Here is a 56,541-nt window from a genome sequence, read left to right as displayed (position 1 = left end):
CCTTTCCATGGTCGACAACCGTTCCCCTGTCGATCACATAAAGGTAGTCAGCACATGTTAACGCGTTTTCCAGACTGTGCTCGACTAAAACAATGGAAATGTCTTTTTTTCTGGAAATTTCTACGATAACTTGTCTGATTAGTTCGATAATTGATGGCTGAATTCCTTCCATTGGTTCATCAAGTAAAATAATTTTTGGATTTCCCATCAGCGCTCTGGAAATTGCAAGCTGGCTCAAGCATCTCCTTCAAAACGGGAAACCACTAAAAAAATTTCTCCCTTGACCTGCCCCGCCCGCTTCTTCCAGTTAAGGAGGAAAAAATGTATCTTCCCTGCGGAACATACGCAATACCCGCTCCTGCCCGTTTTTCCGCCTTTTCGTTTTGAACAAACGTTTGATGAAACAGATAGCCTCCTGTTGGCGGAAGCAGCCGTATCATTGATTGTAACTAGACGTTACACTCCTGTCCGCAATCAGAACAGCTTACAGATGTCCATCCTTCAAAAACAGCAGCTGCTTTATCCTGCTGAAGAAGTTTTTTCATTTTTTCGCATATGTAGGCCAGCCTGAGGCGCCGTCTTCCATGATGGGTTCAAGCTTTTTATCGAGAACTCTGCCCTTTTGATTTCACCAACTGACGTTACAAAAGTTAACAACTCATGTCATTATTATATAGAAGAGGTTCATCAATTCAAATAATATTTGAAAAATTTAGATATTTTGACCAAACCAGCTGCTTTTTTTGTTATATTTATTCACATCAGAAAAAGTGAACAAAAAAAGACAAGAAACATATCGTTTCCTGCCTCTTCCGTATGATTAATCTTTATCTGAGAATTTATCCTTGGCTTCCCCGATATCCTTTTGGATTTCGCCTTTCGCCTTATCTTTTTTGCCTTCAGCCTTCATGTCCGTTCTGTCAGTCATATCTCCGGCTTTATCCTTCACTTCTCCTTTGGCTTTATTAAAGCCGCCTTTCATTTTGTCTTTTACACTATCGTTACCCATGTTGATCCTCTCCCCTCATTTATGTGTGTACTTGTTACCTTCCCGATCTGAGAGGCACTAAACATTCCAATGTTATTTATCGATTTCGTAGCGCTCTCCGTAACGGAGCACTTTATATATCGCCAGCCCGTCTGATGACTTCTTCTCTGAATACCGAACCGGCAGAAGGGCAAAAAACACGTAATACGTAGAAAAATAGACAAACTGATAGAAAAACACATTCGGCTTTAATACACTGTGTATAATCAGCAGATTGACTGCAAAAATCGTAATCAGATTAAACAGGCAGCCTCCGGCATACACGAGTGCATTTGAGAATCGATTGTCAATCTTCAAATCCCCGTATCGGCAAAAAGAATCGATAAAATAAATCGTTCTGAACCGTATTGGCCCAATCTTAAGCAGTGTTTTTCCCATTCCAATATCCAATGAGCCTTTTCCGCCAAAAATAAAGGCCATAAAGCTGTGCCCCGAAACATGTATGATCTGTACAAGCGGCAGAACAATGAGGAAAGACCATAGAAACTTCACCATATCATTGAAACCAAACATCGAATTCCCCCTCAATCAATCATGTATATCTGCATCCCAAAACGGCTTTTGTACAAAAAACAGTGCTGTAGCGATTTTTCCTGTTCTCCCCGGAAATAAACGTTCCGATGCTCCCCTTTTTTTGCATATAAAAAAACCATCTGCCCGCAGATGGTTTTGTTTCATACTTTATATAAACAATCGTTCCTTTGAATCATCTCTCTCATGCTGACCGCTTTTTCATAAAAATACACCGCTTCTTTATATTGCTCACGATGACTGAAATGGGAGGCAGCATCTAAAGCAAATTCTTCAATATATACGTACAAGCCTTTTTCTTCCATATAATCAAATACTTCTTGAATCATATCCAAATTGACAGATTCCACATATAAGGCCTGCAGAAATTTATATTTTGCCAGACTGAAGAAGTCGTTACGCTTTTTGGCGATGGCAATTCCCTTTTCATAGTAGTGCATGGCAGCCTCGGCATCTTGTTTTTTGAAAAGAACGCGGGTCAGGCTGAAGAGCGTTTTTGGAAGCTGTTCCAGCTGATAATCCTCGAAGACAGGAAGCGCTTTTTCAAAGTATTCGGCGGCTTGATCCAGCTCCCCCTTGTCATCATAGCAATTCCCGATATTATAAAGGGCTGATCCGATCAAACGGGGCTGTCCCTCCAATAAAGCAAGACGGTATGCGTCATCCAAATGCTCAAGCGCTTTTTCATAATTTCTGTAGTCTATGTAGTTTCCTGATATGACGAAATGACATTGAATTCTTCTGACTCTGTAAAAATCATTAGCCTTATACGTCTCCAGCGCCTGTACGGCGTGGTTCATGGAAAAGTGCGTCTGCTTCATAATATAAAAGACTTCTGCCACCTTAAAATGAAATTCCGCTCTTTCAATTTCATCTTCTACAAACGCAAGCATCTTCTCAGCTTTCCGGTAAAAGGATATAGCGGAGATGTAATTGTTCTGTTCAAATTCGTACATTCCTCTAAACAAGTGAAAATAATACTCAGATAATCCGGAGATGCTGTCCTGATTGCTTTCCAGCCTTTTGATCAATTCACGATATTGAAGCTGAGATTCCTCGTGCAGGTCGGGCTTTACATAATCCAGCATAATTTGGTGCCTGTAGCTGATCAGCTGATAATACAAGAGAAGCAGCTGATCCTCTTCCATCTGTTCTATGTCTTGATCAATTTCTTTCTTCAGCTTTACGGCATCAGCCACTTGAAATGCTAAAATGTGCTTATACCACTTATTGATTTTCACTCCTACTTGAGATGACGGGATCTCGTACGCGGCCATGCCCCTCCAACCCTTTCTATTTTCTAATTGGTTATATTTTATCATAATGTATGGCTTTGGAATTAATTTTTCTTACAATGAATCCTTCTTTATGCCTATCCTTATATATTTCGGTTTTTATACGAATTTTTTGCACTCAGATTTTGATAAAAAAAGCTTACCGGACAGCGCCGATAAGCTTTTGACTTCATATTAACCGCCAATATAAGACATTTCCACTTTCTTTTTGCCTGATGCTTTTGATAGCGTACGATCGACTGAATACTGATCGATCCGGTTTTTCCAGACTGTGCCGATCATTTCTGACAGTTCGTCATCACTTAGTTCCTGACGAACCGGAGCTCTGAGGTCAAATCCGTTTGAAGCAAATAAACAGGTGAACAGCTCACCCCTCGCAGAAAGACGGGCCCTGTTGCAAGATCCACAGAACGCATCAGATACAGATGAGATGACGCCGATTTCTCCGGAGCCGTCCAAGTAGCGGAATCTGGAAGCCACTTCGCCTGTATAATTAGGCGCTATCGGCTCAACCGGCATGTGTTCATTGATCAAATCTATGATTTCCGCCTTCGTCATAACGTCTTTCTTTTCCCATTGGTTGGTATTGCCTACGTCCATAAATTCAATGAATCTCAGGATATGGCCTTTTTCTTTAAAATAACGGGCCATTGGCAGTATATCTTTTTCATTGACGCCCTTTTGGACAACCATATTGATTTTAACACCGAGCCCCGCTTGCTTCGCCGCTTCAATGCCTTCCAGCACCTTGCTGACAGAAACGCCGCGCCCGTTTATCTTTTTAAAACGCTCATCCTCTAAAGAATCAAGGCTGATCGTAACCCGTTTCAGCCCGGCTTCCTTGAGCCTCTCCGCATAAACAGGCAGCAGTGAACCGTTTGTCGTCATCGCAATATCACGGACACCCGGAATGCGGGCCAGTTTTTTGATTAGTTCCGGCATATCCTTTCTCATGAGGGGCTCTCCGCCGGTCAAGCGGATTTTTTCAACGCCGAATCTTGTGACAAAAAGTGTCGCAAGCCGTTCCAGCTCCTCAAATGAAAGCAGCTCCTCTTTCTTTAAAAAAGGATAGTCCGGACCGAATAATTCGGCGGGCATACAGTACGTGCATCGGAAGTTGCAGCGGTCTGTAACAGAAATGCGAAGGTCTCTCAGCGGTCTGTTTCTCTTATCCAACATCTGACGCGACTCTGTAATCATAGCTACAGCCCCTTCCTATCCCCCGATTCTCTCAGGGTGTGTATATACATTAAATGATTCGTTTCTGACAAATCCGATCGCTGTGATATTCAATTCTTCCGCCATTTGAATCGCAAGCTCCGTCGGGGCCGATTTGGAAATGACAATCGACACGCCGATTTTTGCCGCCTTTAACAGAACTTCTGATGAGATTCTGCCGCTGAACACAATCAGTTTGTCACGGACGGACATTCCATTTAGAAGGCAATGTCCGTATAATTTATCAAGTGCGTTGTGCCGGCCGATATCTGTGCGCATCAACAGCAGTTTCTCTGTGTCGCATAGCGCCGCATTATGGACGCCTCCCGTCTCCTGAAACGTCCCGCTCCTTTGCTGCATGTCTTTCATAAGCGCCAGACATGCATCAGGCGATATCTTGATTTGGCTGACAGCCGTCTTGGCTGTTTTGACATCCTGCTGAAAATAAAAATGACGGCCCTTTCCGCAGCATGAGCCGATCACCCGTTTCGTATAATCCTTTTGATCCAATGTCTCAGGATGAACGAGGTCGACATAAACAAAACCGAGACTTTCATCTATTGTAAACCTTTTAATCTCTTTTTGAAATCGTATTACACCCTCTGATGCGAGAAATCCGATGACAAGCTCTTTGATATGCTCAGGCGTGCAAACGAGCGTCACAAATTCACTGCCATTCAGTATCACTGTCAAAGGGTATTCCGTCACCATCCGGTCTTTTATTTTGCTTATTTCCCCTTGTTCATAGCGCCATACATCCCTGACCGCAGTTGCTTTATCGTTCAATGTCTCTTCCCCTCCGCAATGTTCCTGCCTTTATATTTTTTCACACTCCTCGGATTTTGTCGAATTCTGAGACATAAAAAAGAGCCCTCTGTACAAAGGACTCTATGTTTGATTATGCTGATTCTTTCTCAGGACCGTAAACAGCACGATAGCTGCGATCAAGGTGAGAATGCTGACAAAAAAGAAGGCTGCCAGTTTTAGAAGAACACCAATCAATATGAATGCCACGGTGGCTATAAGAAAAATCATTCCTAATAATTTCATATGTTCAACCCCTTTTAAGGGTATCATTCCCGCCCAAGCTGTTTTTAAACCAATAAAAAAAGGCGCCTGGGGGAGCGCCTGATCATTAGGTTCCTTACTCAGTAAATTTTTGTGCTTCTTTTTCCCAAGCCTGTTCAAACTCATCCGCACTGTTCGCTGAAATGTATTCTCCGCCTCCAGCTACAGCCGCTTGTTTCATCTCTTCATTGCCTTTAACATCAAAGTTGAAGCCAATAATATTTACGATCGTGTCCACATTCGATGCACGAAGCTTTTCGATTTCCGCCGCAGGGTCTCCGCCGCACGTTTCTTCACCGTCAGTGATTAAGTACACCACATTTTTCCCGTCCGCGCCAAAAGCTTCAAATTCTTTTCTTGTGTCTGAAAGTGCTTTGGCAATCGGTGTCCAGCCAGTCGGCTTGATCTCACTCAATGAATTGTCAAACAGCGATCCTTCATATGGATGAAGGCCGTAAATGGTTTCCGTCGTGCTGCATGAAAGAGCTTTGCCGGACAATTTATTGTTTCCAGCATGTCCGAAAACGCGAAGCATGAGATTTGTATCCTTCGGAAGCAGCTCGGCAAAAGACTTTACTGATTTTTTGGCAATGTCTATTTTGCGCTCTCCCCCTGTTTTTTGAATCATGCTTCCGCTTCCATCAAACAAAACAGCTACATTTGTGTCAGTCTGTTTCTCAGCTGCAAAAGACGGGGAGGCAAAGGAGACAGTCAGCAATCCAATGATGCCGGCAGCCAGCAGTTTTTTTTTCATGTTTTTCTTCCTTTCTTTATCATATTTTCCAACTATAGTTGGATTCTTCTTTATGCTAGAATATGAAAATGCAAAAAGATATAGGGCAAGCTGCCTTTTGTGCTGCTTTCACTTCCTGTTCAAAATCACTTGAAATTCCGTTGATATGTAGCCTTTTTCGCCCAAAAAGCATATGCATATTGTGACATGATTCATTCTTTTTTCGCCTTGATCATCACAGAAAAACGGAAATCTGCTACTATGCTACAGGCTGATACCTGATTACTTTTGAACATTATGTTACATACCAAAAAGAGGCTGACCGCTATCAGCCTCTTTTTTTCTTATTTAGATAACATCAATGATTGCTGAGTGAAGATTTTCTCAACATCTTTTTGAGTATAAGCAGGGAAGTATTCACCGCCGCCTACTTTCGCAATCGCGTTCAGCTGTCCTTTGTATCCCTCTTTATAATCAAAACCGATCACATTCACAGTGATATTGTCTTTTTGCAGTTCCTTTGCTGTTTTAATCGGATTTCCTCCGCACGTTTCCTCACCGTCTGTCAACAGATACACCACTTTTTCCCCTTTTGCGTCAAGCTGGTCAAAAGAAGATTTCGCCTCATTCAGCGCTTTGGCAATTGGCGTCCAGCCAGTCGGTCCAATTGTATTGAGAGAATTGAGGAAGCTTTGCTCATTAAAGCTTTGGAAGCCGTATACGTTGCGAATGGCTTCACATGATTGAACTTTTCCGGAATTTTTATTGTTTCCTTCAGAGCCAAACACACTCATTTTCACCTGAGTTCCTTCTGGCAGTGAGCTTGCAAACTTTGAAATTTCTTTTTTGGCTGAATTAAATTTAGAGACACCGTCTATTCTTTTCGCCATACTTCCGCTGGCATCAAGCAAGACTGCCACGTTCGCAGGAGCTTTAGCCTCCGTTTCTTTCTTTTCAGCTGCAAAAGCAGGTGAAGTTAATCCAAATAACAATCCCGTCATCATGATCAGTGAAAATCTTTTCTTCATGTTCGTACCCCTTTACCAATTTGTTTCTGCGTGCAGATGTTCAACGCTGAACATAACCTATCGTAATCGACAAAAACCGAGAAATAAATAGGGCGGGCTTCCCCATTGCTGTTGTTTACTTTTGCATAGAAACCTATGTTTTTATTAGTGATTTCCACCTAACGCTCCTATGAAAAAAGAAGATTGTCCGCCTTTCGGCTTTCGTTATATGAGTCTGTCGAAGTCTGTCGACAAATGTGGATGACTTTACCACAATCTTAAAACCTGCAATCAGGAAAAAAGGACTGGTCCTCAAAGACTGCCAGAAGCTCCTCTAAACCGTTTCAACCGCCCTTAGATAAAAGACATTCAGGAATAGAAAAAGACGCTCAATGAGCGTCTTTTTTACTTTTTCGCCATATATTTATTCAAAAACGAATCGGCCTCAGAAATTTGTGTGCCCTGATAATAGTACTTCACGATGTCATCAACCGTTTTTCCTTCTTTCGCCATAAAATTCGCTCCGTATTGGCTCATCCCTACACCGTGGCCAAATCCTCTCGTCGTGACTGTAATTGTGTCTCCATTTCGCTTCCATTCAAAATCGGCGGAGTTGAGACCCAGCTTTTCACGTATGTCTCTTCCTTTCAGCGTCTTGCCGTTAATGACGGCTGTTGCGACCTGGTGGCCCGGTGTCTCTCCGGTAATCCTTCCTACTGCGCTAGACCCATCCAGCTTGACGCCGAGCTTTTGCTCAAACTCTGCTGCTGTAAAGGTTTTTGTTGACTTATATTTCGGAGACTTTTTATCCCATGGGCTTTTGACGCTTTTTAAATATGGGATAGCACTTGTCCAATAAGCTTCTGCATTCTCTGTGTAGCCATTGCTTGTGGAGAAAAAGGAGGCTTCAATCGGCTGGTTGTTGTACGTTAGGATTTTGCCTTGCGTACTGGCAACCGCATCTGTGATTTTCTTCAGTTTTGCTTCATAGCTTGTGCCCCACTGCTTTTTTAGCTCCGCTTTGTTTTTATACACCTGGAACATTTGTGTATCATCCACCAGTGAGCCTTTAGGGGCCTCAACCGCTGAATTTGACACCATCAGTCTGACAATAAATGTTCTGGCGGCGAGGGCCTGGGCTTTCAGCGCTTCAGGTTTAAAGGTTGCCGGCATTTCGGAGGCGACGACTCCAATCACATACTCTTCAAGCGGAATGTTTTCTACGGATTGATTTGCGGTTCGATAGACGGGAATAGAAACAGGTGATGCTTTCAATGTTTCTGCTCCTTTCGATGCTGGTCTCGTGCTGACTGCTGTCTTTTCTGATTCTACACTGGCCCCCGCTTCCTTATTATGCTGGAACGGTATAACCAAAAGGGTGGGAACCAAGAGAATCAATGCACATAGTACGGATAGTGTGATTGCGAATTGTTTCATATTCAGCTGCCTCCTGCTCGGGATTCGACTCTAGTCTAGTCTATGGGCAGGGACAAGCTAATATGACTCTCGTTTTGGACAGAAACTTTATTTGTCATTTACGTATTCTTTTTTGCTATTTTGCGCATAATGATGATAATACACAAAAAATAAAAAACCAGTATGCCAGAGTGACATACTGATTTTCAAGTAAGTTTATGCATTTAAGTCAGAAACGACTTCTTTATTCTCTTGCTCAGAAGCAGACTCATCATTTACACGTTCGATGTCTGCGCCCAGAGCGGCAAGCTTCTTATGGAAACCAACGTAACCGCGGTCTAAGTGCTTCAGTTCAGTAACACGTGTGTGACCTTCAGCCACTAACCCCGCAAGAATCAGCGCTGCACCTGCACGCAAATCAGTCGCTGCAACTTCAGCTCCCTGAAGCTGTACAGGACCGTTAATGATGACAGAACGTCCTTCAATCTTGATATCACCATTCATACGGCGGAATTCTTCCGCATGCATAAAGCGGTTTTCAAAAACAGTTTCTGTAATCATGCTTGTGCCGCTTGCACGAAGCAGAAGCGCCATCATTTGTGACTGCATATCAGTCGGGAAGCCCGGGTGAGGCATTGTTTTGATATCAATCGGTTTCAGTTCTTTCGGGCCGATGACACGCAGGCCTTCACCTTCATCCTTAATTGTTACACCCATCTCTTCCATTTTTGCGATTAAAGAGGTGAGGTGCTCAGGAACCGCTCCTTTTACTAATACGTTTCCTTCAGTGATTGCAGCAGCAACCATAAATGTGCCCGCTTCAATACGGTCAGGAATAATATGGTGTTTTACGCCGTGAAGCTTTTCGACTCCTTCAATTTTGATGGTGCCGGTGCCAGCTCCGCGGATTTTTCCGCCCATGCCGTTGATATAGTTTGCTAAATCAACGATTTCGGGTTCTTTTGCCACGTTTTCCAGCGTTGTTGTTCCTTCAGCTAAAGCAGCTGCCATAATCAGGTTCTCTGTAGCTCCTACACTTGGGAAGTCCAGATAAATTTTTGCGCCTTGCAGTCGGCCTTTTACTTCAGCTTCAATGAAGCCATTACCGACTTTGATTTCTGCGCCCATTGCTTCAAAACCTTTTAAATGCTGATCAATCGGTCTGGAACCAATTGCGCATCCACCCGGAAGCGCAACTCTTGCATGACCTGTACGCGCAAGAAGCGGCCCCATGACAAGCACAGACGCACGCATTTTACGAACATATTCAAAAGGTGCTTCAGTTTGCAAAGCGTATGAAGCATTCACAGTCACTTCATTATTCTCAAAATGCACATCTGCTCCTAAATGACGCAACACTTCGTTAATTGTATATACATCGGAGAGCGTAGGTACATCACAAATTACGCTTTTTTCTTCACTTGCTAATAAAGATGCAGCGATAACAGGTAAAACGGCATTTTTAGCGCCTTCAACTTTGACTGTGCCGTTTAACTTCTGACCGCCGCGGACGATGATTTTTTCCAAGGTATTCCCCTCCGCGTCCCTAAATTCTCTATATTAATATTCAGTCGTAACGATTGGTGTGCCAACCGTAACGGTATGTTTTCCGCCCATTCCTGCACTTCTAAGTGCAATTTGCAAATTCATCTTATGTTTCGAGGTCATAATGTACTCTTCCCACTCATCTGTAAACGCAGAAATAGAAACGAAATTTGGCTCAACTACATGTTCTACTGATCTTGCTTGAAATTCATTTAATAACTGATTTGCTTTTTTTTGCAAAACAATATTCATATTATCATCTAAATGACCATTTAGACAAGTAAAAATAACTACTTTTTCTTGGAATATCCCAAGTGTCTCCCGTTCAAACTGTTCATATGTATCATTCCAGCTATCCGGTGTCTCAAGACTCATTTGCTCATATAATAAATACGAAGTTGGGTTGTGTTTTTTGAGGGTTGTGACAAGCTGCAGTCTAAAAGAAGTGCGATTTTTTTTGTCAGTATATGTGCCAATTGCCTTTACGACTTTATCTTCCTGCGCAATCGTCCAATCATATTGACGATACTCTGATTTTAAACGTTGCACTTTTTGATCAAATTCTTTTTCGGTCAGTGACATGTTTTGTTTTGCATGCAATGTCCACTTATCTATTGACACATCTTGGCGTTCCATCCCCTCTGCTATTTGTGCCAACGGCGTTAATTCACTCGCATGAATGGTATGGAAAACAGCAATGACGAAGCTTAACATGACGGAAATCATAATGGCGTGGCTTACTTGTTTTTTCTTCATGTTCATCTCTCCCCCTTATCCCCAGTTTTACCGGAGGCAAGAGGCGCCATACGTAAAAATCTTCGTCAAAACTCGAGCTATTGCTTCAACCCGCTTCCTCCAACCATTCCCATGATGACGATAGTCAAAACCTATTAAAATAGATAGGGAAGCTGCTGTGAATAATTGAGGTAATCTAAAAAGAAATTCGCAACCGCCGTTCCAATAGCGATTGTCAGCAAAATCATCAGGAGTCTTGCCTGCACGACTTTGCCTTTTTTGATTAGCGGATCTATATTGACGGCTTGCAGCGCCCACCAAGTCACTGCTATAAAAATCAGGTGAACGACAATGCCGATTGCAGCCTGCTGTCCCAATACACTCATCTATTACACTCCTTTCTCTGCGCTCATACCCTTTCTTATTATATAAGAAGCGCAGATAAAGATGATACATTTTATACAGAACGGAATAATCAGCCAAATCTAGGGCTAACCCCCACTTAAAGTGTGATTCTTTTACATGATATACTTTATTGGAAAGGAGCTGGCAAATGTGAATCATTCTTTTTTTCAGCCTGAAAAGCAATATGGTGAGGACCTGCCAATTTTTGAACAGGAATGGGAAGCAATTGCATTCTATTATGATTATAGACAGTCACAGATTGAAGAACTGAATGAATTGTGTCAGTTTTTTAACATTTCTCTTACCTATACGAGAGAAAGCCTTGAAGAGCTGGAAAACCTCTATTTTCAAAGTATACAAGAGCTTTTGCTTGCTGATTGGAATCTTCCTATTGAAGAATTCGAGAAAATGATCAGTGTTTATCTTATAGATTGCGTGATTGCCCGCCATGAAGATGCTGAATGGGTTGTAAAACCTTATCCGTATAAAGACGGCGCTTATACACTGGGCTTTAGAAGACATCGCAAATCGTGGAATACCATGAATACCTGTGATGGTTTATACTTGCGCCAAAAAGAGGATCGCCCGCTGCTGTCGCTGTTTGATTCTCTAGTGCGTTCATAAAAAAAATCCTTCTCATAAAGAGAAGGATTTTTTTCTTATTTCCCTGCTACATCCAATCTGTTCAAAGCCCGCTGTAACGCAAGCTCAGCCCGACGAATGTCAGTATCATCTGATTGAGAATTCAAACGCTCCTGCGCCCGCTGGCGTGCAGCTTCAGCGCGCTCTTTATCGATGCCTTCCGCTGTCTCGGCAGCCTGGGCTAGGATGGTGACCTGATCAGGACGGACTTCTACAAATCCGCCGCTGACGGCAACCATTTCAGTCTGTCCGTCTTTTTTCAGACGGACAGCGCCGATTTTAAGAGGAGCCACGGTTGGAATATGACCTGGCAAAATACCGAGATCGCCGCTTTCGGCTCTCACACTCACCATTTCGATATCCGCATCGTATACTGGGCCGTCGGGAGTAACGATATTGACTTTAACGGTCTTCATGCTTTTACCCTCCTAGGACCAGATTAAACTTCTACACCCATTTCTTTTGCTTTCTCAACAACTTCTTCGATACGGCCTACAAGACGGAACGCATCTTCTGGAAGATGGTCGTATTTACCGGCTAAGATTTCTTTGAAGCCTTGTACCGTCTCTTTTACAGGCACGTAAGAACCTTTTTGTCCAGTGAACTGTTCAGCCACGTGGAAGTTTTGAGAAAGGAAGAACTGGATACGGCGTGCGCGTTGAACGACAAGCTTGTCTTCATCACTTAATTCATCCATACCGAGAATCGCAATGATATCTTGAAGCTCTTTGTAACGCTGAAGCGTTGACTGTACTTCACGTGCAACAGCATAATGCTCTTCTCCAACAATTTCAGGAGCAAGGGCGCGTGATGTAGATGCCAACGGATCAACCGCAGGGTAAATACCCATTTCAGTTAATTTACGCTCAAGGTTTGTTGTCGCATCCAAGTGAGCGAACGTTGTCGCCGGCGCCGGGTCGGTATAGTCATCGGCAGGCACGTAGATCGCCTGGATAGATGTAACTGATCCAACGTTCGTAGACGTGATACGCTCTTGGAGCTGACCCATTTCAGTTGCAAGCGTCGGCTGATAACCAACCGCAGAAGGCATACGGCCAAGAAGGGCTGAAACCTCAGAACCCGCTTGTGTGAAACGGAAAATGTTATCGATGAAGAACAGTACGTCCTGTCCTTGTACATCACGGAAGTGCTCAGCCATTGTTAGGCCTGTCAAAGCAACACGCATACGTGCGCCCGGCGGCTCGTTCATTTGTCCGAATACCATGGCTGTTTTGTTGATTACGCCAGAGTCACTCATTTCATAGAAAAGGTCGTTCCCTTCACGAGTACGCTCTCCTACGCCGGCGAATACAGAGATACCGCCATGCTCTTGCGCGATGTTGTTGATTAATTCCTGGATTAATACGGTTTTACCTACACCGGCACCGCCGAACAATCCGATTTTACCGCCCTTGATGTAAGGAGCAAGCAAGTCAACAACTTTAATACCTGTTTCAAGAATTTCAACTTCTGTTGAAAGCTGATCGAATGAAGGAGCCTGTCTGTGAATCGGATCCTTTTTCGCATCCGCAGGAACCGGCTCATTCAAATCAATATTTTCTCCGAGAACGTTAAATACACGTCCGAGTGTTACATCACCAACCGGTACTGAGATTGGCGCTCCTGTATCTACAGCTTCCATACCGCGCTGAACACCATCCGTAGATGCCATTGCGATTGTACGTACTGTATCATCGCCTAAATGAAGAGCGACCTCAAGCGTTAAATCAATACCTACTTCGTTTTCACTTGCAGCTGGCTGTGAAATTTTAATCGCATTATAAATTTCAGGCAAGTGACCGTCTTCAAAACGCACGTCGACGACCGGTCCTAATACCTGGCTAACGCGTCCTTTCTTCATCGCTATCCCTCCTGACAAAATCTTTCTATTCTAAAGCGGCTGCTCCGCCGACAATTTCCGTAATTTCTTGTGTGATGGCTGCTTGGCGAGCGCGGTTGTATGAAAGCGAAAGTGAATCGATAAGTTCCTTCGCGTTATCTGTCGCATTTTTCATCGCCGTCATTCTTGCAGCGTGCTCACTTGCTTTACTGTCAAGAAGCGCACCGAAGATTAAGCTTTCTGCATATTGAGGAAGCAAAACCTCCAGAACCTCCTCTTCAGATGGTTCAAATTCATAAGACGCCGTTCTTTTTCCGCCGCTGCTGCCCAAATCAGATAACGGCAGAAGTTTTTTCTCCGTTACTTCTTGAGAAATGGCGCTGACAAAATGGTTATAAACAAGGTGCAGTTCATCAAACGCACCGTCTATAAACATTTGGATCGTTTGACGGGCAAGATCCTTAATTTCTGTAAACGTTACTTCATCTCCAAGCCCTGTTAACTCGGAAATGATCGGAATCTCACGTTTCCTAAAGAAATCACGGCCCACTCTTCCGATGGCAATCACCGCATACTCATCCTTAGACTGATGACGTTCCTGCATGGCCTGATAAGCACTTCGTAAAACCGAACTGTTAAAAGCGCCGGCAAGACCGCGGTCAGACGTAATGACAAGGTATGCCGTTTTTTTCACTTCTCTGCTGAGAAGCATCGGATGCTTCACGTTGCCGGAAACTCTCCCGACGTTTGACACAACCTCTTGGATTTTATCCATATATGGCACAAATGATTTTGCATTGTTTTCAGCACGATTCAGCTTAGCCGCAGATACCATCTGCATGGCTTTTGTAATCTGGCTCGTTTTTTTCGTTGACGTGATCCTTGACTTAATATCGCGTAATGAGGCCAAAGATTTCACCACCTTTTCTCTTCATCTGCGTAAAAAGAGAGAAAAAGAGAACCTTTTTCTCTCATCAGCATTCGAGTTAGTTGCTTGGTGCAAATGTGCGTTTGAAGCCTTCGATTGCAGCTTTGAAGTCTTCATCAGCAGGAAGGTTTCCTGTTTTCGCAATTCCGTCAAGCAGGTCTCTATGGTTTTGGTCAAGGTACATATAGTACTCTTCTTCAAAACGTCTGATATCCGCCACAGGAATATCATCAAGATATCCTTTTGTCAGCGCATAAAGAATGGCTACTTGGTTTTCAACCGGAAGCGGCTTGTTCAGATCCTGCTTCAGCACTTCAACTGTACGCGCACCGCGGTTCAGTTTTGCCTGAGTCGCTTGGTCGAGGTCAGAACCGAATTGAGCGAATGCTTCCAGCTCACGGTATGACGCAAGGTCAAGACGCAAAGTACCTGATACTTTTTTCATCGCTTTGATTTGCGCTGAGCCGCCGACACGGGATACAGACAATCCGGCGTTGATCGCTGGACGTACGCCTGAGAAGAACAAATCAGATTGCAGGAAGATCTGTCCGTCGGTGATGGAAATGACGTTCGTCGGAATATAAGCAGAGATATCTCCGGCTTGTGTTTCTACGAACGGCAGAGCTGTAATTGATCCTGCGCCTTTCGCGTCGCTAAGCTTTGCTGCACGCTCAAGCAGACGGGAATGAAGATAGAATACATCCCCAGGGAATGCTTCACGGCCTGGCGGACGGCGAAGAAGCAAGGACAGCTCACGGTAAGCAGCTGCTTGTTTAGAAAGATCATCATATACAACAAGAACGTGCTTGCCGCTGTACATAAATTCTTCTGCCATTGTAACCCCAGCATACGGTGCCAGGTACAGAAGCGGTGCCGGCTGTGACGCAGACGCCGTTACAACAATTGTATAATCAAGCGCGCCGTGTTTACGCAATGTTTCTACTACGCCGCGGACTGTTGATTCTTTTTGACCGATCGCAACATATACGCAGATCATGTCTTGGTCTTTTTGGTTCAGGATCGCATCGATCGCAACAGATGTTTTACCTGTTTGACGGTCACCGATGATCAGCTCACGCTGGCCGCGGCCGATTGGAATCAGTGCATCGATCGCTTTGATACCGGTTTGAAGCGGTTCATGAACGGATTTACGGTCCATAACGCCTGGTGCAGGGCTTTCGATCGGACGAGTTTTGCTTGTCAGGATCGGGCCAAGTCCGTCTACCGGCTGCCCTAGCGGATTTACGATACGGCCGATTAACTCTTCACCAACAGGGACCTCCATGATGCGGCCTGTTCTTTTTACTTCGTCTCCCTCACGGATCTCACTGAAAGGTCCTAAGATGACGATACCTACGTTTGATTCTTCAAGGTTTTGAGCCATACCCAAAACACCGTTTGAAAATTCGACAAGTTCACCGGCCATACAGTTGTCAAGGCCGTGCACACGAGCAATACCGTCACCGACTTGGATGACTGTACCTACGTCTTGAACTTCAATATCAGATTGATAATTTTGTATTTGCTGTTTTATCAGTGTGCTAATCTCTTCAGCTTTGATGCTCACTTAGGTTTCACCCCTTCTATCGATTTTCCCCGGCTAATTGACGTTCGATGCGCTGAAGCTTCCCGCTTACGCTGCCGTCATAAATCCGGTTTCCAATGCGGACTTTAATGCCGCCTATTAAATCCGTCTGCACTTCATTTCTGATTCTTAGTGAAGCGACTCCGGCTTTTTTTGCAAACACTTGTGATAATGGTAACATTTCTGCATCCGTCAGCGGTTTCACTGAATATACGATAGCGTCTTCTGTTTGACGGGCCACATTTGCGAGTTTGATAAACTCATCTGTGAGCTCAGGGACAATCGCGGCACGATGGCGGTCAATCAAAAGAAAAATCGTATTGAGTACGGACTGTGACAAAGAGCCAAATGCATGTTGAATCAGCTCTTTTTTCTTCGCAGCCGGCACCTTCGGATGGTTTAACACATCATTCAGCGCTTTTTCATTTTGAAATACTTGTTTTACAACAATTAGCTCTTCTTCTACTTGATTCAGCTGAGCGGACTCATTGGCTATATCAAAAAGAGCTGATGCATATCGTTTAGAGACAGCTGATCCACTCATCGGCTTTCTCCTACCTCTTTAAGATAGTCCTGGATTAATTTCTCTTGAGCTTGTTCATCCAGTTCTTTTTCGATCACTTTCGACGCAATCATGACAGAAAGAGACGCTACTTGCTCACGGAGAGCAGAAACCGCCTGTTCTTTTTCCTTCACGATTTCAGTTCTTGCTGCTTCTTTCAGACGTTCAGATTCTGCACGTGCAGCCTGAATAATCTCTTCTTTTTGCTTCTCTCCCAGTTTCTTTGCGTTTTCGATAAGAGTTTGGGATTCTTGTCTTGCTTCTTTTAAAAGAACGCGCTGCTCTTCAATCAGCTGCTGCGCTTCTTTATTTTTTTCTTCAGCAGACGTAATTTCTCCAGCGATGTGGTCTTCACGCTGTTTCATTATGTTTAATAGCGGCCCTAAAGCGTATTTCTTCAGAAGCGCTAATAAGATTAACATAGCTAACAGTTGGAACAGGATATCTCCGCCGTTAAACGACAATCCTAGTTCAAGTGGTAATTGAGACATCTACTACGGCAACTCCCTTCTGCAGGTTTTTCTTTGCTGATCCAGCAGCCGCACTTGTCTCTTTTCAGCCGGCAAGGCGGGATGCTTATCAGACATAAAGCAATGGCGAAGGTTCTCTTGGAATGATCTTCGCCATTTTTAGTTCATATAAGGCTTTTATGCTTAGCCAAAGAACGCTAAGAATGCGATAACGACAGCGATAATAGGAAGGGCTTCAACTAATGCGATACCCATGAACATAAGAGTTCTTAGTTCTTTACCTGCTTCCGGTTGACGGGCAATCCCCTCTACCGTACGTGAAACAATCAAACCGTTACCAATACCTGCACCAAGTGCGCCTAAACCAATTGCGATCGCAGCTGCTATTAAATTCATGAAAAAGTTCCTCCTTTAAAATGTTATCCGTTTGGATATAATGTTTTAATGATCATGACTGATTTTATGAGACATGTACACCATCGTCAGCATCGTAAAGATAAATGCCTGGATGGCACCAATAAATAAACTGAATGCTTGCCATGCCAGCATCGGCAGAATCGCGCCGACTGTACCGACAAGACCTAGAGCCACGCTTTGCGAATAGTGGCTTGTCGCTAATCCTGCAAGCAGGCCGAGAAGAATCTCTCCGGCGAAGATGTTACCATAAAGCCGCAAACCGAGAGTCAGCGTATTCGCAAACTCTTCGATGATTTTCATCGGGAGCATGAATGGCACAGGTCTCAAATAGTCTTTGGAATATTCCTTGAGCCCTTTCATCTTCACACCATAGTAGTGGGTTAAAGCAACAACCATCACGGCTAGCGTTAATGTAATGGCAGGATCCGCTGTCGGAGACTTCCACCAGAGCTCATGTCCGATTGTAATAGAAAACGGCAGCCCCAGCATATTCGACACAAATATGTACATCAGCAATGTGACACCAAGTGCCAAGAAGTTAGCCCCTGTTTTTAAATCCATTGTACTGCCAATAATATTGCGGACGAAATCAACAATCCATTCCATAAAGTTCTGGGCTTTTCCAGGACGGATCGAAAGCGTTCTTGTCGTTAATATAGCAATCAATAAAACAATCACACTCGCCACAGTAATCATCAGAATGTTTGTCAGATTAAAAGTAAGACCTAGAAATTCTATAGTTCTGTAACCATGATTCAAAGGGTTTTCACCTCTCTTCCATTGATGAACGTTTAAGCTGGATAAAGGAATCTATCATAATGACAGGGTATATTGTCATTAATCCAATAACTGTACTTGCCATATGAAAATATTCGGGATTTTTATAGGCGACAGCCACAGCAAGAATCGCATTGCACCACCGCGCTGCGCTCCCGAGAGATCGTATGGACTTTCCTTTCTCAACAGCTCTGTCAAAAGCATTCATTCTCCTGACGAGCAGTAAAAAATTAAACAAACTGAAAACAGTTCCCAGAATAAGGCCTAAAAAAACGGTTTTATACGCTGTTAAACCATAACCCAGTACATACACTGCCAAAATGAACAATAAATATTTGCGTTGTCTGCTAAATGTAAGCTTGGGATCGTCCATCAATTATCTGTCTCCTGATGAAAAAATAATGTATAGCTTGGATACGGCAAAAATCAGCGGTTAACCCTTAGTAGAAGACCTTTTTTGACCGGCAAAAAACGGGCCTGTTCGAAAAAATCATTCATCCGCAAGCCTTGCAGGGATGCTGTTTCATTCGCTTAAATAAATCCTCATAATACGGGTTTGCTGAGAGGATTTACATTGGGGATGAGGACTATAATGAAAGCTATGAAAACCTTCTCATAATACCCTCGTTTAGCATACAATAGCCCCTAACATGTGTCAATCTGTTTAAAGTTAAAAAACTTTTTATACTTTACGTCTCCACAGAATGTTCACATTTTCACCTATAATTGTATACAAATTGACCGAATATCAAAAAACTGGATAAAAAAAGAACCCCTTTATTTTGGGGTTTTCTTTTTTATTTTGTTCCAAACATGCGGTCTCCCGCGTCTCCGAGACCTGGAACAATATAGCCTTTTTCGTTTAATTTTTCATCAAGCGCCGCGATGTAAATATCAACGTCCGAATGATGCTTCTGCAATTCTTCCACACCCTCCGGCGCTGCTACAAGACACATGAAACGGATATTTTTCGCACCGCGTTTTTTGAGGCTGTGAATGGCTTCAACTGCGGAACCGCCTGTAGCGAGCATCGGGTCAACCACGATGAATTCACGCTCTTCCACATCAGAAGGAAGCTTGACATAGTATTCCACGGGTTTTAAGGTTTCAGGATCACGGTAAAGGCCGACATGCCCCACTTTTGCAGCGGGAATCAGCTTTAAAATGCCGTCAACCATTCCCAATCCTGCTCTTAGGATAGGAACCACTCCGAGTTTTTTCCCTGAGATGACTTTCGATTTTGCAGCCTGAACCGGTGTATTGATGTCCACTTCTTCCAAAGGAAGATCGCGGGTAATTTCAAATGCCATAAGTGTGGCTACTTCATCTACTAACTCTCTAAAATCCTTCGTACCTGTATTTTCATTCCGTATATATGTCAGCTTGTGCTGAATTAAAGGATGATCAAATACATAAACCTTTCCCATACTGTGTTTCAGCTCCTTTTTTATTGTCCCATCAACAATTACACACTTCTATTGATTCTACAAAAAAAGACATTGAGTTTCAAGAACATCGTCAAAAAACCCGCCGGGCATAAGCGCCATGCGGGTTTTTTGGATCTTAATAATCTAATTCTTTATATAAAGGAAATTTATCAGTCAGAGCAGCTACACGCTGTCTTGCTTCTTCAAGTTTCCCTTCATCTTCGTGGTTTTTCAATGCAAGCGCAATGATAGCGCCGACTTCTTCCAATGCGTCTCCGTCAAAACCGCGGCTGGTTACAGCAGCTGTACCAAGACGGATACCGCTTGTAACGAAAGGTTTTTCAGGATCGTATGGAATCGCGTTTTTGTTAGATGTAATACCGATTTCATCAAGTACGTGCTCTGCAACCTTACCAGTCAGTCCGAGAGAACGAAGGTCAACAAGGATAAGGTGGTTGTCAGTTCCGCCTGAAACAAGCTGGATGCCCTCTTTCGTTAACGCTTCAGCCAAACGTTTCGCGTTTGAAATGACGTTTTGTGCATATGTTTTGAAATCGTCCTGCAATACTTCGCCGAATGAAACAGCTTTTGCGGCAATAACGTGCATCAGCGGGCCGCCTTGAATGCCAGGGAAGATTGATTTATCAATTTTCTTGCCAAACTCTTCACGGCAAAGGATCATACCGCCGCGAGGACCGCGAAGTGTTTTATGTGTTGTTGTTGTAACGAAATCAGCATAAGGAACCGGGTTTGGATGAAGGCCTGCCGCAACAAGTCCTGCGATATGCGCCATATCCACCATGAAGTAAGCGCCGACTTCATCAGCAATTTCACGGAATTTCTTAAAGTCGATTGTACGAGGATACGCACTTGCTCCTGCTACGATAAGCTTCGGTTTATGAGCGAGGGCTTTTTCACGCACGTCATCGTAATCAATATATTGAGTTTCTTTATCTACGCCGTACTCAACAAAGTTATATTGAACACCGCTGAAGTTGACTGGGCTTCCGTGTGTTAAATGGCCGCCGTGGGAGAGGTTCATCCCAAGTACAGTATCGCCTTGCTCCAAAATCGTGAAATACACTGCCATATTTGCTTGTGCGCCTGAATGCGGCTGAACGTTTACATGCTCCGCTCCAAAGATTTCCTTCGCGCGGTCACGAGCGATATCTTCAGCGACATCGACGTGCTCGCATCCGCCGTAGTAGCGTTTGCCCGGATATCCTTCTGCGTATTTATTTGTCAAAACAGATCCTTGTGCTTCCATAACCGCTTCACTTACAAAGTTCTCAGAAGCAATCAATTCGATCTTAGTCTGTTGGCGTTCACGCTCATTTTTAATGGCGTTAAACACTTGTTCGTCTTGCGCAGGTAAATGTTTCATCAGCGAGATCCTCTCCTATCCGTATCCTGTTCTTTGTTTTTACCATCACTATTGTACATGGTTTTTAAGGCCGATGTAAAAGATTATTTTTAAAAAATCTAAATTTTTATTGGTAAAAACGAATAATGATAACTTAAATTTAATTTAAAGTTCGGAATTTATATCACTGTCTTAAAATAAAAGAAAAGACTGGCCATGCAGTCCTTTCATTCGCAATCATAAACCGCCCGCACTCCGCCGATTAGTTTCGGCCGTGTACGCGCTAATGTCACATGGGCTGAACCGAGGCTGTTTTGAGAGACACGCACAGGGACAGCCACCGGCTTCAGATGCATGCCGATAAACGTATCGCCTATATCGATTCCTGCGTCAGCCTGAATGGTTTCAACAAGAACGGGAGACTTCATCTGTTTAAACGCATAAGACGCCATCGCGCCTCCTGCTTTTGGAACGGGCACGGCAGAAACGGTTGGAAGCCTGAACAGCCGGGCCGTGTCTGATTCGACAACAAGCGCTCTGTTCAAATGCTCGCAGCATTGAAACGCGAGATGGATTCCCGTTTTTTCCCGAAGCTCGGCAAGTCCGCTGTAGATGCTTTCTGCAATGTCTACACTCCCCGATGTGCCGATCCGGCTGCCAGCCACTTCACTCGTGCTGCATCCAAGGACGAAAAGCTGATCTTGTTTCAATTCAGCCTGTTCCTGAAACTCAGACAGCATCGCCTGCCACGTTTGTTTCATCTCATTCATTAAACAGCACCCCTACAGGTTTTTCTCTTCATAATCTGAGATTTTTCCAATACGCGTTTGGTGTCTTCCTCCGGTAAACTCAGTGGTCAGCCAGATTTTTGCGATTTCCCGAGCCAAACCAGGGCCGATCACCCGTTCACCCATCGCAAGGATGTTTGTGTCATTATGCTCCCTCGTCGCCTTGGCGCTGAAGGTATCGTGCGCCAGCGCGCAGCGAATCCCTTTTACTTTATTTGCGGAAATGCTCATACCGATGCCTGTCCCGCAAATTAAAATTCCTCTGTCAACTTCGCCGCTAACCACTTTTTCGGCCACCGGAAAAGCATAATCCGGATAATCGACAGAACCGCTGCCGCAGTCGCAGCCCATATCAATATATTCAATTTGCAATTCGTCCATTAAATCTTTGATTTCATTTCGAATGTGAACGCCGCCATGATCCGATGCAATGGCTACTTTCATCTGCTTTTCCTCCCAGCGTGTGTGATGCGGCCCGCCCGCTTTATTGAACGCGCAGCCTGTCCGCTCTTTGATTCACACCATATGATGTGCTTTTCACTATATTCTACTCCTTCACGCAGGATTTGCAAATGACCTGTTTGCAGATATTCTGGCAACTTACCTGCCTTCTTTTTTCAGCTGTTTTGCCAGCTGCCGAAGAAGTTCTTCAAGCTCATCTCGCGTTTGTTTATAGATGTCAATTGAGCCGCCGAACGGATCGATAACATCCCCATGGCTGCCTGTGACATATTCTTTTAATGTAAACACTTTATCACGATAACGTCCAAATTGGCTGGCAATGATCTGTTTGTGCTGATGGGTCATAGCCAGAACCAAATCTGCCGATTCCATATGTTCTTCAGTTAATGGAGAAGACACATGATTAAGGGCAATGTGTTTTTCAAACAGCGCTTCGACTGCATGAGGCGTCGCTCTCCCATTAGGCGAAGCAAACACGCCTGCCGAGCGGACACTGACATTCAGCCCTTCCGTTTCTGCAATTGATTTAAAAAGCGCCTCAGCCATTGGGCTGCGGCACGTATTTCCAGTACAGACAAAAATAATATCCATGTCAGCCACCCCTTATTTTTCTCTATTATATATGAAGAAAAAAGAAACGGCGACTTCGTTTCTTTTATTGGTATATTAAATTGGCAATAGCAGCTTTAGGCCGAATACGATTAATATGATGCCCCCGAGCGCTTCGCTGTATGTGCCAAGCCATGACTGCACTTGTTTCCCGATCAGCAGGCCCAGCCATGTCAGCATCATGCTGAACAGCCCGAACAAAGTAATTGTGAGGAGCGGATGCGAGCCGTATATCCCCAAGCTCAAGCCGACGGAAAAGCTGTCAAGGCTGACGCCGACGGCAAACAGCAATAAGCCCGGCCCTGCCGGCGACATCAATCGTTCTTCTGACTGTTTAAAAGAAGCCATAAGCATTTGAACCCCAAGAACAAAAAGCAGCGCCCCTCCGATATAAACCGCTAACACGCCGAGGAGCCCTGACAGCATGTTACCGGCCGCCATCCCCGCGAGAGGCATGATAACGTGAAAAAGGCCGATGATGAAACCGATATAGAATATCTGCTTCTTTCTGAGTTTGACCATGCCCATTCCAAGGCCGACAGAAAAAGCATCCATCCCTAAAGCAAACGCCATGATGCTTAATGTCATCAGTTCGCCTATAAACAAATCCGACATACATAAATAACCCCCTTGGACACGCCCCGCTTTTTTAGCCTATGCGTGTCCAAAAAGGGTTAGAACATCCGACTGCTTTCAGCGAATCACTCTTCCTCCGGCGGCTTTCATCAGCCTGTTCATAATGGCGAGACCGACACCTGTGTCCGGAAAGGATTCCGAGATAATAACATCCACATTATTCTCATCAAAGCTGCGTAAAGCATCATACAGCCCTGCCGCAACAGTCTCAAGCTGAGCACGTCTTCCGCAGCTCTTTACATAATCAGCGGAATAAACGCTCGCGTTTTCTTCTGTCGTCAGGACACCGACTCGTTTTCCACCCTGTTGATATTCTTGAATGAGGTGCTGCATGCGCTCTGGGCTGCCTTCGCAAATGGCAAGCGGCGCTGTCGGCGCATAATGTGTATATTTCATCCCTGGAGAAATCGGCTTCTCATTTTGGTCGCTGAGCCCTTTATCCACATGGATCGGTCCGATCACCATTTCAATTTGTTCCTTCGTAATGCCGCCCGGGCGCAGGAGAACAGGGACGTCGCCCTCACATGAAAGCACGGTTGATTCGACTCCGATTCCGGTAGGGCCTCCATCCATAATACCGGCTATGCGGCCATCCAAGTCGTGAGCCACATGCTCCGCTTTTGTAGGACTTGGCTTGCCTGATAGATTGGCGCTCGGTGCTGCAATCGGCAGTCCCGATTCACGAATCAATGCAAGGGCAAGCGGATGATCCGGCATTCTAATAGCAACTGTTTCAAGACCTGCCGTTACACGAGGTGAAAGCGCACCGGGTTTGCAAGGCAAAATGAGCGTAAGTGCTCCCGGCCAAAACCGCTTCATCAATGTTTTCGCCTTTTCAGGCGCTTGGCCCGTTAAATCCTCAAGCTGACTGATATCCGCAATGTGGACAATCAAGGGATTATCGCTCGGCCGCCCTTTTGCCTCATATATTTTTTGGACGGCATCCGTATTTTTCGCGTTTGCGCCTAGGCCATATACCGTTTCTGTCGGAAAGGCAACGACCTCATTTTCTCGAAGCAAAGCGGCTGCTTGTGCAATTTGTGGATCATTTGTGGATAACTCGTCAGTTACATCCACAAACCATCTTTTCGTTTTCATTTCTGACCAAACTCCTTATTCACAACAATAAAACGATTGTTTTACGCGTGTAATCCTTTTGAAAGTATAAAAGATGTCCTGTAATAAAACAAGCGTTATCCACAAATTGTGGACAACGCTAATAAAGAAGTGGATAAGTATGTGTATAAACTGCATTTATCCAGACGTTTTTTTCATCAAAACGGCCCCTTCTGTTTGCCGCGATTCACAGAAATGATCAGAAGAGAACAGTTCTTCCGGTACACTTTCAGCTCTTTCAAATCCCATGGCCGTCAGAAAGTCCGCAGAGGAATGCTGATTCGCTACTAGATATACGGTTTTGATTTGATGCTTTTCGCACAGCACCTCCATGCTTTGAAAAAGCGTGACAATATGGCCTTGGTGAAGCTTGTCCGATATGACCAGCGACCGCAGCAGCCCCTGGTCACAGCTTATTTTTTCAATTCCGAGGCAGCCGGCAATGTTTTTCTCATTGTCCTCCAGCATAAGAAATTGAGTGAAGCCTTCTTTCACGCCTTCATAGCTGGTTTTCGCCTGTTTTAAAAATTCCTCAAGCACCTCTCCGTCTTTTTCCCTTGCCACCCGCAGTTGATAAAACATCCGTTCACCCCGTTTTTCGTTCTTTCTTCAAATCTATGAGGCAAATCTATTTTTAGACCAGATGATTAGGAAAAAAGGTCGGAAATCCATTCGACTAAGAAGAATTTCACTTCTGTGCCGTCTTCCTTCTCTTCTTTCTCTTCTTTTTTTGCTTTCTCTGCTTTAGCGGTTACGTCCTCAAGCACTTTTTCAGTCTGCTTTTTTGAGGCTTCTTTATCTTCTTGCTCTTTGACGGCTTCCCCGTTAGAAAAATCGAGAAAGCAGAGGGGCGGGAACAGCACACACCACCAGTTGGCGCCGTCGCCGTTTCCAAGCGTGATCAAAATCGCTTCATACTCACCGGCTGGATAAACCATGTTGCCGTAAAGCTTTGTCGGAAATGAGATTTTGTCAAAATCAACGGATATTGACTGATTCGCTCCTTCTTTCTCCATCGTTTCCTTTGCAATCGCTTTGATTTCAGGCAGCTTTGAGCGAATCACACGACGCGCTTCTTCAATAGAAGTAATATCCTTTACCCAAGTTGTGATTTCTTTATTCACCGCATCTCTGATATGACGTTTTAATTGCTGGTCTTGATCACTATCGCTGTTTGCCAATATTCTCAAACGAATCGCCTGATCTGGTATGACCACCGGCTGATTTTCCGATTGCTGTGCCGTCTCTTCTTTCGCAAGCCCTACGAGCGCTCCGGATAATAAAAGAAAGATATATATACAAATGATTACTGTTTTTTTCATCGGTCCCCACCGTTCCTCTCCGTGCTTTGTTTCTAGCCCTATTATGGACAAGGAGAACCTGGGGTAAACGTGCAGGGTGAAAAAAATCTAGCAAGCTGTTAATCTTATTTATGGTACGATAGTGCTTTAGGAGGTTTAAGATGAAATACAATTATACAGTGCTCTTATCAGCATTCACGATGTCGGTTCTTTATTCGGTTATTTATATTCATTCATTTATTATTGCCGCTCTCATCACAATGGCATTTTATTTTCTGTTTCCTTATTTGATCTTCGCACTGCCGCTTCAAATCATGATGAATAAAAAGCCGAAACGGTTCAGCCCTTTGTACCTGCTGTATTACCTTGCCGCTGCTTTTATTGCCAACGCGATCATTTTCGGCGTGCTTCAGCCTTCGGGACAATCTCTTTTTCAAAATACAGCCTTTTATCTTTTCGCTGTATTAACAGCTCTTGTCTATTGGATATGGGACTCTGTTTTACTGCAAAAAAAGGAAGCCTAAAAGGCTTCCTTTTTTATTAAAACAAAACCGTCAGCAAATAACATAGAATGGAAGGTATCGCCGCAACAAAAAAAGCGGCTGCCATTTTTAGACGTGATGTACGGCCTTCTTTGGTTTCTGAATGGTAGTTTGCCCGCTGATCGCTTCCGCTTACAGCCAAACCCGATGTGATGATCGCGAGCCCGACTAAAACGAGAGACGCAACGCCAAAAATCGCTTCATATGAAGGAGCCTGTGAAAAAATGGTGCCAATCATGCTCTCAATCGCGATGAGCAGGATTCCTGCTGTCAGGGCCTTTTTCATGTTTACATCCCCTTTGCTGGTGTTCAACAGCTTGATCCATTCACTCGCCGGCAAGCTGCTTATTTATTTTTATGAATCAGAGCGCATATGGTTCTGTCTTTTCCATTAATATCTTTCAGCACTTCCACTTCCGCATCCTTAAACGCCTTGAGGATCAAGTCTTTGACCGCCGCCCCCTGTTTCCAGCCGATTTCAAAAACGACAAATACTTTCTCCTTCATGACAAGCGGGATGTCTTCCATAAACCGCTTATAAAATTTCAGCCCGTCTCCGCCATCGGTGAGCGCGTGCAGCGGCTCATGAAAACGGACAATTTCAGATAGATCAGCCATTTCTTCCTCTGAAATATATGGCGGGTTCGAGACAATGATATCTGCTTTTTTTCCCGCCTTAATAAAAGGCTCAAGCAGATCGCCCTGATAAAAGCGCACATTCGCTCCAAGTTTTTCTGCATTGGCAGAGGCGACTTGCAGCGCCTCTTTCGAAATATCGACTGCTGATACAGAAAAGCTTTGGTTTTCAAGCGCAAGCGTGACGGCTATCGCGCCGCTCCCTGTACCAACGTCAACGACTTCGAGCCGGTCATCTTCAGAAAAGACATTACGATATTTTTCAAGCAAATGAAGGACAACCTCTTCTGTTTCCGGCCGCGGGATCAGCACATCATCATTCACCATAAATTCCCGCCCGTAAAAAAACTCTTTTCCGATAATGTATTGCACCGGCACGCCCTCTTTATGCATCTCAACGTGACGCGTAAAGCGATACAGTTCGTCGTCGCCAATCGGTTCCTGCAAGCTGGCGAGCAGCCTGCTTCTCTCCATTCCAGTATCATAAAGCAATAGCAGCTCGGCAGCATTTTCTTCTCTTCCCGCTTCGGTTAAATAAGAAGAAGCCCATTTCAGGGCTTCGAATATCGTCTTCATCTTAACCTTCCGACTGCTGAAGCTTGCTCGCCTGATCTTCTACGATCAGTGCTTCAACCACTTCGTCAAGTTTTCCTTCAAGAATCTGATCAAGCTTTTGAATCGTCAAACCGATTCTGTGATCCGTCACACGGTTTTGCGGGAAGTTGTATGTGCGGATACGTTCAGAACGGTCACCAGATCCGACTGCTGATTTCCGTGTTTGATCATATTCAGCCTGGGCTTCCTGCTGAAATTTATCATAGATTCTGGCACGAAGAACCTTCATTGCTTTTTCTTTGTTCTTGATTTGAGATTTTTCATCCTGGCATGATACAACAACACCTGTCGGCAAGTGCGTCAGACGAACGGCAGACATTGTTGTGTTGACGCTTTGTCCGCCCGGTCCGCTTGAAGCAAACGTATCGACGCGGATATCCTTCTCATGGATGTCAACCTCTACCTCTTCCGCCTCAGGAAGACAAGCTACCGTTGCAGTGGATGTATGGATACGTCCGCCCGATTCTGTTTCCGGAACACGCTGTACGCGGTGGGCGCCGTTTTCATATTTGAGTTTAGAATATGCGCCGCTTCCCGTAATCATAAAGATGATCTCTTTGTAGCCGCCTGTTCCGGTTACATTCGCTTCCATGACCTCTGTCTTCCAGCCTTGAAGCTCAGCGTAACGGGAATACATTCTGTACAGGTTGCCAGCGAATAAAGCGGCTTCCTCGCCTCCCGCAGCTCCGCGAATCTCCATGATAACGTTTTTGTCGTCATTAGGATCTTTCGGGATCAGGAGCACTTTCAAGCGTTCTGACAGTGTTTCCGTTTCCTTCTGAAGTTCAGAAATCTCTTCCTTCACCATGTCGCGCATCTCAGCGTCCAGCTTCTCTTCAAGCATTGCTTTTGCATCAGCCAGCTGTTCTGACGCATCTCTGTATTGTCTATATACGTCAACTGTTTCTTGTATATCAGATTGCTCTTTTGAATATTCTCTCAGCTTTTTCGGATCGTTGACTACTTCTGGATCGCTTAAAAGCTCATTTAATTTTTCGTATCGTTCTTCGATTGATTTTAAACGGTCTAACACGGTCTTCACCTCTGTTTTCCTGTGCGTAACATTCTCATTATAGTATAGTGATTAACCCCAGTCAAAAGCATTTCAATCCCAGCTTTAAAAGCCTCCTCTGCTATACTGGGAATCGAGGAGGGATATTGTTGCTGAAATCCATACATCATATTGCAATCATATGTTCAGATTACGAAAAGTCGAAAGCTTTCTACGTACATAAGCTTGGTTTTCAGGTGATTCAAGAAACGTACCGCGAAGAGCGCGGCTCCTATAAGCTTGATTTGTCGCTTAACGGCTCGTATGCCATTGAACTGTTCTCGTTTCCCGACCCGCCCGAACGCCAAACCCGGCCTGAAGCCGCAGGCCTGCGTCACCTCGCCTTTACAGTCAGCAGCTTGGATGAGGCGGTTCAGGCGCTTCATGAAAAAGGAATTGAAACAGAGCCAATCAGAAAAGATCCGCTGACCGGCAAGCGTTTCACCTTCTTTTTTGATCCTGACCAGCTTCCATTAGAACTGTATGAACAATAATATTTTTTGAAGAAAAAAAGGAGATACCCACTTTCTTTGCCGAATCTTTTCTTGTTTTGTCTAACGGGAAGGGAACCGCATTCTATGGTCGAATACCTAGCTAAAAAGGAGGTATGGGATCATGAATACAAATATGGTAGCAAGTGAACTCGGCGTCTCCGCAAAAACGGTGCAGCGGTGGGTGAAGCAGCTGAATCTCCCGGCCGAACGCAATGAGCTCGGACATTATTCGTTCACGGCAGAAGACGTGAAGGTTCTAAAATCTGTTCAAAAACAAATCTCTGAAGGCACGGCGATTCAGGATATTCATCTGCCGAAAAGCGCTAAAAAGCGCACAGGCTTCCTTGTCCAAAAAACAAATGGCGACACAGAACGAAGAATCGAGCAGCTTGAACAAAAGCTGGACACCCTTTTACAGCAAAGGCAGGACGAAAACGAACTGATAGCAAGGATTTCGGAGCTGGAACGCCAGCTGAAACAAAAAGCCGATGAAGGTGTATCTTACCAGCTGCTTCAGCACCGCAGAGAAATTGATGATATTCTTGTAGACCTGCAATCACTGACCTCACAAATGAGAGAATTCACCGCTCAGCCGATCCCCGAGACCGCTGCTGCTTCTGAAAAAACCAAAACAAGAAAAAAACCGCTGCTGTCACTGTTCAAATTTCAAACCTAAAGCAAAAAGCTCCCCGTAAAGGGAGCTTTTTTTGTTACGCAGTAAGCGCGATAATGATTGGAAGTGAAATCAAAGACAGAATCGCACTGACCACAAACGCAGTCGCAGTTTCTTCTTCTTGTTTCTCGAAACGAGTCGCAATCATGGCTGCAACGGCAGAACCAGGGAATGCAACAAGAAGGATCGCTTTTGTCATTTGGTCAGCTGGAAGTCCGACTGCAAGAGCAATCAGGAACATTAACGCAGGCTGAACCGCAACTTTTAGTAACGCAATACCGATAGCCGGCATACTGAGTTTAATTTTACGAATACCAACGGTAACACCGACAGCAAAGAGAGCAACACCAGATGTTGTGCTTCCAAGCTGATCGAGCATTTTAACACCCAGCTCAGGAAGAGTGAAGTTGAACACCAACACTAAGATCATACTGATTAACGGAGCAGCTGCAAGCGGCTCACAAAGACCATGCAGGATTGATTTTCCTGTCATCTTCCAGAAGCTGTCGCCGCCCTCTTCGTTTTTCTTAGAAGTCTCACCTACAGTAGCAACAATGATCGCGAGCGGATCAAGAATCGCGTTTACCACGATACCTGTGACCGCGATCGGAATCGCAACTTCATTCGCTCCGAATAAGCTTCCCAATACAGGAATACCCATAAACGCGAATGTCGGCTGTGCAGAGTTCAAAGAAAATACAGATGAGTTCGTTAAATCATACTTGAAAATAAATCTGCAAACCAAAAGAATGATGATGTAGAAACCAACAATCCCAATAATTAAAGAAATCATTAAAGGAACTTGTGATAAAAATTCACTTCTGGAAGTTGTCAAAATACCAGCGATAAAGTGAGCTGGAAGTGCGTATTTCGTTACTAACGTACTTACCCCTTTTGCCGACTTGGCATCATAACTTCCAAAATGTCCTGCAAACCAACCCAGCACGATAACAAAGAAGATCGGCGCCAGGAGGATTAAGATATCTAAGATGCTCAAAATATTCTCCTCCAAATCCTATGTCCGTATACTTTAGCTTTACAAAAAGCTTTCCCTCGGACAGAAAAATTTACTCGCTAATTATTTCGCGATGATTTTTTTGTATTCCGGTGTCCACATTGCATCAAGAACCGCTTGTTTCACATCTTCAGGCTGACGATTTGCCACGCCATCTTTAATTGCTGCTTCAGCAACGGCAATCGCAACTTGAATAGAAACCTCTTGAAGCTTATCAATGCTTGGAAGCAACCCTGCTCCGGGTGTTTCAAGATCAACCATTTCAGCAATCGCATCAGCAGTTGCAGCAAACATAGCAGGCGTAATGATACGCGCTTCAGCTACAATTGAACCAAGTCCAAGACCAGGGAACGCGAATGCGTTGTTAGATTGTCCGATTTCATAAGAAACACCGTTGTATTCTACATTGTCAAATGGGCTTCCTGTTGCAATAAGCACTTTTCCGTCAGTCCATTTGAACAGGTCTTCAGGAACTGCTTCAGCAAGGTGAGTCGGGTTAGACATCGGCATGATAACCGGACGGTCTACGTGAGATGCCATTTCTTTTACAATTTCCTCTGTGAACGCACCTGAAACCCCTGAAGTGCCAATCAAGATCGTTGGTTTCGCTTGGCGAACCACTTCATCGAATGGAATTTGACCTTTTTCATCGCGCTTCCAGTCTTTCACTTCATCCGCATTGCGAAGGTAAGGTTTTTGGAAATCAAGGATGCCTTCGATGTCTTCAGTCAGCAAGCCTCTGTAATCAAGTGTGTAGAAACGTTTGTTAGCTTCTTCTTCAGACAATCCGGCAAGCACCATTGTGTCACGGATTTGGTCAGCAATACCGATACCGGCAGAACCAGCACCGAAAATAACAACACGCTGATCTTTAATAGAAGCGCCTGTTTTCTTCATAGCGGCAAGCACACCAGCAAGTGTAATCGCGCCAGTACCTTGAATATCATCATTAAATGTCAGGATTTCATGATTGTATTTCTTCATGATATTGCGTGCATTTTTGTTGCCAAGGTCTTCCCAGTGAAGAAGCGCTTTAGGGAAGAATTTCAATGCAGCTTTTACATAAGCGTCAATGAAAGCTTCATAGCGTTCACCTTGAACACGTTCATGCTTGTTCCCAATATATAAAGGATCGTTTAGAAGTTTTTCGTTGTTCGTACCGACATCAAGCACAACCGGAATAACACGGCTAGGGTCAATACCAGCTGCAGCAGTGTAAACAGCTAATTTACCGATTGCGATGTTAATACCGCCTACACCCCAGTCACCGATACCGAGAATGCTTTCAGAGTCAGTAGCAACGATAAGATCAATATCGCCTGCTGTCGCATGAAGGTTTTCAAACGCTTTTTCAATACCGTCAATGTTGTCGATTGACAAGTAGATTCCTTGAGGTCTTCTATATTCATGGCTGTACTCCTGAATCGCTTCACCAACTGTTGGTGTGTACACAACAGGAAGCATTTCGCGAAGATGGTTTTGCAGCAATTTATAGAAAAGAACTTCATTGCGGTTTGCAAGATCACTTAAGTAAACATTTTGACGAAGGCGGTCAGGCTGCGCTTGGAACTGCTCGTACGCGCGTTGTGCTTGTTGATCAAGAGAAAGTACAGTTGGCGGAAGAAGCCCTTCTAAGCCAAGTTCTTGTCTTTCTTCTAGTGAAAAAGCAACGCCTTTATTTAAAGTAGGAATAGATAAAACTTCTTTTCCTCTAAGAGTTGTTTCTAAGTGCCCTTCTTTGGTTTTTTTTATGTTATTCAAGCAAATCTCCTTCTTTCTTGAAATAGTTAACCAAGTTAAGTAATAACCCATCTAAAATATGACCGATCATGATCTTTATGCGACTTTGTGACAATTATTCGAACAATGTCTCAAAACTATTTACATTACGTAAGCTATTGTATGCCTGTCAAAATCAAAATTCAAGGGAAGAAAATTACTTAATTTTTTAATATACTTAATTAAATTTTTTAATTGAATATTATCAGAATATAAAAAAAACACCGGTGTTTTCAGCCGGTGCTTTCTATCTTTATACCCATGTTTTGGACTATTTTTTAGATTTTCCTGGGACTTCGTGATGATGTCTGCATCTGGCTTCATACGATTCAGAGGCACCAACCAAAATGACCGGATCATCGTAAGAAGCAGGTTTGCCGTCAATGAGGCGCTGTGTTCTGCTCGCCGGTGATCCGCAGACAGAACAAACGGCTTGCAGCTTTGTCACACTTTCTGCAATCGCCATAATATTCGGCACGACGCCGAACGGCTCTCCCCTAAAATCCATATCGAGGCCCGCTGCTATCACACGGTAGCCTTTGTCGGCAAGAGATGATAAAACCTCAACAATTTCCTGATCAAAAAACTGCACTTCATCAACCGCAATCACATCTGTACTTTCACTGATGTGATCCCAAATGTCAGCAGCAGACGAAATGGCGTAGCTCGTCATTGATGTTCCATTATGGGAGACAACAGCAGCTTCGCTGTATCGATTATCAATCACAGGCTTAAATACCCTGACTTCCTGCTTGGCGTAAGTCGCTCTCTTCACTCTTCTGATCAGCTCTTCAGATTTACCCGAGAACATGCTGCCGCAAATCAGCTCAAGCCACCCGCTTTGTTTCATTATGTACATAGGCTTCGCTCCCCTCTCTCTGCCAGCTGTGCTTTAGACAATATAAAAAACAGGCAAGATTGCTTCTTGCCTGTTGAGAAATCTATTATTACTTAAGACCGTATTTTTTGTTAAAGCGATCAACACGACCATCAGCAGAAGCGAATTTTTGACGACCAGTGTAGAATGGGTGGCATTCAGAGCAAATCTCAACGCGTACCTCTTCTTTTACTGAGCCTGTTTCAAATTCATTTCCGCAAGCGCATTTAACTGTTGCTTTTTTGAAATTAGGATGAATTCCTGCTTTCATTGTATCCATCTCCTTCCGCCCTGAATCCCGTGTGGAAACAGAGTTATTATTTCGGAGCGTTGTCCGAAACGCATATGAGAAAATTATATCAGTGATTTACTTCTTTTGCAAATACAATTTATCTTCTTGCAGATGATAGATTTGCCTGTTTCCATTCTTGATTGAGAATATCGAAAAATTCCTGGTTTGTTTTGGTCTTTTTCATTTTTCTCATGAATTTTTCGGCGAAATCAGGTGAATCAGACATCGTTTTGCGGATCGACCATAGACGATCAAGATGCTCTTTAGGCACAAGCAGCTCTTCTTTGCGCGTTCCAGAACGGCGGATATCAATGGCAGGGAAGATGCGGCGCTCTGCCAGAGAGCGGTCAAGGTGAAGCTCCATGTTGCCTGTTCCCTTGAATTCCTCATAAATGACATCATCCATACGTGATCCTGTATCAACAAGAGCCGTAGCAAGGATGGTTAAGCTGCCGCCTTCTTCGATATTTCTCGCAGCCCCGAAGAAGCGTTTCGGACGGTGGAACGCCGCTGGGTCAATCCCCCCAGAGAGCGTTCTTCCGCTTGGCGGAATCACTAAGTTGTAGGCGCGGGCAAGCCGAGTGATACTATCCATCAGGATGATGACGTCTTTTTTATGTTCAACGAGACGCATCGCGCGCTCAAGCACAAGCTCGGCCACTTTGATATGGTTTTCCGGCACTTCATCAAACGTTGAGCTGACGACATCCCCAGCTACAGAACGCTCGATATCGGTTACTTCCTCAGGTCTTTCATCAATTAAAAGCACGATTAGCTCTGCTTCAGGCTGGTTCGCTGTAATGCTGTTGGCAATTTCCTTCAGCAGCATCGTTTTTCCGGCTTTCGGCGGCGCCACAATCAATCCGCGCTGTCCAAATCCGACCGGCGCCATCATGTCCATAATTCTTGTAGACAAGAAGTTCGGCTTTGTTTCAAGCACCATTTGGCGATCTGGATAAAGTGGCGTAAGAGCAGGGAAATGCACACGCTCTTTTGCTGATTCGGGATCATCCCCGTTCACTGCTTCAACGTGCAAAAGTCCATAGTAACGTTCATTTTCTTTTGGAGGGCGAACCTTGCCGGATACTTTGTCTCCGTTCCGCAAATCGAAACGGCGGATTTGTGAAGCTGAGATGTAAATATCTTCTGAGCTTGGAGAGTAGTTGATCGGTCTCAGGAAGCCGAAACCTTCAGACTGGATGATCTCAAGAACGCCTTCCATAAACAACAGGTCTTCCTGTTCTGCATTCGCTTTCAGAATGGCGAAAATGAGTTCTTTTTTTGTCAGTTTACTGTAATAGGAGATTTTATAATGTCTTGCAAGTTCATAAAGCTCTTTCAATTTCATATTTTCCAATGAGGAAATAGATACGTCTTTCATAAAAACACCACGCTTTTCATAGTCAATATCTTACTCTGAACATGTCATCTGCTGCTTTTGCACAACATCCGCCAAAGCACATTCTTTTTTTAACATAAAGGAACTTCTATCGGTAACACTTCCACCCATGATCGGCGCTTTTGTTAAAAGGATTGTCTTAATGAGTTTTGAAGGAAGCGAGGACAAAAACATGAGAAGATCAATACTTATATCGTCTGTATGCGGTAGAAATTGAAACTTTCCTAGTGCTTAAAAGAAGGTATTACGCAGTAAAATTCGCAGCACTCTTTATTTTTACCTTATTTCAAAAAATTATTCAACTGAAATAAGGTTTTGACATGGAATTGATAGAGTTGACGCTTTTCTGCAAAAGTTAAAGCGGGCTCTCACCCGCTTTTTCTGTTTGTTATGGACGGATTACAAGATTTGGTTTCTTTTTCAAGCTGTGTCTGCCGTCAACGAAACGGACAGTGCCTGATTTTGCACGGATAACTAAGCTTTCAGTTGTTCCGACAGAGCCTTTAAATTGAACTCCTTTTAACAGCTCGCCGTCAGTAACCCCTGTAGCTGCAAAAATCGCGTCATCCCCCTTCACAAGGTCTTCCATGCGAAGGACTTTGCTTAAATCAAGGCCCATTTTATGACAGCGTGTGATTTCTTCTTCGTTTTGCGGAAGAAGTTTACCAATGATTTCTCCGCCGAGCGCTTTTAGCGCGACAGCGGATAACACACCCTCAGGAGCGCCGCCTGATCCGAACAGGATGTCAACGCCCGTGTGGTCGAAAGCCGTGTTGATGGCGCCAGCGACATCGCCGTCATTGATCAATTTGATTCTGGCGCCGGCCTCACGAAGCTCGGAAATGATTTTTTCGTGTCTTTCACGGTTTAAAATGGTGGCAACGACGTCCTCAACGTCCTTGTTTTTTGCTTTTGCCACCGCTTTAAGGTTGTCAATGACAGGTGCTTCAATATCTATGCAGCCCACAGCCTCCGGACCGACTGCAATTTTTTGCATATACATGTCAGGAGCATTCAGCAGCGTGCCATGGTCTGCTACCGCAATCACCGTCAGCGCGTTCCAGCCGCCGCTTGCTAAGATGTTTGTGCCTTCAAGAGGGTCAACTGCGACATCAACGCGCGGGCCGTACCCGTTTCCGAGTTTTTCCCCGATATACAGCATTGGCGCTTCGTCCATTTCTCCCTCACCGATTACAACGGTCCCTTTCATCGGCACTGTATCAAAAACGTCTCTCATTGCACTTGTTGCCGCTTCATCAGCCTCGTCCTTTTTTCCCCGGCCCATCCATCTCGCCGATGCTAATGCCGCAGCTTCGGTTACACGTACCAATTCCATTGATAAACTTCTTTCCATTTCAACACGATCTCCTCTCACAAGAAACCATTATGAATTTTGAAGCTGTTCTATTTCTTCGTCTGTCATTCTTTCACGCCAAATTGTAGCTCCAAGCCCCTCAAGCTTCTTCTCAAGGCTGCTGTAGCCTCGGTCAATATGCTCCAGTCCCGTAATTTCCGTGACGCCGTCAGCCATCAGTCCGGCTACCACCAAGCAGGCTCCGGCACGAAGATCGCTCGCCTTCACTTTTGCGCCTTGAAGCTCGACAGGACCTGTGATGATGGCGGATCTGCCTTCTACTTTCATATTGGCACCCATCCGTCTCAGCTCATCAATGTGCTTGAATCTTGCCGAGTAGATGGTGTCTGTAACGACGCTTGTCCCTTTTGCCCTTGTCAGAAGCGCCGTCATCGGCTGCTGTAAATCCGTCGGAAACCCCGGATATACGAGGGTTTTGACGTCAACCGGCTTTAAGTTCTTCTGCCCGCCGACAATAAGAAGCTGGTCGTCGCTTGTTTCGATATGATAGCCCATTTCTCTCAGCTTTGCCGTTAACGACTCAAGATGAGTGGGAATGACGTTATCGATAATGACTTCCTTGCCCATTGCAGCGCCCGCAATCATAAATGTCCCGGCCTCAATTCTGTCCGGTATGATCGTATGCTTGCAGCCGTGCAGTTCCTGAACGCCGTCGATTCGGATCACATTGGTGCCCGCGCCTTTGATTTTGGCGCCCATGCTTGTAAGCAATGTCGCGACGTCAATAATCTCTGGCTCTTTGGCAGCGTTTTCGATAATCGTTTTCCCTTCTGCCAAAACAGCGGCGAGCATAATGTTAATCGTTGCTCCTACGCTTACGACATCTAAATAAATCCGTGCGCCTCTCAGCCTTTCAGCTCGCAAATAAATGGCGCCTTGTTCATTGGTTACTTCAGCTCCGAGCGCCTCAAAGCCTTTGATATGCTGATCAATCGGGCGGGGCCCTAAGTGACAGCCGCCAGGCAATCCAATGACTGCTTGCTTGAAGCGGCCTAGCATCGCCCCCATTAAATAATACGACGCGCGAAGCTTTTTTACTTTCCCGTTAGGAAGCGGCATGCTGATCATCGACGTAGGGTCAACAACCATTTCCCCATTCTCAAAATGCACGTTGCCGCCGATTTCCTTTAACAGGTCACGCAGCGTTTCAATATCTGAAATCTCTGGAAGCCCTTCAATTGTCACCTCGGAATTTGCCAAAATGGTTGCAGGTATTAACGCAACAGCGCTGTTTTTAGCGCCACTGATATGTACTGTACCGTTTAACGAGTCACCGCCGGCAATATTCAACTTTTCCATGATAGTCTCCTTCCATAAGAAGATAGCTGCGGAGCTAAATAAAATGTCATTTTATTCTGTCTCTGCAAATAAAGCTCATGTCCAAAATCTAGCCAATTCGAAGAGAAAGAATACAACACATTGTAAAATATCAGGAAGAAAATAGCGAAGCTTTGCGGGGCACAGGTTTTAAAAGTTGCACAGAGACCCGCCGGCTTAAGAGACATCGTCTTCATCCGGCAAAAGCAGTACGCAAACCCTTCATTCCGATATCAGCTTCTGCAGCCCAATGATTCCTTCTCTGTAAAGCGGCGTCAGCATCTGAAGGTCCGCTGTATCAGGTCGGTGAAAAACAAAGGCCGCGGCAAACAGGCATAAAGCTGTTTGCCGCCCCTTTCATTATTTGTTCCAGTCTGCAAGGAATTGTTCGATTCCTTTGTCTGTTAACGGGTGTTTAGTGAGCGCATGAATGACTTTCAGCGGCATTGTGCCGATGTGAGCCCCTCTTAAAGCGGCTTCTGTCACGTGCTGCGGGTGGCGGATAGACGCTGCAATGATTTGCGTGTCAAGTCCGTGAATGTCAAAAATCTGTTTAACTTCTGAAATCAGGTCAAGCCCGTTGTGGCCGATATCATCTAAACGTCCCAGGAATGGAGATACATACGTCGCCCCCGCTCTTGCAGCAAGAAGCGCCTGGTTGGCATTGAAGATCAATGTAACGTTTGTTTTGATGCCTAAGTCAGTAAGTGCTCTCACCGCTTTTAAACCGTCAGACGTCATTGGAATTTTGACCGTAATGTTCGGAGCGATTTTCGCCAGTTCTTTTCCTTCCTCGATCATTTCCTCAGCTTTCAAAGAAATAACCTCTGCGCTTACAGACCCTTTCACGACGTCTGTAATCTCGCGAAGACGGTCGTGGAATGATACGTTAGCTTCCTTTGCTACTAAACTAGGGTTCGTCGTAACACCGGCGAGAATTCCTAATTCATTCGCTTCTTTAATTTCATCGATATTGGCTGTATCAACAAAGAATAACATTTTCAAAAAGCCTCCCTGATTAAGAAATTTTCTGAACTGTGAGATATGATTACGCTTTCTATAGATAGACGGAAAACCGCCTGTCAAGCTGTCAGGCGGCTATAAAAAGTTCCAATTGAATTAAGCTTGGTTTGAAGAACCAAATTCACGCATTTTACCGATAACTGTTTCTTTGATCGCTTCACGAGCTGGTCCAAGATATTTACGTGGATCGTACTCGTCAGGCTTAGCTGCCAATGTTTCACGAACAGCTTTTGCAGAAGAAATTTGGTTTTCAGTATTCACGTTGATTTTAGCTGTACCAAGTGAAATTGATTTTTTGATGTCAGCAGTCGGAATTCCAGTACCGCCGTGAAGAACTAGCGGAAGACCAGTTGATTTCCCGATTTCTTCCATTTCTTTGAAGCCAAGGTTTGGTTCGCCTTTGTAAGGGCCGTGAACAGAACCTAATGCAGGTGCAAGGCAGTCGATGCCAGTGCGCTCAACAAGCTCTTGGCACTCTTTAGGGTCAGCGTAGATTACGCCTTCAGCGATAACGTCATCTTCTTGTCCGCCGACTGTTCCAAGCTCAGCTTCTACAGATACTCCGTGGAAATGAGCAAGCTCAACAACTTTAGCAGTTGTTGCTACGTTTTCTTCAAATGGATGGTGAGAAGCGTCGATCATTACAGATGTGAAACCTGCATGAATCGCTTTCGCACAAGATTCAAAGCTTGAACCGTGGTCTAAGTGAATCGCAACAGGAACTGTCACTTTGTACTCTTCCATAAGTGCTTTTACCATAGCAACGACTGTTTTGAAGCCGCCCATGTAGCGTCCCGCACCTTCGGAAACACCAAGGATCACTGGAGATTTTTCTTCTTCAGCTGCTTGTAAAATCGCTTGAGTAAACTCAAGGTTGTTTAAGTTAAATTGTCCTACAGCGTACCCTTTTTCTTTAGCTGTATTCAACATTTCCGTCATAGAAACTAAAGGCATGTCGAATGTCCTCCTTATGTAGCCTGATTGTCTTCTAGCGAAAAAAGCTTTCCACCCTAGCATGACCCATATATTGCTGTCATATGTAAATACTCAGATCGCTTTTTCTCCATAACTAGGATACCAACTTTTCGACAAATCGGCAACACAATGACATCATTCATTTGTTTCTTCTTTTTGTCAGTTAGACTTCAGGGGCAGATATTTTTTGACGGCATCTCTAATTTCGTCGATGTCAAACGGCTTTGCAAAGTGCGTCAGAGCGCCCAATTCCTTTGATTCCTGGATCATGTCGAGCTCTCCGTATGCCGTCATGATAATGACCCGGATGTTTTCGTCAATGACCTTCATCCGTTTTAGGATTTCGATTCCGTCCATGCCGGGAATTTTCATGTCTAAAAGCACAAGATCGGGCCGTTCTTTTGTCACAATGTCAAGCGCCTGCAGGCCGTTTGCAGCCTGAAACGTCTGGTAGCCTTCTTTATTGAACACTTCATTAAGCAAAATACGAATGCCGTATTGATCATCAACGATTAAAATTTTTTCATTCATCATTTTACACCCCAATATTATGATTTTCGTCAAAAGTAAGCAGTAGTGTATGTATTCTGTTTGATTTTCCTATTTCCTTTAATTATAATAGTCTACTTTACGACATTTTCTGAGCATTTTCTCTTTTGTTGTATACTGATATTGTACGTTATAAAGGAGGATTCACTTATGTTGAAAATATTTACGACGCAGTTAACAGGTATTTTTTCCCGCATTCAGGATAAGGAATCTGACGCGATTGAAGATGGGGCGCGGCTGCTTGCTCAAGCGGTGATCAGCGGGCATTCCATTTATTTATACGGAGCGAATGAGCTTCAGGGCGTCTTTTATGAGGCCACTGAAAGCAAAGAACCCTTTCCATCTGTCAAAGCCTTTCCGGAAAGCGCTGAAGAAGTGACAGAAAGCGACAGGGTGCTGATGTTTTGCTCGGGGCCGGGCACAGCCGAAGAGCAGGCGCTCGCAAAAGAGCTGTATGAAAAAGGCGCGGGAGTCGTATGCGTTTCGCCCGCAGCCAAAGATAGCGCGGGAATAGAACAGTATTGTGATGTGCATATTGATTCTAAATTAAAAATGCCGCTTGTTCCCGATGAAGACGGCACCCGTTACGGATTTCCCTCTTTAATGACGGCACTGTATGTCTATCACGCTTTATCGTTTACCCTAAAAGAAATTCTGCAAGAGTATGCATAATATCTTATTGTACATGCTTGATCTTGCCGGAAACAAATAAAAAAGACTTGCCCGCTTTTGACAAACGGCAAGTCTTTTTTTGTTACTTCTGATTCGCAGCTTCGACAGACGCTCCGATAAAGCCTTTAAATAGAGGCTGAGGTCTTGTCGGTCTTGACTTGAACTCTGGGTGGAACTGAGAAGCCACGAACCAAGGGTGGTCTTTCAGCTCGATGATTTCAACAAGGCGTCCGTCAGGGCTTGTGCCTGAGAATACGAAGCCTTGCTCTTCCATTTGCTGTCTGAATTCATTGTTAAACTCATAGCGATGGCGGTGGCGCTCGTACACCACTTCATCCTGATACACTTCAAAGGCTTTCGTGCCTTCTTCAAGCTTACAAGGGTAAAGGCCGAGACGAAGCGTTCCTCCGAGATCCTCAACATCCTTCTGTTCAGGAAGAAGGTCAATGATCGGGTATTGAGTTGACGGATCAATTTCCGCTGAGTGAGCGCCTTTTAAGCCCAATACGTTTCGTGCGTATTCAATAGACGCCACCTGCATGCCCAAGCAAATGCCCAAGAACGGAATATTGTTTTCGCGCGCGTATTTTGTTGCGACGATTTTGCCTTCAACACCGCGGTCTCCGAATCCGCCCGGCACAATGATGCCGTCAGTTCCGCTTGTGAGTTCTGCGATATTGTTTTCTGTCACTTCTTCCGCGTTGATCCATTTCACTTTTACATCTGTGTCAAACGCATAGCCCGCATGGCGAAGGGACTCGACAACAGAAATGTATGCGTCAGGAAGCTCAACGTATTTGCCGACAAGGCCGATTGTAATCGTTTGAGACAGGTTGCTGACCTTGTTAACAAGCTCTTTCCACTCGGACATTTCCGCTTCTTCGCATGCCAATTTCATGTGCTCGCAAACAAGCTTATCAAGCCCTTGTTTTTGAAGCTCAAGCGGAATGGAGTAGAGGTTGTCCGCATCTTCACATTCAATAACCGCTTTTGTATCGATGTCGCAGAATAGCGCGATTTTATCTTTCATATCTTGAGAAATCGGCATTTCTGTACGAACGACGATGATGTTTGGCTGAATGCCCAAGCTGCGCAATTCTTTTACGCTGTGCTGTGTCGGTTTTGTTTTTAATTCCCCAGCAGCTTTAATGTAAGGGACAAGCGTACAATGGATGTACATTACGTTTTCACGGCCGATGTCGCTCTTCATTTGGCGGATTGCTTCAAGGAATGGCAATGATTCGATGTCTCCGACAGTACCGCCGATTTCTGTAATAACGACATCTGCGTTTGTCTCTTTTCCTGCGCGGTAAACACGGTCTTTCAATTCGTTTGTGATGTGCGGGATGACCTGTACGGTTCCGCCAAGGTAATCTCCGCGGCGTTCTTTTTTAAGAACTGTAGAATAGATTTTACCTGTTGTCACGTTGCTGAATTTATTCAGGTTGATGTCGATAAAACGCTCATAGTGACCAAGGTCCAAGTCTGTTTCAGCGCCGTCATCCGTTACGAATACTTCACCGTGCTGGTACGGGCTCATTGTTCCCGGGTCAACATTGATGTATGGATCGAATTTTTGAATCGTCACGTTCAGTCCGCGGTTTTTCAGCAAACGTCCTAATGAAGCTGCTACAATACCCTTTCCAAGTGAGGATACAACTCCCCCGGTTACAAAAATATATTTCGTCATTTCGTTTGCTCCTCTCTTCGCTCTTAGCTACATTTTTAAAATGTACTATTTTATAAAAAATCATTTAGCCTTTTAAATGATTTATAAGAAAAATGAGGGGTGAAAATAAGAAAGCTCCCTTTCAATTTCTTGAAAGGGAGCATAACGTACTATGTTCTCTCTTCGTTTTTGAAGAGCCCAAAATACATACTACATAGTTCGACTATGAAAGTCAAGATCGTTTTGAAGATGAAATCTGATACTATTTAATTTCCTCTTCTTCATCATCATAGTCTTCATCATCTTCATCAACAATATCTTCTTCGATCTCAAGATCGTCGTCGTCTTCGTCAAGATCTTCATCGTCAAAATCGTCGGCTTCAAGATCGAGTTCTTCCTCAACTTCATCCAAATCAAGGTCGTCTTCGTCGATCTCTTCAAACTCGTCAAGATCAAGATCTTCTTCGACTGCTTTCTTCGCTTTTTTCTTTTTCGCCTTGACTGTCGGCTGTGTTTCTTCGTCAAGCTGATCATAGGGATACCAGCTGCGAAGCCCCCACGTCTGGTCAGAAAGCGCCAGGAAGCGGCCGTCAATGTTTAAATCTGTATAAAATTGAGCGATGCGGTCTCCAAGCTCTTCTTTTTTCACGCCGAGCAAAGATGCAATTTCATTTAAAAGCTCCTGAAAAGGAACTGGTTTTTTATGTTCTTCAAATAATTCGTGAGCGATTTCAACTAAAGCCATTTCCTTTAGCTCTTCCTGTGAATATTGTTTGATACCCAAGGTCGGACACTCCCTTTCTATTACTTATATGTATCTGTTTTATCAATAATGAAAGCGATTTTGTATCGTTCTTATACAAACCATACCTCTCATTATAAACAAAATAAAACAGAATATGCTACCCTTAACAGCGTTAATTTAAATAATTTTACAAGAGTGATCCGACTGAGAGATGTTTTCCGTTAATCCGCGAGCATTCTGGAGATGACAAGTCTTTGAATTTCTTGAGTGCCTTCATAGATTTGCGTGATTTTCGCATCACGCATATAACGTTCTACTGGGTAATCTTTTGTATAGCCGTAGCCGCCGAAAATCTGCACGGCTTCAGTCGTCACCTTCATCGCCGTATCTCCAGCCATCAGTTTGGACATGGCGGAAGCTTTTCCATATGGAAGGCCTGATGATTCTAACCATGCAGCCTGATAGGTCAGTAGCCTTGAAGCTTCTATCATTGTAGCCATATCCGCGAGTTTAAAAGCGATGCCCTGCTGCTCAGCGATCGCTTTTCCGAATTGCTTTCGCTCTTTTGCATATTGAAGCGCCGCATCAAGCGCCCCTTGAGCGATACCTACGGCTTGTGCGGCAATGCCGTTTCTGCCTCCGTCAAGCGTCTGCATCGCGATTTTGAAGCCTTCTCCTTCTTCTCCGAGACGGTTTGATGCAGGGACTACACAATCTTCGAACATGATTTCCGTTGTCGGTGAAGAACGGATGCCCAGCTTCTTTTCTTTCTTGCCTGTAAAAAATCCTTCAAAATCCTTTTCTACTATAAAAGCGGTAATGCCTTTTTTCTTTTTCTCGGGATCGGTGACTGCAAAAACAATATAAATATCAGCAACACCGCCGTTTGTGATAAACACTTTTGAACCATTTAACACATAGTCATCGCCGATTCGTTCAGCAGTTGTTTTCATGCCGCCGGCGTCAGAGCCGGACCCTGGTTCGGTCAAAGCGAATGCGCCGATTTTCTCTCCTAGGGCCAGCTGTGTTAAGTACTCTGTCTTCTGTTCCTCCGTCCCAAAGGCAAACAGCGGCCAGCTGCAAAGAGAGATATGGGCGGAAAGCGTCACACCGGTGGAGGCGCACACTTTTGACAGCTCCTCCACCGCGATGACGTAGGCCAAATCATCACTCCCGATTCCACCGTAATCTTCAGGCCACGGAATTCCCGTCAGCCCCAGATTTGCCATTTCCCGAAACAGTTCGCGATCGAAGCGTTCTTGTTCGTCTCGTTCTGCCGCTGTCGGAGCCACCTCATGTTTCGCAAAATCGCGCACCAATTTTCGTATCATCTCGTGTTCTTCTGATAATGAAAAATTCATTCCTTCTCCCCCATTTTCAGGTCAGCGCCTAAAACGGATTGAGCCAGAAGCTCGACGACGTCGTATGTTTTGACTTGGTCTTCGGCTTCCTTCGCCTTTGTGCCGTCCCCAAGCATCGTGAGACAGTACGGACAGCCGGAACTGATCACCGATGGGTTGACTGCGAGCGCTTGCTCAGTCCTGGCGACGTTAATCCTGTTGCCCGTTTCCTCCTCCATCCACATTAATCCCCCGCCGGCTCCGCAGCACATGCCGGTTTCCCGGTTCCTCTCCATTTCAATCAGCTGCACGCCCGGAATGGCTTTCAAAATCTCTCTCGGCGGATCATAGACTTCATTGTACCGGCCCAAATAGCACGAATCATGGAAGGTAATCGTCTCATGAAGCGGGTGCTGCGGCTTTAACTTTCCGTTTTTTACAAGCTCGGCCAGCACCTCTGTATGATGATAAACCTCGCCTTCAAATCCGAAATCCGGATATTCGTTTTTAAATAAATTGTATGCATGGGGATCGATCGTAACGATTTTTTTGACATCATTTTTTTCAAATTCAGAAATATTCTTCTCAGCCAGCTCTTGGAACAAAAATTCATTTCCGAGGCGGCGCGGCGTGTCTCCTGAATTTTTTTCTTTATTGCCGAGGATCGCGAAGGACACGCCTGCGTGATTGAGCAGCTTGGCAAAGGAAATCGTGATTTTCTGGCTTCTGTTGTCGTAGGACCCCATGGAACCAACCCAGAAAAGGTACTCAAACTCTTTTCCTTCTTTTTTCATTTCTTTCACGGTCGGTATCTCAGCATCCGGCGCCGCGTCACGCCAGTTTTCGCGTTCCTTGCGGTTGAGTCCCCACGGATTTCCCTGCCGCTCGATACTAGTCATCGCGCGCTGGGCGTCACTGTCCATTTTTCCTTCAGTCAGTACGAGGTAGCGGCGGAGATCGATGATTTTATCCACGTGCTCATTCATGACCGGGCATTGATCCTCACAGTTTCGGCAAGTGGTGCATGCCCAAATTTCTTCCTCTGTGATGACGTCGCCGATCAAGCTTGGATTGTAATCCAGCGCTGCTGCGGCTTCCTGCGACCCGCTGCCCGCTGACGCTGCGGCCAGCTGATTGCCTCTCGTATGTTGGAACGCTGCCGCGGGCACCCATGGCGAGCGCGAGGTGACGGCGGCGCCTTTTTCCGTGAGATGGTCTCTGAGACGCAAAATCAAGTCCATCGGAGACAGCATTTTTCCGGTGCCTGTTGCAGGGCACATATTGGTGCAGCGGCCGCACTCGACACACGCGTACAAGTCAAGCAGCTGGGATTGCCTGAAATCTTCAATTTTACCCGCTCCGTAGCTTTCTTTCGTTTCGTCGGTAAAATCTATTTTTTCAAGTTTTCCGGCAGATTCCATTCGATTGAAAAAGACATTTGCCGGGCCGGCGATTAAATGGGCATGCTTCGACTGAGGCACGTACACTAAAAAGCTAAGCAAGAACAAAAGATGGATCCACCATGCGATATAGAAAATCACTGCCGCACCTGTTTTCCCGACTCCGCTAAGCATAAACGCAATACCTGAAGCAATTGGCTCGCTCCAAGAAAGCCCATGCTCATGCCAGATCAGATTCATCCCATTCCCAAGCAGAACGGTCAGCATTAAACCTCCGATGAAAATCAGAACGAGTCCCGCTTTGAAATTGCGTTTCAGCCTCACGAGCTTTTCGATATAACGTCTGTAGAATGCCCATCCCACAGCAATTAAAATGAGAAACGTAACAATTTCTTGAAAAAAGGTGAAAGCGGGATAGACCGGTCCAAGCGGCAGATTTCGACCGGGAGCCAGTCCTTTGATGATAAAGTCAATCGCTCCGAACTGAACCAAAATAAATCCATAGAAAAACATGACGTGAATGATACCGCTTTTCTTGTCCTTGAGCAGTTTTTTCTGTCCGAATACATTCACCCATATGGCGCGAAGCCGTTCCTTGAACCGTTGATCAAATTGTTCTTTCTGGCCGAGCTTGATGTAGGCCAGTCTCGTTTTGACCAAGTACACAAACAAATAGACAGCGTAAGCGGTTACAATCAAAAATAATAATGCATTTGCGATGAGAAAGCCGCTCATTCCAATTCCCCCTTTTTACTGGATAAAGACCGCGATCCCCTACCCCCGAATCTGTATAAGATTACCTTTATGATAAATAATGAATGAGTGTTCAGTCAATAATTAAATTCCCGCTGTTCGGGCACACTACCTTTACTACGGAAAGGAGTGCCGGTATGAAGGTATTTATCGTGATTATGATCATTGTCGTTATTTTTTTTGCTTTGATTCTGCTTGATATCTTCATGGGCCGTGCCGGATACAGAAAGAAGGCGTACGAGCCTGTTTTTTCAAAAAAGAAGAGTGACATCGAATTGATCCACTGCGGCGCTGATCTCGTTGAGCGGATGATGAAGGATATTCGCCAGGCCGCCTCTTCTGTTCACATGATGTTTTTTATTATGAAAAATGATGAGGTCAGCCACAATATGTATACCCTGCTGAAAACAAAAGCCCAGGCTGGCGTCTCCGTTTATTTGCTTCTGGATTGGGCGGGCTGCCGGGCAATTAAAAAAACGGCGCTGCAGACAATGCAAAATGCCGGCGTCCATGTCCATGTGATGAATCGTCCCCGTTTTCCTTTTTTCTTTTTTCACATGCAAAAGCGGAATCACCGGAAGATTACGGTGATAGACGGAAAAATCGGTTATATCGGCGGGTTTAACATCGCCGAAGAATATCTTGGAAAGAAGGCGAAGTTCGGCAATTGGGAGGATTATCATCTGCGTATAAAGGGAGAAGGCGTACATGATCTTCAAACGCTTTTTGCTTCCGATCTAAAACGAAATACCGGAATCGCATTGGGTTCGGATGTTTGGCCAAAGCTTCAGCAAGGGAATATTTCTCACAAGATCTATGCGACCGACGGTTATTCCCTTGAAAACATATACTTGGCCAATATCGCCCAAGCGAAGAATCGCCTTACGGTTTGCACGCCTTATTACATTCCATCAAAACCGCTCCAAGAGGCCCTCCTCAATGCAAGAAAAAACGGCGTATCCGTGAGAATCATTGTACCGATGAAATCAGACCATCCGCTGGTGAGAGAAGCGGCTTTTACGTATTATTCGGAGCTCTTGGATGCCGGCTGTCTTATTTATCGTTATTATCAAGGGTTTTATCATGTAAAAGCTGTCATCATAGACGACCATCTCAGCATAATCGGAACAGCCAACTTCGATAAACGAAGCCTGTTTTTAAATGAAGAGGTGAATGTCGAAATTGATGACGAAGCGTTTACAAGTGAAGTCTATGCCACGATTGAGGAGGATATGAAAAAGTCGGAGCTGCTGACGATGGAGGATTTCAGCAAGCGCACATTCAGGCAGCGACCGGCGGAATGGCTCGGCAAGGCGTTATCTTATTTCTTATAAAGGAGAGTTCCTATGATTTTCAGATTCGGGTTCGTTTCAAATGCGATGAGCCTTTGGGATGCGTCTCCCGCTAAAACATTGACATTCGCGCGTTATTCAAAGCTTTCAAAGACTGAAAGAAAAGAAGCGCTTCTGACTGTGACAAAAGCCAATTTACGCAATACGATGAGAACCCTTCACTATATCATCGGACACGGCATTCCTTTGTACCGTTTTTCCAGTTCGATTGTGCCGCTGGCTACGCACCCCGAGGTGATGTGGGATTTTGTAACACCATTTCAAAAAGAGTTTCGGGAGATTGGAGAGCTTGTGAAAACACATCAACTGCGAACAAGCTTTCATCCAAACCAATTCACTCTGTTTACGAGCCCGAAGGAATCTGTCACAAACAATGCGGTAACCGATATGGCGTATCATTACCGTATGCTTGAAGCCATGGGCATTGCTGATCGCTCCGTGATCAATATTCATATTGGCGGAGCTTACGGCAATAAAGACACCGCGACCGCACAATTTCATCACAATATAAAACAGCTGCCACAGGAGATCAAGCAGCGGATGACACTTGAAAATGATGATAAAACATATACGACGGAAGAAACGCTTCAGGTCTGTGAGCAGGAGGATGTTCCGTTCGTCTTTGACTTTCATCATTTTTACGCCAATCCAGATGATCACGCCGACCTGAATGAAGCGCTGCCCCGGATGATCAAAACGTGGGAGCGGATCGGCCTTCAGCCTAAGGTTCACTTGTCTTCCCCAAAATCGGAGCAAGCCATGCGCAGCCATGCCGATTATGTTGACGCCAACTTTTTGCTGCCGCTGTTGGAACGCTTTAGGCAATGGGGAACAAATATAGATTTCATGATCGAAGCAAAGCAGAAAGACAAGGCGCTTCTCCGCTTGATGGATGAATTAAGCTCCATCCGCGGTGTCAAACGCATCGGCGGCGGCGCGCTGCAATGGAAGTCATAAATGTGCAAAAACAGGTTTACGGCTTGCTCGCTCTGGGAACATAGGCTATATAAGACAACAATCGATGGAGGAGAAAGATCATGAAAAACATCAAGTCTCTGAAAGTAGCCGCACAGGCATTTACTTTAAGAAATTTGATTCATCTTTATAAAATGTGCCATTCCGGAAGTCACGAGGTTTATATTTACTCAAAGAAAACGATGTGCAAAATCAAAAGCTTAATTGAGCTTGAAACATTCCGCATGGCTCATAACGAAAAGGAATATCTGATCGTAGTGGAAGGAACAAAAGCGCCACAGCTGATTGAGAAATTCCAAAATCTCATCGAGCCTGCTGAAAGAGAAGCGCTTTAAATTTACATATAAAAAGGATAGACATCTTGTCTATCCTTTTTCTTATGATCTTACATAATGGAGCTGAACCGCTTGTCCAAATTGTTTCATCCCTTTTAGCCGCAGCTTTGTTTCGTTCGTTAGCTCTTGAAACAGCGGGATGCCGCTTCCTAACACAACCGGAATAACGGTGATGATGAATTCGTCGATGGCATCTTCTTTCATAAAGGCATTCACCAGCTCTGCCCCGCCAGCTATCCAGATGTTTAAGCCTTTTTCCTGTTTCAAACGGTCAGTGAAGACTCTGGCTCCCTCATTGATAAACGTCACATGTTCATCCTGATAACTGTCGGGTGATCCTGTAAAAACATAGCAGGTTTTACCCTGATACGGGAAAACGGGGGTTAGCACTTTAACGTGCTCATATGTGCTCCGCCCTAAAATGACTGTATCAACAGTCTGATAAAAATCACTGTAGCCGTTGTCGCCTTCACCTTCAAATTCCTCCAGCCAATCGATGCTTCCATCTTCTCTTGCGATCATTCCGTCCAATGAAACAGCAATGTACAGCACATTTTTTCTGTCCATGTTCTCCCCCTATCGCTGCACCATTTGCCCGAATTGCGCTTGATGCAGCCTGCTGTATAGGCCTCCGGCTTCGATCAGGTCTTGATGACGGCCTTGTTCTTCAATCCCATTGTTTGTAACGACTACAATTCTGTCCGCGTCTTTGATTGTCGCCAGCCTGTGGGCGATGACGAGCGTCGTGCGCCCCTCGGACAACTCTTGAAGCGCCTTTTGGATCGCCGCTTCCGTTTCCGTATCAAGGGCTGAGGTGGCTTCGTCGAGAATCAGGATCGACGGATTTTTCAAGAACATCCGCGCAATTGACAAACGTTGTTTTTGCCCGCCGGAAAGCTTCACGCCGCGTTCGCCAATCATAGTATCCAATCCATCCGGCATGCTATGGACGAGATCTTCCAGATGCGCCTGCTTCACAGCCTGCCAAATGTCTTCTTCTGATGCGCCTAATCGGCCGTAGGCGATATTTTCTCTAAGCGTACCCGCGAATAAGAAAACGTCCTGCTGTACGACGCCAATTTGCCCGCGCAATGAAGAAAGCGTCATGTCTTTTATGCTGATGCCGTCAATTGTAATGTCGCCCTTCGATGCTTCATAAAAACGCGGAAGCAGGCTGCAAAGCGTTGATTTTCCCGCACCTGACGGACCGACGAACGCAACCGTTTCCCCCGCTTGAATGGATAGGTTAATGTCATTGAGGACGTTGTGATGGTCATCATAGCCAAACGAAACATGTTCATAGCGGATATTGCCCTTCAGGCCGGAAACATCTCTCGCATCAGGTAAATCCTGAATATCCGGCTCGGTCTCCATGAGTTCCATATAGCTTTTGAAGCCGGCGATCCCCCTCGGATACATTTCAATAATGGCATTAATTTTGTCAATAGGCCTGAACAGCACATTCGTCAGGAGCACAAACGCCACAAATTCCCCGTACGATAAGGAGCCGCGAATAACAAACCACGTCCCGCACAAAAGGACAAACAGCGTGACAAACCTGGTCAGCATATAGCTGATTGAACCGTTTTTCGCCATGATTTTGTAGGAAGAAAGCTTTGTGACACGAAAACGCTGGTTGTTGACGGCGAAGCGTTCTTTTTCAAACGCTTCATTGCCGAACGCCTGCACAAGCCGGATCCCGCCGATATTATTTTCTACCCGCGCGCTGAAGTCCCCGATATCTTTGTTCAGTGTGGTAAATGCTTTGGTCATTTTTTTGTTGAAATAAAGCGCCAGCCAAATGACGATCGGCATAATGATAAACGTTAATAATGCCAGCTGCCAGTTAATAAAAAGCATCACTCCGAACGCACCGAGTATGGTCATGACGGCAATGAATAAGTCTTCCGGACCGTGATGGGCAACTTCACCGATATACATTAAATCGTTCGTCAGCTTCGACATCAGTGTTCCCGTCTTGTTGTTGTCGTAAAATTTAAACGGGAGCTTTTGCAAATGGTCAAAAAGCGACTTTCTCATATCCGTCTCGATATTAATTCCGAGCATGTGCCCCCAGTAGGTCACAATATACTGAAGAGCCGAGCTGAGCGCGTACACCGCAAATAAGCCGATTGAGGTCGCGATGATCAGCCCCCAGTCCCTGCCCGGCAGCAAGGTATCAATAAAATAATTGACGATCAAAGGAAAGCTAAGCTCCATTAAACCTCCCGCGATCGCTGAGAAAAAGTCGAGAAAGAACAACGTTTTATATGGTTTATAATATGAAAAAAATTGCCGCAGCACCCTATCTTCCCCCAATGTATAAATAACTGATAATATTTCTCAATTATACTATACACAGGCCGTTTTGAAAGATCAGATTTCTTTTTTCTTACAGAACCCCTGAAAACAAGCGGGCAAATGACTCTTTTGTCCGGTCAGCCACGCCTCTTTTATAAAAGCCGACAGGGCTGAGCTTTTCACTTTCCTGCATATCCTCTTCAAAATGGGCCTCGAGGGTGCGAATCGCTTCAGCATCCGTAAAGAACACATTCACTTCAAAGTTGAGCTGAAAGCTGCGCATGTCCATATTCGCCGTGCCGACGGAGGCGAGATCGCCATCAATGATCATGACTTTTTGATGCATGAAGCCTTTTTGGTAGGAGTACACTTCAATACCCTCAAGAAGCAGCTCCGGGAAATAGGACCTCGACGCGTATTGGGTCAAAAAGCTGTCGTTCCTCTCCGGCACCATAACCCTTACCTCCACGCCTTTTGTCGCTGCTGCTTTCAGCGCTGTGCGAATGGATTCATTGGGGACAAAATAGGGCGTGGCGATCCAGATTGACTTCTGTGCGGAAGAAATCATTTCATAGTATAGGTCGCTCATGCTCTCCTTCATGTCAGGGCCTGTCGCGACAATTTGATAAATGCCCCCTCCCTCCACGGGCACAGGGGTATTGTACTCCTCTTGATCAATTAACACTTCATTGGAGACGTATTCCCAATCCAGCATAAAGATAGCGTGAAGCGTTTGCACAATCTCTCCTTCCAGCCTAAGGTGCGTGTCTCTCCAAAACCCGATGTGCGGATCCCGGCTGATATATTCCTTCCCGACGTTTAATCCGCCCACAAAACCGATTTTCCCATCGATGATCACAATTTTCCGGTGATTTCTGAAATTCAGCTTCTGGTTGAAGAACCCGTATTTCAGCGGAGAGAACGGAACGATATTCACTCCCGCTTGTTTCATTCTCATAATGTCTCTTCTTGCCAGCTTCATGCTCCCTGCCGCATCGTATAAAAACCTCACCTCGACACCCTGGCGCGCTTTTTCCATCATAATGTCCATCATGCCGCGCCCAAGCATGTCTGATTTAAACATGTAGTATTCAATATGTATGTAAGACTCCGCTTTTCTCATCGCTTTGAAAAGTTCAGGAAAGGTTTCTTCGCCGTTTTTCAGCACTTTGATCTTGCTTTTCGTATTGATATTCATATGGGCAGCCCTGATGGAATATGTAAAGAACCTCTCTTGATTGTCCTTCAGCCCTGTCACTTCGGGCGTTTCCTCCTTGTCAAACAGCTTCCTGAGCTTCTCCCTGTTGTACATTCGTTTTGTCTTAAACAGCTTTCCCTTTACATAAAGCTGTCCGGAAAAGAGATAAAACACGTAGCCGACGATTGGAAAAAAGACAAGAATGTGGATCCATAACAGCGTGTGCTGCGAGGTGCGGTTTTCAAGAATTAATGAATAGATGCTGAACAAAATAATGCTTATATAGCAAAGCAATCCTCCGTAAAACTCAAGTCTGGAAACCGGAAAAAACCATATGACATATGCCCCGATGAGCATCATATATAAAAAGAAAAATTCCAGTCTCCTTTTCAGCATCCTAATTCTCTCCTATCTGATTCGATTACCTCTGTATTACCTCTTTTTTCTAGTCTGTAAACCTTCTATGCAAAAAGCCTCACCGCAAAAAGCGGAAAGGCTTATGGTGAGGCTTCCTGAGATTGGCCGGGTGTCATGTTCTTGAGCATATTCGGCTTGAGGGAGTAGCTGCTTTTGATTTTATTTTTGAAGAAGCCGACGATCAGGCCCGTGACCGCGATGGAAACTAAGGAGCAGAGCCCTTTCAGCAAGCCGACTGAGAAAATGCCGGCCAGCACTGCGGCAAAATCGAAGAGAAAATTAACTGTCCCGGGGTTCCAGCCGTATCGTTTTTGCAGATATAAAGCAAGTATATTGGCACCGCCGAGTGAAGCCTGATGGTAAAACATGAGCGACAGGCCGAGCCCGATCAGCGCCCCGCCGCAAATCGCCCCGGCAAGCGGTGAAAAAGAGGCAGACGGCAGCCAGTGATCCGCGCTTGTGAACAGAGTCAGCGCTGTGACTGCAAATGCGGTGGATAGCGAGAATTTGATGCCCATTCTGATGAGAGAAAACACATAAAACGGGATATTGATCAGAAAGAAGGTGATGGCAAACGAGGAGTGAAACAAGTATGTCAGGCTTAGTGACAGTCCAGCCGTGCCGCCGGTTAATACATGAGAATGTCTGAGTGTCAGGATTCCGGCGCTTGTCATAACACAAGCCATTAAAATGAGTAAAATCCGCTTCATTCTTCACTCTCCTTTTCAGATGATGCATTACAAACATAACAAGACTGCCTGCCGCCCAGCCATTACCTTGGCAGAAAATATCTTATGTTTTCATCAAGATAAAAAAATCCCCCTCTTGAAGGGGGATTTTTACGAGCGTTTCCGATACACGACATAGCTTCGAGTCAGATACTTGAGCGGCAGACTGAACACATGAACCAATCTTGTAAACGGCCACAGGATAAAAACAACGTAGCCTATCACAATATGAAACTTAAACCATAGCGGGACACTCTCCATCAACGAGGGGTCAGGCCGGAACAAAACGATTTCCCTGAACCACGGCCCGACTGTTGTCCGGTAATCAAAGCCTTTTGAATCAATGTTGAGAAACGTGGCCGCAACACCCGACAGCATCATGAAAAGCAGCAGGATGAGCGTAAGGATATCCGATGGCGAGCTGGTTTTGCGGATTCTTTTGTCAAACAGCCGTCTGTACGTCAGGATGACAAGTCCGGTACATGCCGCAATCCCCGCCGGCAGGCCTGCACCAATCGCCATTTTGTGATACATGTGCTCTGAAATGCCAATTGCACCATATACGCCTTCCGGGATCAGAATTCCCATGACATGCCCGCCGACAACGCACAGCAGTCCCCAATGAAAAAGAGTGCTGCCCGCCGCAAGTTTTTTCTTTTCTAACATCTCGCTTGATTTCGCCGTCCAGCCAAATTGGTCATGCTGGTAGCGGTAAATATGGCCGCCGATAAAGATCGTCAATACAATGTATGGCATCACGCCCCAGAGGATCTGTCCGTTCATGCCTGAACAGTCCCTTCAATGCTTTCACGAACGCCGAGGTTTTCCAGCGCGGCCAGCAGCACGTGCAGCAGCTCAGCGTATATGCTGTCATTTTTTTCGAGGCGGGATGCCAGCTCCCTTACATTTGACAGATACTTCTCAAACACACTTCTCGCTGCTTCAATTTCTGCAACTGCGGCAAATTCCAGCATCATTGGCAGGTAATCTGGCAGTTCCTTCTCTGTCGGCAGGAAACCGGATTGCTGATAGGTGTTTTTTAAATGCAGCAATTCGATGCCGCGTTCCCTTTGCTCGCCTGAGTTAAAGTAGGTGACATACATATTTGTTTTTTTCCCGAAGTCGAATGTATAGACATAGTGTTCTATCAGCGCTTCCGGAGAAAAGCTGGCTGACGTCTCGAAAAAGTACAGCAACTTCTCCCGGATTTGCCGGTTGCCGATTTCATGGATAAGAGCCTTCCAATCGGGAAGCTCGGCTCTCCACTCTTCATCCGGATAAGAGAGAAGACAGGAAAGAGCAGAGAACGTGATTTGCCGGTCTGTGGTGTTCATCTTGTTACACCTCATTTATCAAAAGTTAGAAACAGGAGCCGGGGCCGCCTGAAAATGATAAGCCGCAGCTTCCTTGTTCAGCGTATAAATCTGATACTTCTTCTCGATGGCTGCTCGGAATCACAAAGCGGTCATCATATTTGGCAATCGCAAGCAGCCGATACATATCTTCAATTTGCTGTTCTGTTAAGCCGACACTGGAGATCAGTTCCGGGTCGATTGATTTATTCGTCTGGACCGCTCTCATATACTGGCGCATGACAGACATTTTCTTTAATGTTGACCGAATATGATCCGTATCACCGGCTGTTAACAGCTGCGCCAAATAATCTATCGGGATTCTCATTTGGTCGATAGCCGGAAAAATATCTTCCGCCGTTTGCCGGCTGCCTTTTCCTTCAAAGAGATTCATAATCGGGCTGAGCGGCGGAATGTACCACACCATTGGCAGCGTGCGGTACTCAGGATGAAGCGGCAGCGCGATCTTCCAGTCAATGATCATTTTATAGATCGGTGATTGCTGCGCGGCCTCTATCCATTCAGCCGGAATGCCTTGTTCTTTTGCCAGTTTGGCAACCTCAGGATCATTCGGATCAAGAAAAACGTCCAATTGGGAATGGTAGAGATCCTTTTCATTTTCAACAGATGCCGCTTCCTCCACTTTGTCCGCGTCATACAGCATGACGCCGAGGTAGCGGATTCTGCCAACACACGTCTCGGAGCAGATAGTCGGCAGCCCCGCCTCCAAACGCGGAAAGCAGAGTGTGCATTTTTCCGCTTTGTTCG

Annotated in this window: 64 protein-coding genes and 1 pseudogene (2 of these 65 running past the window's edge); 8 read left to right on the top strand and 57 right to left on the bottom strand. The window is 45.0% G+C overall.

Going from position 1 to position 56,541, the window contains the following annotated elements; translation table 11 throughout:
• The 14 genes and pseudogenes from NZD81_RS21295 to NZD81_RS13635 all read right to left on the bottom strand — a co-directional run.
• Positions 1-238: the 5' portion of an urea ABC transporter ATP-binding protein gene (locus tag NZD81_RS21295; RefSeq protein WP_282373756.1), read on the bottom strand. The gene continues 47 nt to the left of window position 1, outside the view; 238 of the gene's 285 nt are visible here — the first part of the coding sequence; the start codon lies at positions 236-238; its stop codon lies off the left edge, out of view.
• 244 nt (positions 239-482) lie between these two features.
• A pseudogene (locus NZD81_RS13695) lies at positions 483-628 on the bottom strand (transporter substrate-binding protein); the annotation flags it as partial.
• 192 nt (positions 629-820) lie between these two features.
• Complete coding sequence (locus NZD81_RS13690) at positions 821-1,009, bottom strand: stress response protein CsbD (protein ID WP_014665700.1); 189 nt, start codon at positions 1,007-1,009, stop codon at positions 821-823.
• Between the two features lie 72 nt (positions 1,010-1,081).
• Positions 1,082-1,561, bottom strand: a complete 480-nt coding sequence (locus NZD81_RS13685; protein WP_014665701.1) for a hypothetical protein — start codon at positions 1,559-1,561, stop codon at positions 1,082-1,084.
• A 161-nt stretch (positions 1,562-1,722) separates the two neighbouring features.
• On the bottom strand, positions 1,723-2,856 hold the full coding sequence (gene rapB / locus NZD81_RS13680; RefSeq protein WP_103031154.1) for a response regulator aspartate phosphatase RapB: 1,134 nt from the start codon (positions 2,854-2,856) through the stop codon (positions 1,723-1,725).
• A 192-nt stretch (positions 2,857-3,048) separates the two neighbouring features.
• Positions 3,049-4,074 carry a GTP 3',8-cyclase MoaA gene (moaA, locus tag NZD81_RS13675; RefSeq protein WP_147772644.1) on the bottom strand — a complete coding sequence of 342 codons (1,026 nt, stop codon included), beginning with the start codon at positions 4,072-4,074 and terminating at the stop codon, positions 3,049-3,051.
• Positions 4,075-4,089: 15 nt separating this feature from the next.
• Positions 4,090-4,878 carry a formate dehydrogenase accessory sulfurtransferase FdhD gene (gene fdhD / locus NZD81_RS13670; protein WP_014665706.1) on the bottom strand — a complete coding sequence of 263 codons (789 nt, stop codon included), beginning with the start codon at positions 4,876-4,878 and terminating at the stop codon, positions 4,090-4,092.
• Between the two features lie 102 nt (positions 4,879-4,980).
• Positions 4,981-5,142, bottom strand: coding sequence for a hypothetical protein (locus NZD81_RS13665; protein ID WP_014665707.1), 162 nt, complete (start codon positions 5,140-5,142; stop codon positions 4,981-4,983).
• A 94-nt stretch (positions 5,143-5,236) separates the two neighbouring features.
• Entirely contained in the window at positions 5,237-5,914 is a 678-nt protein-coding gene (locus tag NZD81_RS13660) for a vWA domain-containing protein (RefSeq protein WP_014665708.1), read from the bottom strand.
• 323 nt (positions 5,915-6,237) lie between these two features.
• On the bottom strand, positions 6,238-6,921 hold the full coding sequence (locus NZD81_RS13655; RefSeq protein WP_024571497.1) for a vWA domain-containing protein: 684 nt from the start codon (positions 6,919-6,921) through the stop codon (positions 6,238-6,240).
• 384 nt (positions 6,922-7,305) lie between these two features.
• Positions 7,306-8,337, bottom strand: coding sequence for a stage II sporulation protein D (gene spoIID / locus NZD81_RS13650; protein WP_040081556.1), 1,032 nt, complete (start codon positions 8,335-8,337; stop codon positions 7,306-7,308).
• 195 nt (positions 8,338-8,532) lie between these two features.
• Positions 8,533-9,843 carry a UDP-N-acetylglucosamine 1-carboxyvinyltransferase gene (gene murA / locus NZD81_RS13645; protein ID WP_040081555.1) on the bottom strand — a complete coding sequence of 437 codons (1,311 nt, stop codon included), beginning with the start codon at positions 9,841-9,843 and terminating at the stop codon, positions 8,533-8,535.
• A gap of 33 nt (positions 9,844-9,876) precedes the next feature.
• Positions 9,877-10,617 (bottom strand): YwmB family TATA-box binding protein, encoded by a 741-nt coding sequence (locus tag NZD81_RS13640; protein ID WP_040081554.1) that lies wholly within the window; start codon positions 10,615-10,617, stop codon positions 9,877-9,879.
• Positions 10,618-10,751: 134 nt separating this feature from the next.
• The gene (locus NZD81_RS13635; RefSeq protein WP_003227691.1) at positions 10,752-10,982 is read right to left on the bottom strand and encodes a DUF1146 family protein; all 231 of its coding nucleotides are present in this window, start codon (positions 10,980-10,982) and stop codon (positions 10,752-10,754) included.
• Positions 10,983-11,151: 169 nt separating this feature from the next.
• On the opposite strand from NZD81_RS13635, the gene NZD81_RS13630 reads away from it, so the two are divergent.
• Positions 11,152-11,625, top strand: a complete 474-nt coding sequence (locus NZD81_RS13630; protein WP_041521440.1) for a hypothetical protein — start codon at positions 11,152-11,154, stop codon at positions 11,623-11,625.
• A gap of 35 nt (positions 11,626-11,660) precedes the next feature.
• Here the strand turns inward: NZD81_RS13630 and NZD81_RS13625 are convergent, their stop codons facing one another.
• The 18 genes from NZD81_RS13625 to spoIIR form a co-directional block, all read right to left on the bottom strand.
• The gene (locus NZD81_RS13625) at positions 11,661-12,059 is read right to left on the bottom strand and encodes a F0F1 ATP synthase subunit epsilon (protein ID WP_014478254.1); all 399 of its coding nucleotides are present in this window, start codon (positions 12,057-12,059) and stop codon (positions 11,661-11,663) included.
• Positions 12,060-12,082: 23 nt separating this feature from the next.
• Complete coding sequence (atpD, locus tag NZD81_RS13620; protein ID WP_003235764.1) at positions 12,083-13,504, bottom strand: F0F1 ATP synthase subunit beta; 1,422 nt, start codon at positions 13,502-13,504, stop codon at positions 12,083-12,085.
• Between the two features lie 25 nt (positions 13,505-13,529).
• A complete protein-coding gene (gene atpG, locus NZD81_RS13615) occupies positions 13,530-14,393 on the bottom strand; it encodes an ATP synthase F1 subunit gamma (RefSeq protein ID WP_040081552.1) in 864 nt (287 codons plus the stop codon).
• Positions 14,394-14,469: 76 nt separating this feature from the next.
• A complete protein-coding gene (gene atpA, locus NZD81_RS13610; protein ID WP_040081551.1) occupies positions 14,470-15,978 on the bottom strand; it encodes a F0F1 ATP synthase subunit alpha in 1,509 nt (502 codons plus the stop codon).
• A 16-nt stretch (positions 15,979-15,994) separates the two neighbouring features.
• Positions 15,995-16,540, bottom strand: a complete 546-nt coding sequence (locus NZD81_RS13605; RefSeq protein ID WP_014665718.1) for a F0F1 ATP synthase subunit delta — start codon at positions 16,538-16,540, stop codon at positions 15,995-15,997.
• Entirely contained in the window at positions 16,537-17,049 is a 513-nt protein-coding gene (gene atpF / locus NZD81_RS13600) for a F0F1 ATP synthase subunit B (RefSeq protein ID WP_003244051.1), read from the bottom strand. Before atpF ends, NZD81_RS13605 begins: the two co-directional genes overlap by 4 nt.
• 162 nt (positions 17,050-17,211) lie before the next feature.
• On the bottom strand, positions 17,212-17,424 hold the full coding sequence (atpE, locus tag NZD81_RS13595) for a F0F1 ATP synthase subunit C (protein WP_003151167.1): 213 nt from the start codon (positions 17,422-17,424) through the stop codon (positions 17,212-17,214).
• Between the two features lie 45 nt (positions 17,425-17,469).
• Positions 17,470-18,204 carry a F0F1 ATP synthase subunit A gene (atpB, locus tag NZD81_RS13590; protein WP_014665720.1) on the bottom strand — a complete coding sequence of 245 codons (735 nt, stop codon included), beginning with the start codon at positions 18,202-18,204 and terminating at the stop codon, positions 17,470-17,472.
• Positions 18,205-18,211: 7 nt separating this feature from the next.
• Positions 18,212-18,595: an ATP synthase subunit I gene (atpI, locus tag NZD81_RS13585; RefSeq protein ID WP_003243159.1), complete on the bottom strand. Its 384-nt coding sequence runs from the start codon at positions 18,593-18,595 to the stop codon at positions 18,212-18,214.
• A gap of 424 nt (positions 18,596-19,019) precedes the next feature.
• Positions 19,020-19,649, bottom strand: coding sequence for a uracil phosphoribosyltransferase (gene upp / locus NZD81_RS13580; RefSeq protein WP_003227670.1), 630 nt, complete (start codon positions 19,647-19,649; stop codon positions 19,020-19,022).
• 136 nt (positions 19,650-19,785) lie between these two features.
• Positions 19,786-21,033: a serine hydroxymethyltransferase gene (gene glyA, locus NZD81_RS13575; protein ID WP_014665721.1), complete on the bottom strand. Its 1,248-nt coding sequence runs from the start codon at positions 21,031-21,033 to the stop codon at positions 19,786-19,788.
• Positions 21,034-21,239: 206 nt separating this feature from the next.
• Entirely contained in the window at positions 21,240-21,782 is a 543-nt protein-coding gene (locus tag NZD81_RS13570; RefSeq protein WP_282373757.1) for a TIGR01440 family protein, read from the bottom strand.
• A gap of 12 nt (positions 21,783-21,794) precedes the next feature.
• Positions 21,795-22,244, bottom strand: coding sequence for a ribose 5-phosphate isomerase B (gene rpiB, locus NZD81_RS13565; protein WP_014665723.1), 450 nt, complete (start codon positions 22,242-22,244; stop codon positions 21,795-21,797).
• A gap of 156 nt (positions 22,245-22,400) precedes the next feature.
• Entirely contained in the window at positions 22,401-22,853 is a 453-nt protein-coding gene (prpB, locus tag NZD81_RS13560; protein WP_040081549.1) for a protein arginine phosphatase PrpB, read from the bottom strand.
• A 75-nt stretch (positions 22,854-22,928) separates the two neighbouring features.
• A complete protein-coding gene (locus NZD81_RS13555) occupies positions 22,929-23,486 on the bottom strand; it encodes a manganese efflux pump MntP (RefSeq protein ID WP_040081548.1) in 558 nt (185 codons plus the stop codon).
• A 78-nt stretch (positions 23,487-23,564) separates the two neighbouring features.
• Positions 23,565-24,605: an L-threonylcarbamoyladenylate synthase gene (locus tag NZD81_RS13550; protein WP_282373758.1), complete on the bottom strand. Its 1,041-nt coding sequence runs from the start codon at positions 24,603-24,605 to the stop codon at positions 23,565-23,567.
• Positions 24,606-24,761: 156 nt separating this feature from the next.
• Positions 24,762-25,205: a GNAT family N-acetyltransferase gene (locus NZD81_RS13545; RefSeq protein ID WP_071581761.1), complete on the bottom strand. Its 444-nt coding sequence runs from the start codon at positions 25,203-25,205 to the stop codon at positions 24,762-24,764.
• Between the two features lie 65 nt (positions 25,206-25,270).
• Positions 25,271-25,945, bottom strand: a complete 675-nt coding sequence (spoIIR, locus tag NZD81_RS13540; protein WP_040081545.1) for a stage II sporulation protein R — start codon at positions 25,943-25,945, stop codon at positions 25,271-25,273.
• Between the two features lie 140 nt (positions 25,946-26,085).
• On the opposite strand from spoIIR, the gene NZD81_RS13535 reads away from it, so the two are divergent.
• Positions 26,086-26,448, top strand: coding sequence for a UPF0715 family protein (locus NZD81_RS13535; protein ID WP_147772647.1), 363 nt, complete (start codon positions 26,086-26,088; stop codon positions 26,446-26,448).
• Between the two features lie 16 nt (positions 26,449-26,464).
• Here the strand turns inward: NZD81_RS13535 and NZD81_RS13530 are convergent, their stop codons facing one another.
• The 3 genes from NZD81_RS13530 to prfA are packed head-to-tail and all read right to left on the bottom strand — an operon-like array spanning position 26,465 to position 28,750.
• Positions 26,465-26,752: a DUF5316 family protein gene (locus NZD81_RS13530; protein WP_014665731.1), complete on the bottom strand. Its 288-nt coding sequence runs from the start codon at positions 26,750-26,752 to the stop codon at positions 26,465-26,467.
• 59 nt (positions 26,753-26,811) lie between these two features.
• Positions 26,812-27,678: a peptide chain release factor N(5)-glutamine methyltransferase gene (gene prmC / locus NZD81_RS13525; RefSeq protein ID WP_040081543.1), complete on the bottom strand. Its 867-nt coding sequence runs from the start codon at positions 27,676-27,678 to the stop codon at positions 26,812-26,814.
• Position 27,679: 1 nt separating this feature from the next.
• A complete protein-coding gene (gene prfA, locus NZD81_RS13520) occupies positions 27,680-28,750 on the bottom strand; it encodes a peptide chain release factor 1 (RefSeq protein WP_003227645.1) in 1,071 nt (356 codons plus the stop codon).
• A gap of 125 nt (positions 28,751-28,875) precedes the next feature.
• Between prfA and gloA2 the strand changes: the two genes are divergently transcribed.
• Positions 28,876-29,262 (top strand): SMU1112c/YaeR family gloxylase I-like metalloprotein, encoded by a 387-nt coding sequence (gene gloA2 / locus NZD81_RS13515; protein ID WP_095432241.1) that lies wholly within the window; start codon positions 28,876-28,878, stop codon positions 29,260-29,262.
• Positions 29,263-29,383: 121 nt separating this feature from the next.
• Positions 29,384-29,938 (top strand): chromosome-anchoring protein RacA, encoded by a 555-nt coding sequence (gene racA / locus NZD81_RS13510; protein ID WP_040081541.1) that lies wholly within the window; start codon positions 29,384-29,386, stop codon positions 29,936-29,938.
• Between the two features lie 34 nt (positions 29,939-29,972).
• Here racA and NZD81_RS13505 read toward each other — a convergent pair whose 3' ends face one another.
• The 11 genes from NZD81_RS13505 to spo0F form a co-directional block, all read right to left on the bottom strand.
• The gene (locus NZD81_RS13505; RefSeq protein WP_014478268.1) at positions 29,973-30,932 is read right to left on the bottom strand and encodes an AEC family transporter; all 960 of its coding nucleotides are present in this window, start codon (positions 30,930-30,932) and stop codon (positions 29,973-29,975) included.
• A gap of 81 nt (positions 30,933-31,013) precedes the next feature.
• The gene (malS, locus tag NZD81_RS13500) at positions 31,014-32,711 is read right to left on the bottom strand and encodes an oxaloacetate-decarboxylating malate dehydrogenase (protein ID WP_040081540.1); all 1,698 of its coding nucleotides are present in this window, start codon (positions 32,709-32,711) and stop codon (positions 31,014-31,016) included.
• A 289-nt stretch (positions 32,712-33,000) separates the two neighbouring features.
• A complete protein-coding gene (locus NZD81_RS13495) occupies positions 33,001-33,588 on the bottom strand; it encodes a thymidine kinase (protein WP_014478269.1) in 588 nt (195 codons plus the stop codon).
• Between the two features lie 88 nt (positions 33,589-33,676).
• A complete protein-coding gene (gene rpmE, locus NZD81_RS13490; protein WP_003151132.1) occupies positions 33,677-33,877 on the bottom strand; it encodes a 50S ribosomal protein L31 in 201 nt (66 codons plus the stop codon).
• Positions 33,878-33,995: 118 nt separating this feature from the next.
• Positions 33,996-35,279 (bottom strand): transcription termination factor Rho, encoded by a 1,284-nt coding sequence (gene rho / locus NZD81_RS13485; protein ID WP_003221939.1) that lies wholly within the window; start codon positions 35,277-35,279, stop codon positions 33,996-33,998.
• A gap of 30 nt (positions 35,280-35,309) precedes the next feature.
• Complete coding sequence (locus NZD81_RS13480) at positions 35,310-35,471, bottom strand: hypothetical protein (protein WP_003227632.1); 162 nt, start codon at positions 35,469-35,471, stop codon at positions 35,310-35,312.
• Between the two features lie 214 nt (positions 35,472-35,685).
• A complete protein-coding gene (gene glpX, locus NZD81_RS13475; RefSeq protein WP_040081539.1) occupies positions 35,686-36,651 on the bottom strand; it encodes a class II fructose-bisphosphatase in 966 nt (321 codons plus the stop codon).
• A 30-nt stretch (positions 36,652-36,681) separates the two neighbouring features.
• Entirely contained in the window at positions 36,682-37,971 is a 1,290-nt protein-coding gene (locus NZD81_RS13470) for a UDP-N-acetylglucosamine 1-carboxyvinyltransferase (RefSeq protein ID WP_014665738.1), read from the bottom strand.
• Between the two features lie 378 nt (positions 37,972-38,349).
• Positions 38,350-38,988 carry a fructose-6-phosphate aldolase gene (gene fsa / locus NZD81_RS13465; protein ID WP_014665739.1) on the bottom strand — a complete coding sequence of 213 codons (639 nt, stop codon included), beginning with the start codon at positions 38,986-38,988 and terminating at the stop codon, positions 38,350-38,352.
• 120 nt (positions 38,989-39,108) lie between these two features.
• Entirely contained in the window at positions 39,109-39,966 is an 858-nt protein-coding gene (locus NZD81_RS13460) for a class II fructose-bisphosphate aldolase (protein WP_003243339.1), read from the bottom strand.
• Between the two features lie 180 nt (positions 39,967-40,146).
• Positions 40,147-40,521, bottom strand: coding sequence for a sporulation initiation phosphotransferase Spo0F (gene spo0F / locus NZD81_RS13455; RefSeq protein WP_003227621.1), 375 nt, complete (start codon positions 40,519-40,521; stop codon positions 40,147-40,149).
• 165 nt (positions 40,522-40,686) lie between these two features.
• Between spo0F and NZD81_RS13450 the strand changes: the two genes are divergently transcribed.
• On the top strand, positions 40,687-41,208 hold the full coding sequence (locus NZD81_RS13450; protein WP_014665740.1) for a DUF2529 domain-containing protein: 522 nt from the start codon (positions 40,687-40,689) through the stop codon (positions 41,206-41,208).
• A gap of 82 nt (positions 41,209-41,290) precedes the next feature.
• Here NZD81_RS13450 and pyrG read toward each other — a convergent pair whose 3' ends face one another.
• From pyrG to NZD81_RS13430, 4 genes are all read right to left on the bottom strand, one after another.
• Positions 41,291-42,898 carry a glutamine hydrolyzing CTP synthase gene (pyrG, locus tag NZD81_RS13445; RefSeq protein ID WP_014665741.1) on the bottom strand — a complete coding sequence of 536 codons (1,608 nt, stop codon included), beginning with the start codon at positions 42,896-42,898 and terminating at the stop codon, positions 41,291-41,293.
• Positions 42,899-43,139: 241 nt separating this feature from the next.
• Complete coding sequence (gene rpoE, locus NZD81_RS13440; RefSeq protein ID WP_014665742.1) at positions 43,140-43,661, bottom strand: DNA-directed RNA polymerase subunit delta; 522 nt, start codon at positions 43,659-43,661, stop codon at positions 43,140-43,142.
• 182 nt (positions 43,662-43,843) lie between these two features.
• Positions 43,844-44,983, bottom strand: coding sequence for an acyl-CoA dehydrogenase AcdA (gene acdA, locus NZD81_RS13435; protein WP_136653870.1), 1,140 nt, complete (start codon positions 44,981-44,983; stop codon positions 43,844-43,846).
• Complete coding sequence (locus NZD81_RS13430) at positions 44,980-47,097, bottom strand: heterodisulfide reductase-related iron-sulfur binding cluster (RefSeq protein WP_282373761.1); 2,118 nt, start codon at positions 47,095-47,097, stop codon at positions 44,980-44,982. Before NZD81_RS13430 ends, acdA begins: the two co-directional genes overlap by 4 nt.
• A 155-nt stretch (positions 47,098-47,252) precedes the next feature.
• On the opposite strand from NZD81_RS13430, the gene cls (NZD81_RS13425) reads away from it, so the two are divergent.
• The 3 genes from cls (NZD81_RS13425) to NZD81_RS13415 all read left to right on the top strand — a co-directional run bounded on the left by cls (NZD81_RS13425) (position 47,253) and on the right by NZD81_RS13415 (position 49,777).
• The gene (gene cls, locus NZD81_RS13425) at positions 47,253-48,449 is read left to right on the top strand and encodes a cardiolipin synthase (protein ID WP_282373762.1); all 1,197 of its coding nucleotides are present in this window, start codon (positions 47,253-47,255) and stop codon (positions 48,447-48,449) included.
• Between the two features lie 12 nt (positions 48,450-48,461).
• Complete coding sequence (uvsE, locus tag NZD81_RS13420; RefSeq protein ID WP_136653873.1) at positions 48,462-49,424, top strand: UV DNA damage repair endonuclease UvsE; 963 nt, start codon at positions 48,462-48,464, stop codon at positions 49,422-49,424.
• 80 nt (positions 49,425-49,504) lie between these two features.
• Positions 49,505-49,777, top strand: coding sequence for a hypothetical protein (locus tag NZD81_RS13415; protein WP_014665748.1), 273 nt, complete (start codon positions 49,505-49,507; stop codon positions 49,775-49,777).
• A gap of 42 nt (positions 49,778-49,819) precedes the next feature.
• Here NZD81_RS13415 and NZD81_RS13410 read toward each other — a convergent pair whose 3' ends face one another.
• From NZD81_RS13410 to narH, 7 genes are all read right to left on the bottom strand, one after another.
• Positions 49,820-50,344, bottom strand: coding sequence for a dihydrofolate reductase family protein (locus NZD81_RS13410; protein ID WP_095432249.1), 525 nt, complete (start codon positions 50,342-50,344; stop codon positions 49,820-49,822).
• A 9-nt stretch (positions 50,345-50,353) separates the two neighbouring features.
• Positions 50,354-52,081 (bottom strand): ABC transporter ATP-binding protein, encoded by a 1,728-nt coding sequence (locus tag NZD81_RS13405; protein WP_282373763.1) that lies wholly within the window; start codon positions 52,079-52,081, stop codon positions 50,354-50,356.
• 88 nt (positions 52,082-52,169) lie between these two features.
• Positions 52,170-53,672 (bottom strand): cardiolipin synthase, encoded by a 1,503-nt coding sequence (gene cls, locus NZD81_RS13400; protein WP_136653876.1) that lies wholly within the window; start codon positions 53,670-53,672, stop codon positions 52,170-52,172.
• Positions 53,673-53,773: 101 nt separating this feature from the next.
• Positions 53,774-54,403, bottom strand: a complete 630-nt coding sequence (locus NZD81_RS13395) for a YitT family protein (RefSeq protein ID WP_282373764.1) — start codon at positions 54,401-54,403, stop codon at positions 53,774-53,776.
• A 129-nt stretch (positions 54,404-54,532) separates the two neighbouring features.
• Positions 54,533-55,204: a respiratory nitrate reductase subunit gamma gene (gene narI, locus NZD81_RS13390; protein ID WP_014665753.1), complete on the bottom strand. Its 672-nt coding sequence runs from the start codon at positions 55,202-55,204 to the stop codon at positions 54,533-54,535.
• Positions 55,201-55,755 carry a nitrate reductase molybdenum cofactor assembly chaperone gene (gene narJ / locus NZD81_RS13385; RefSeq protein ID WP_136653878.1) on the bottom strand — a complete coding sequence of 185 codons (555 nt, stop codon included), beginning with the start codon at positions 55,753-55,755 and terminating at the stop codon, positions 55,201-55,203. The genes narI and narJ overlap by 4 nt, the downstream gene beginning before the upstream one ends.
• A gap of 25 nt (positions 55,756-55,780) precedes the next feature.
• Positions 55,781-56,541 carry the 3' portion of a nitrate reductase subunit beta gene (gene narH, locus NZD81_RS13380; RefSeq protein WP_136653879.1) on the bottom strand. Its footprint extends 703 nt past the window's final position, so only the last 761 of its 1,464 coding nucleotides appear in the window; its start codon lies beyond the right edge, outside the window; it ends in the stop codon at positions 55,781-55,783.

Source organism: Bacillus sp. B.PNR1, from assembly GCF_030386235.1.
GTDB classification, from domain to species: Bacteria; Bacillota; Bacilli; order Bacillales; family Bacillaceae; genus Bacillus; species Bacillus stercoris.
This window is presented reverse-complemented; position numbering and strand designations above follow the sequence as displayed.

Bases quoted from the DNA above. Each gene is read 5' to 3' on its own strand.
- upp (WP_003227670.1), bottom strand. From the start codon at position 19,649: ATGGGAAAGGTTTATGTATTTGATCATCCTTTAATTCAGCACAAGCTG.
- NZD81_RS13530 (WP_014665731.1), bottom strand. From the start codon at position 26,752: ATGAAAAAGGCCCTGACAGCAGGAATCCTGCTCATCGCGATTGAGAGC.
- moaA (WP_147772644.1), bottom strand. From the start codon at position 4,074: ATGATTACAGAGTCGCGTCAGATGTTGGATAAGAGAAACAGACCGCTG.
- NZD81_RS13570 (WP_282373757.1), bottom strand. From the start codon at position 21,782: ATGAATGAGATGAAACAAACGTGGCAGGCGATGCTGTCTGAGTTTCAG.
- rpiB (WP_014665723.1), bottom strand. From the start codon at position 22,244: ATGAAAGTAGCCATTGCATCGGATCATGGCGGCGTTCACATTCGAAAT.
- NZD81_RS13690 (WP_014665700.1), bottom strand. From the start codon at position 1,009: ATGGGTAACGATAGTGTAAAAGACAAAATGAAAGGCGGCTTTAATAAA.
- rapB (WP_103031154.1), bottom strand. From the start codon at position 2,856: ATGGCCGCGTACGAGATCCCGTCATCTCAAGTAGGAGTGAAAATCAAT.
- fsa (WP_014665739.1), bottom strand. From the start codon at position 38,988: ATGTTATTCTTTGTTGATACAGCCAATATCGATGAAATTAAAGAAGCG.
- racA (WP_040081541.1), top strand. From the start codon at position 29,384: ATGAATACAAATATGGTAGCAAGTGAACTCGGCGTCTCCGCAAAAACG.
- atpF (WP_003244051.1), bottom strand. From the start codon at position 17,049: ATGTCTCAATTACCACTTGAACTAGGATTGTCGTTTAACGGCGGAGAT.
- cls (WP_136653876.1), bottom strand. From the start codon at position 53,672: ATGCTGAAAAGGAGACTGGAATTTTTCTTTTTATATATGATGCTCATC.
- pyrG (WP_014665741.1), bottom strand. From the start codon at position 42,898: ATGACGAAATATATTTTTGTAACCGGGGGAGTTGTATCCTCACTTGGA.
- prpB (WP_040081549.1), bottom strand. From the start codon at position 22,853: ATGGATATTATTTTTGTCTGTACTGGAAATACGTGCCGCAGCCCAATG.
- prmC (WP_040081543.1), bottom strand. From the start codon at position 27,678: ATGAAGACGATATTCGAAGCCCTGAAATGGGCTTCTTCTTATTTAACC.
- NZD81_RS13660 (WP_014665708.1), bottom strand. From the start codon at position 5,914: ATGAAAAAAAAACTGCTGGCTGCCGGCATCATTGGATTGCTGACTGTC.
- rpmE (WP_003151132.1), bottom strand. From the start codon at position 33,877: ATGAAAGCAGGAATTCATCCTAATTTCAAAAAAGCAACAGTTAAATGC.
- NZD81_RS13415 (WP_014665748.1), top strand. From the start codon at position 49,505: ATGAAAAACATCAAGTCTCTGAAAGTAGCCGCACAGGCATTTACTTTA.
- narI (WP_014665753.1), bottom strand. From the start codon at position 55,204: ATGAACGGACAGATCCTCTGGGGCGTGATGCCATACATTGTATTGACG.
- cls (WP_282373762.1), top strand. From the start codon at position 47,253: ATGAAGGTATTTATCGTGATTATGATCATTGTCGTTATTTTTTTTGCT.
- NZD81_RS13655 (WP_024571497.1), bottom strand. From the start codon at position 6,921: ATGAAGAAAAGATTTTCACTGATCATGATGACGGGATTGTTATTTGGA.
- spo0F (WP_003227621.1), bottom strand. From the start codon at position 40,521: ATGATGAATGAAAAAATTTTAATCGTTGATGATCAATACGGCATTCGT.
- NZD81_RS13395 (WP_282373764.1), bottom strand. From the start codon at position 54,403: ATGAAGCGGATTTTACTCATTTTAATGGCTTGTGTTATGACAAGCGCC.
- NZD81_RS13470 (WP_014665738.1), bottom strand. From the start codon at position 37,971: ATGGAAAAGTTGAATATTGCCGGCGGTGACTCGTTAAACGGTACAGTA.
- NZD81_RS13480 (WP_003227632.1), bottom strand. From the start codon at position 35,471: ATGTTTTTGTCCTCGCTTCCTTCAAAACTCATTAAGACAATCCTTTTA.
- NZD81_RS13685 (WP_014665701.1), bottom strand. From the start codon at position 1,561: ATGTTTGGTTTCAATGATATGGTGAAGTTTCTATGGTCTTTCCTCATT.
- NZD81_RS13665 (WP_014665707.1), bottom strand. From the start codon at position 5,142: ATGAAATTATTAGGAATGATTTTTCTTATAGCCACCGTGGCATTCATA.
- glyA (WP_014665721.1), bottom strand. From the start codon at position 21,033: ATGAAACATTTACCTGCGCAAGACGAACAAGTGTTTAACGCCATTAAA.
- NZD81_RS13635 (WP_003227691.1), bottom strand. From the start codon at position 10,982: ATGAGTGTATTGGGACAGCAGGCTGCAATCGGCATTGTCGTTCACCTG.
- atpE (WP_003151167.1), bottom strand. From the start codon at position 17,424: ATGAATTTAATAGCAGCTGCGATCGCAATTGGTTTAGGCGCACTTGGT.
- NZD81_RS13535 (WP_147772647.1), top strand. From the start codon at position 26,086: ATGAAATACAATTATACAGTGCTCTTATCAGCATTCACGATGTCGGTT.
- NZD81_RS13410 (WP_095432249.1), bottom strand. From the start codon at position 50,344: ATGGACAGAAAAAATGTGCTGTACATTGCTGTTTCATTGGACGGAATG.
- NZD81_RS13625 (WP_014478254.1), bottom strand. From the start codon at position 12,059: ATGAAGACCGTTAAAGTCAATATCGTTACTCCCGACGGCCCAGTATAC.
- spoIID (WP_040081556.1), bottom strand. From the start codon at position 8,337: ATGAAACAATTCGCAATCACACTATCCGTACTATGTGCATTGATTCTC.
- NZD81_RS13550 (WP_282373758.1), bottom strand. From the start codon at position 24,605: ATGAAAACGAAAAGATGGTTTGTGGATGTAACTGACGAGTTATCCACA.
- NZD81_RS13555 (WP_040081548.1), bottom strand. From the start codon at position 23,486: ATGTCGGATTTGTTTATAGGCGAACTGATGACATTAAGCATCATGGCG.
- acdA (WP_136653870.1), bottom strand. From the start codon at position 44,983: ATGAATTTTTCATTATCAGAAGAACACGAGATGATACGAAAATTGGTG.
- NZD81_RS13605 (WP_014665718.1), bottom strand. From the start codon at position 16,540: ATGAGTGGATCAGCTGTCTCTAAACGATATGCATCAGCTCTTTTTGAT.
- NZD81_RS13460 (WP_003243339.1), bottom strand. From the start codon at position 39,966: ATGCCTTTAGTTTCTATGACGGAAATGTTGAATACAGCTAAAGAAAAA.
- rho (WP_003221939.1), bottom strand. From the start codon at position 35,279: ATGAAAGACGTATCTATTTCCTCATTGGAAAATATGAAATTGAAAGAG.
- glpX (WP_040081539.1), bottom strand. From the start codon at position 36,651: ATGGAAAGAAGTTTATCAATGGAATTGGTACGTGTAACCGAAGCTGCG.
- atpD (WP_003235764.1), bottom strand. From the start codon at position 13,504: ATGAAGAAAGGACGCGTTAGCCAGGTATTAGGACCGGTCGTCGACGTG.
- narJ (WP_136653878.1), bottom strand. From the start codon at position 55,755: ATGAACACCACAGACCGGCAAATCACGTTCTCTGCTCTTTCCTGTCTT.
- NZD81_RS13545 (WP_071581761.1), bottom strand. From the start codon at position 25,205: ATGTTTTATCAACTGCGGGTGGCAAGGGAAAAAGACGGAGAGGTGCTT.
- uvsE (WP_136653873.1), top strand. From the start codon at position 48,462: ATGATTTTCAGATTCGGGTTCGTTTCAAATGCGATGAGCCTTTGGGAT.
- NZD81_RS13430 (WP_282373761.1), bottom strand. From the start codon at position 47,097: ATGAGCGGCTTTCTCATCGCAAATGCATTATTATTTTTGATTGTAACC.
- atpI (WP_003243159.1), bottom strand. From the start codon at position 18,595: ATGGACGATCCCAAGCTTACATTTAGCAGACAACGCAAATATTTATTG.
- NZD81_RS13640 (WP_040081554.1), bottom strand. From the start codon at position 10,617: ATGAAGAAAAAACAAGTAAGCCACGCCATTATGATTTCCGTCATGTTA.
- spoIIR (WP_040081545.1), bottom strand. From the start codon at position 25,945: ATGAAAAAAACAGTAATCATTTGTATATATATCTTTCTTTTATTATCC.
- NZD81_RS13450 (WP_014665740.1), top strand. From the start codon at position 40,687: ATGTTGAAAATATTTACGACGCAGTTAACAGGTATTTTTTCCCGCATT.
- NZD81_RS13495 (WP_014478269.1), bottom strand. From the start codon at position 33,588: ATGTACATAATGAAACAAAGCGGGTGGCTTGAGCTGATTTGCGGCAGC.